Consider the following 57,671-nt stretch of genomic DNA (forward strand, 5'->3'; position numbering starts at 1 on the left):
CTGAGATCCAGGTGTTCAATTTTACCTGCAGGAATGTCGGCATAGCGGCAGATCCCGTACAGCATGCCCGGCAGAGTAATATCATCACCATAAATAGCTGTTCCTTTGACTTTCGCCACGCCATCTACACGTCCTTGCGACGCTGAGCGTAAAGCACACATAGCATTCCCCTTATTGCTATCTGGATTGGCAAATCCAGGTTTATAACGTGAATGTATTGTTAATGGCTCCCGTCAAAATGAATGCTGAATTAGCAGTGTCGTAGTGGAGCCAATTTAGTGGTCGGTGTTCCTGTTCAAGCTGTTGGTTTTTTGCAATGACATAAACTAGCCATAAACAGCCTGAAAAGTCATCAATTTAAATAAAAAAACAAACATTGCAAGACTGTGATGCTGACAGTTTCGGTTTACCTAAACCCCATGCATGTGAGAACTGTGCTAAGTGGGGATAAATATGACTATCGAAATTTCTCTACGCCTTACCTAGCATTTTAATGAAAGTAAAATTGGGAAATTACATATTTCCTGTTTTTGGGCATGAGTCCACTGTGCGTGCATGAGTGGCGATGTCTTCAATATGGAGTAGCAACGTGTAGACTGCATGACGGGGATGTTTGGTTATGGTGCTGCTTGGCGTTTTCAATTTTGACAGTACGCTAGTTACAGTGGGGAGATATCAGAAAAGATGATGCAATGAACCCTGAGTGGGAAAAGGGAGGTAAGTGACCAAGTCACATTCTCTTGAAATATGAAGAGTTATTTCAAGGATGCACACCTTGATAGTTGTCATCTCACATTACTGAGGGGATTTGTGAAGTTAACATCGCTCTATTGCTGTTAGTCAGGCTTGTAACGTCAGCGTCTATTATTTCATAGGGGCGAGTTCTGGCTAAAAGTTGCAATATAGTCAAAATCCAGACGTCGGCATAATCGAGAATGACATTTGATTCAATGGTTTATTTTCAATCCGTGTGAAACTTCGCATGATATGAATAATAGTGGGGTTGCTTGAATAGTCAAATCCGCATTATGTGAGCAGTCAAAGTCAAAATGGTTATCAAAATGGAACCATTTATCAAAAATTTATCAAAATGGAATGATTTATCAAAGTGGAATCAAGGGATGAGGTTTGTGCCTGTCGCTCACGGAGGGCAAAAAACAAAAGTACTTGCAGGTTTTTGTAAATGATGAATGGCAATGACGCTATTTTTATTTCGTTCTCGCGAATTACTCCTGCTGCTTGTGACTAATTTCACAAACATTATTGTCGGTAATCTATATGGTCATGTTTGGCACACTTCGCGCATGCTCTGTTTTGTTTGCGTAAATTGCTGATGGCAATGTCAGCCTTGGCAGGTTATGGCTTATCAATCATAACCCCAGGCCTGTCAGTACAATAAATAAACAGATGTCTTACAGGAGACAACCAGCTCATGAAGGATACCACTCAGGCATCACGTAACACATCAACCGCACCGGTTGATGAAGTCTTGCCTCTCACACAAATGTTTCTTTATGGTCTTCAGCATGTGTTGGTGATGTATGCAGGCTCCGTGGCCGTTCCCCTATTGGTAGGCAGTGCGGTGGGTCTCCCTCGTGAACATATTATTTTATTGATCAGCGCCGATTTGTTTATCTGCGGTGCCGCAACCATCATTCAGTCAATTGGTATCAGGCAGTGGCTTGGATGCCGGCTACCACTGATCCAGGGTTGTACCTTTGCTGCCCTGGTTCCCATGATGCTTATTGGTAAACAATATGGGCTAAGCGGGATCTCCGGTGCTGTGATTGTCTCTGGTGTTTTTATCATTTGTTGTGCCCCATGGATCAGCAAAATGCTCCGGTTCTTCCCAAAAGTGGTCATGGGCGGCATTGTTACCCTGATAGGACTATCGATAATGCCCGTTGCCGGTGGCTGGATCGGGGGCGGGTCCAGCGATATGCAGGGTTTTGGTGAGCTTTTTTCCTTGCTGATGGCGGTCATTACCCTCGCCATTATTCTCACTATTTACACCTTTGCGTCCGGCGTGGTTAAAAATACCTCGGTGCTGATTGGCCTTATCATTGGCACCGTGTTGTGGGGCTGCTTTAGACCCCTCGATTTTAACCTTGTCCACGCCTCACCGTGGTTCCATCTACCACAGGCATTTCCGTTTGCAACACCCGAGTTTCATATTGTTCCCATCGCGGTGCTCTCGATGGTGATGGTGGTGGTGATGGTGGAAACCATGTCAACAATGATGGCGATTGGAGACATGGTGGGCAAGACGGTTGATACCAAAATGCTGCGCAACGGGCTTAACACCTGCGGACTGGGCACACTGATCTGTGGCTTATTCAACTTGTTCCCCTATGCCTCGTTTGCACAAAACGTCGGGCTCATAGGTCTTACCGGGGTGCGCAGCCGCTTTGTGGTGACCGCATCCGGCATCATTCTGATGTTGATGGGCATCCTCGCCAAAATGGCCGCATTGGTTGTGTTGATCCCAAAACCTGTGCTCGGAGGCGCGGGTATTGTCATGTTTGGGATGGTGGCGGTCTCGGGGGTGCGCACACTGGGACAGGTCAATTATCGCAATAATAATAACGGCATGGTCGTTGCCTTAACGCTAGGAATTGGCTTGATGCCGGTAGTGGTCCCCAATCTGTTCAACCAGTTCCCGCCAATGATGCAGCTTTTTTTACACAGCGGAATCACCATTGGCACCCTGACGGCCATCGTCGCGAATCTGATGTTGAACGGCAGAGTACCATTTAAGGCCTCTGAAGCATTGACACCTGATCCCCTGCCGCCGACTGCGGCTGCCCGTAGCATGGCGGTCAGGACGGTCAGGATGTGGCTGTTGCTGCGCAAAGTGAATAAAGAGCAGTCGCAGCAGGATTGATGCCTATTTTATCCTGCCCGGGTGGGGCAATGCGTAAGAGCATTGCTCCTTCACACCCTGTTTTCCCAAAGGGAATATAGCCTGCAAGTTGTAGGGAGCTAATGGTGTCCGCCATGGTGGAGACACAAGCCAATGCCGAAGGGCATCGCGGTCATCCTGTTGAGAGCAAGACACAAGGAGCGGTGATGAAGGGACATTGTCTATGTGGCGGGATTGAGGTGTCAGCCGGTGAGCACAAGGAGGTGGGTCTTTGCCACTGCAGCACTTGTCGGCGTTGGTCGGGAGGGCCCCAGTTTGCGGTGCACTGCGGTAAAGAGGTGTATTTTAGCGGACTCACCCCGGTAGCCTATCGTTCCTCGGAGTGGGCGGAGCGAGGTTTTTGTCCTACCTGCGGCACCCATCTTTTTTATCATCTGTTGCCAACCGATGAATACATAGTGCCGGTCGGCCTATTTCAGACCGAATCCTTCCAGTTGGTCAACCAGATCTTCATCGATGAGAAGCCTGATTTCTACGAGCTAAAAAACGAAACACCTACCCTGACCGGCCAGCAGGCGTTCGAGCTGTTTGCACCCAAGTCGTGAGAACGGTGCGAGGTGGTGAGGGGATAGGCGGCAATCAATAAAAGGAAGGTGCAATGCAGCTTGTGGTGATCCGCCATGGCGAGACACAAGCCAATGCCGAAGGGCGTTATCAGGGGGCGTTGGATATCGGGCTCAACGAGTGCGGCGTGCGGCATATCGCCCGGTTGGCTGAGGAGATGGCGGCCAGCCAGGCTCCGTTCGATCGGTTACTGGCTTCGCCGCTGCAGCGAACCAGAGAGAGCGCCGCGATCTTCGCTCGCCAGTTGGATTTGCCTGTGCAACTGGCTCCCGCCTTTCGTGAGCGGCATGTTGGTCTGTTTGAGGGATTGACTCAGGCAGAGGCGAAAGCGCGTTATCCCGAGCTGTGGGCCCGCAATATTACCCGGCTCTGGACGGAAGCCCCTCCCGGTGGTGAGACCCTGGATGAGGTGATTGCCCGGGTATCACAGGGGCTGGTCGAACTGGCCACAGCTGCGCAGGGTGAGCGGGTGCTGCTGGTGGCACATGGGGTCGTTGCCAAAGTGATCCGTGCCGTGACGAGTGCAGGTTTTGCGGATTTTTTTACCTGGCAGCTGCACAACGGCGGCATGCTCTCCGTGAGTTTGCCAGCACCTCTGGCAACGGATCTGTTACTGCCTTTTCGGCGTCCTGCCTTGCCTGAAATACCGCGGGATTGAATCCGCCATGGTGCCTTTGGTCACCCTTAGCAAGCCACGTTTGCCATCGGGTTATTTCATGGTTTTTGCATTGTCGTTTGGTGGTGAACGGCCGGTGGCTGGTGGGGCTGAAAGGGAGAACACCCTGTGGCAGCAGATCGGAATTATTTCACCAGTGCAAAAGAATCGGCTTGGTGTGTTACATCAGTGAAACAGTGTGCATATCAGGGGTTGTTAAAAAGAGCCACGTCACCTTGGGTGGCGTGGCTCCGATCTATCGATGACAGGGCTGATATGCAAAGGCGGCAAGGAGCAGGGCAGGGGAGTCTGCCATCAGGTCGGTTCCGGCTCCTCCTTGCGGCAGCAGTTTCGCCCCTGTTTTTTGGCCAGATAGAGGGCGGTATCGGCCCGTCTTACCATCTTCTCCACGCTATCGTGCGGGCCTTTGCTGGAGCTGATCCCTATGCTGATGGTGAGGGAAACCTCAAGTGCACCGGATAGTGCATGGCGGGCTGACTCCACCGCCAGTCTGACCCGCTCGGCGCTGGCCCAGGCTAACTCCAGCGAGGTCTCTGGCAGCAGCACGATAAACTCTTCGCCCCCCCAGCGCCCCAGCATGTCCACTTCCCGCAGCTGTTTGCCGATCCGGTTGACCAGACTCAGGATTGCTTGATCCCCCTGCTGATGGCCAAAGGTGTCGTTGACCTCCTTGAAGTGGTCGATATCGATCATCAGCAGGCTCATAGTGTGACCAAAACGCTGGCAGCGCTGCATCTCGGCGTTGACCAGCTCGTCGAAACGGCGCCGGTTGGCAATGTGAGTCAAAGGATCCGTGGTGGCGGCGACCTTCAACTCCTCCACCAGTCTTGCCCGCTCCGAGATATCCCGCAAGATGGCGGTCATCTCGGTGGTCGGGCCCAGATTGATCTTGGCGATGGTCACCTCCAGCGGGAATTCGCTGCCATCGCGGCGCAATCCCATGACCGAGGCGCGGGCATGCATCGGGCGTGAATTGATGGGGGAGTTGCTGAAGGCCTTGAAATAGGTTTCGTGATTGGCGCGAAAACGCTGGGGCAGCAGGGTTTCCAGCCGTTTGCCGAGATAACTTTCGTCGATCCCGAACATCTCGCAGGCAGCGGTATTGATAAGCTCGATGCGCGATTCGCTGCTGACGCTGATGATGCCGTCATAGGCGGAGTTGACCACCGCTTCGAAGCGGCGGCGACTGGTGGTGAGTGCCTCTTCCAGCTGCTTCTTGGCGGTGATGTCGATGGCGGTAACGATGATCCGGGTAATGCGGTGCTGCTCGGGAATGATGGGGGAGAGCACAAAGCGCCACCAGCTGGTGCGCGACAGGCTGTCGATGGGCAGTTCGCTCTCGAGCCCGGTCTGCAGGCGCACGCACTCGTGCATGGGCGGCTCGATGGTATTGGTAATGTAGCGGGGAAACATCTCGCTCAGCTGTTTGCCAATACTACCAAGGACATCCAGCTCGAATGCCTTGGCAAAGGTATCGTTGGCTGAGACCAGCATAAAGTGATCATCCTTGTCGAGGCTGAACACCGCCACGGCGGCGCCGATGGCGTCGAGGGATGACTTTATGTCAGCATGGGAACCCTGTGTAAACATGCGACCTCCACGGCGAATAACATATTGATATTCAGTATAGTGTGGTCGTTTGGCTAACTACTCTTCGATATCCAGCAACACCAGAATGGCGCTGTCGCCGCCCCATTCGCGGGGAGCCTGATGGAAGGCGCGCACATTGGGGTGCTGGGCCAGCCAGCTGGGAATGCGCTGCTTGAGAATATGTTTGCCGATGCCGTGCATTACCGAGGCGACGTGAATGTTCTCTTTTTGGCAGAGGGTGAGCAGGGCGGCCAGCTCCTGTTTTGCTTGCTGCTGGTTCATGCCGTGCAGATCCAGGTAGATCTCCGGCGGATAAATGCCCCGCTTGAGCTTTTTCAGCTCAAATTTTGACACATCTTCCCGCACGTAACGGGTCGGCCCATCGTCATCGAGATGGGGTTGATACTCATCGCTGAAATAGTGGTCAACCCCAAGCTTTTCGCGGGTTTCGCGCAATTCGCGTTTCTGCTTGACCGGGCGTAACTCGGCCCTTATGGTATCTTGCTTGATTTTCCGGGTACCTTTTATCGCATCGCGGAACAGCAGGGTTTCCTCGTCTGTTGGTGAGGGCGTTTTTTTCATCAGATGCTCATTTATTAGGTATGCGTCTTGCCCGCTACGTAAGTTGGGCTCGGGCCGGATATTACTCGACTTGGAGGTGGATTTGGACAAGATATTTATCGATGAGGTGGTTGCCGAGATGCACACCATCCAGGACATGTTGCGTTGGGCCATGAGTCGTTTCAACGACGCCGGGATTTTTTACGGTCATGGAACCGACAACGCCTGGGATGAAGCTGTGCAGCTGGTACTGCCCGCGTTACATCTGCCACCGGATGTAGACCCGGCCATGCGCCACTCCCGTCTCACCAGCAGCGAGCGTCACCGTATCGCCGAGCTGATTATCCGCCGCGTACAGGAGCGGGTACCTGCCGCGTACCTGACCAACAAGGCCTGGTATGCCGGTTGGGAGTTCTACGTGGACGAGCGGGTGCTCATTCCCCGTTCCCCCATTGCCGAGATGGTCGCCAACCGTTTCGCGCCGTTCCTCAAAGAGGAACCGACCCGGATCATGGACTTGTGCACCGGTTCCGGCTGCATCGCCATCATCATGGCCCACGAGTTCCCGGAAGCGGAAGTGGATGCCATCGACATCAGCATCGATGCGCTGAACGTGGCCGAGCGCAACATCAACGATCACGGGCTGGAGCAGCAGGTCATTCCGATCCGCTCCGATCTGTTCCGCGATCTGCCGGCAGGTGACAAGTACGATCTCATCGTCTCCAACCCGCCCTATGTGGACTCCGAAGATATGTCGGATCTGCCGGACGAGTTCCGTCACGAGCCCGAGCTGGCGCTGGCATCCGGCTCCGATGGTCTCAAGCTGACCAAGCGTCTGCTGGCCAATGCCGCCGACTTCCTCAAGGATAACGGGGTGCTGGTGGTGGAAGTGGGCAACAGCATGATCCATCTGGAAGCCCAGTTCCCCGAGGTTCCCTTCACCTGGGTTGAGTTCGAAAACGGCGGTCACGGCGTCTTTGTGATGACCCGTGAAGAGCTGGTGCAGTATCAGGATCATTTCGCCATCTACAAGAACTAAGCAGGAGCGCGCATGGCAGGGAACAGTTTTGGCCAACTTTTTCGAGTCACCACCTTTGGTGAGAGCCACGGCCTGGCGCTGGGCGCTGTGGTCGATGGTTGCCCGCCGGGGCTGGAGATCAGCGAGGCGGATCTGCAGGGAGACTTGGATCGGCGCAAGCCGGGCACCTCCCGCTACACCACGCCACGTCGCGAACCGGATGAGGTGAAGATCCTCTCCGGGGTGTTCGAGGGCAAGACCACCGGCACCTCCATCGGGCTGCTCATCGAGAATACCGATCAGCGCTCCAAGGATTACTCCGACATCAAGGATCTGTTCCGGCCGGGTCACGCTGACTACACCTATCACCAGAAGTATGGTCAGCGTGACTATCGTGGCGGCGGCCGCTCTTCTGCCCGCGAAACTGCGATGCGGGTGGCGGCGGGGGCCATTGCCAAGAAGTACCTGAAACAGGTGCACGGCATCGAGATCACCGGTTTCCTCTCCCAGCTTGGCCCCATCAAGGCCGAGGCGTTCGACGCGGCGCAGATTGAGCAGAACCCCTTCTTCTTCCCCGATGCGGGCAAGCTGGAAGCGCTTGATCAATATATGCGTGACCTGAAAAAAGAGGGCAACAGCATTGGCGCCAAGGTGCAGGTCATTGCCAGCAATGTGCCGGTGGGCCTCGGTGAGCCGGTGTTCGACCGCCTCGACGCCGACATTGCCCATGCCATGATGGGCATCAATGCGGTCAAAGGGGTGGAGATCGGCGACGGGTTCGCGGTGGTGGAGCAAAAAGGCTCCGAGCATCGCGACGAGATGACCCCGGCAGGCTTTGCCAGCAACCATGCGGGCGGCATTCTGGGTGGTATCTCATCCGGTCAGGATATCGTGGTCAGCATGGCGCTCAAGCCGACCTCCAGCATTACTGTGCCTGGCAAGACGATCAATACCGAGGGCGAAGCTATAGAGATGATCACCAAGGGTCGCCATGATCCTTGCGTCGGCATCCGCGCCGTGCCTATCGCCGAAGCCATGCTGGCACTGGTATTGATGGATCACCTGCTGCGCCATCGTGCCCAGAATCAGGGTGTGCTGACCCAGACGCCACAACTGCGTTGATCGGCATAACGGCTAATCAGCTGATCAAACGTTGATTGGCCAGAATGAGAAAGGCGACCTTCGGTCGCCTTTCTTGTTTTTATCCGGTATCGGGCATGAACGCCGGATCATGGCTGGTGGCTTATCAGCTGATCAGACGCCTGCGGAGCGGCATCAAGACGACAAGTAGGGAGCACAAACTGGCGGTCGTTTTTGGGCAGGGCGCTGATGGCCTGGTTGATCGCTGTCATCTGTTCATTGTTGATACTGGTGTTGGCAAACATCAGAGTGACTGGCTGGTTTTGTAGCAGGAGCTGGCAGCTGATTTCCCCTTCGGCTCCCAGTTGTGTCAGCCGCTCGCGGGCATATTGCCACTCCATGATGATGCCATCCAGACGATGGGCCTGCAGCAGTTCGAACAGTTTGTCCTCCTTGTTGTACTCTGTGGCTCTCTTGAGGGTCGGGCACTCTTCCATCTGCGGGGTTGGACTAATACCGCGCAGCTTGCCCAGTCTGAGTTCCGTGTCGTGGCAGAATTTGGAGTATGAATCGAGTTGTGGCCAGAGATTGCGCTGACCTGAAACAGGGTTGTGGCTCAGCAGGACATAGGCGTTTTGGCGATAGGGCATCGAATAGCGGGCATATTGCAGGTGTTTCGACAATGGCAGGGCGGCCATGATCACATCGATCTGATGATGTTTCACCTCAAGGAGCGATCGGGCCCAGGGCATTTCGCGAAATGTGGGGGTAAAACCGGCCTGGGTCAGGATTTGGCGCGTCAGGGTGACATCTACCCCTTCCAGTTGTCCCTTGCTGTTGAGCTGGCTGAAGGGGGGCCAGTGGCTCCAGGCCACGATCAGCGTCTGACTGGCTTGCAGGGCAGGGCTTAACAGCAGGATCAGCAGGCCAATCCATGTTGCCCATTTACCCCGGGTCGTGACATATCGCTTGCTCATAGGTAAACCTCACAATGACGTTTTGCCATTTCGGATCGCTGCATTTTGTGGTGGGTGTTTGTCGAATAAATATTATCTTTTCAGTTAATAGTGTGGTGTATGAATCACTTGTCAAAGGCATTGTTCGAAGGTTAGGAAAGGATATTTTCTGTTCGTGCTGGGAGGGGCATCACATTTTTCTCGTTTATCCCGGACAACTCCGTTAGACTGCGCCTCTATTCTTTCCCCTTTGCTCTGCTCCCCGGGGAAATCGTTGTTTTCTCAATAGGCCCAGATCTTGTGAGATGGCATCGGCTCAGCAGAGGAGCCCCACCACAAATCCCCGGCGCCACTATCCCTAGCAGGTAACTATGAGTTTTACTTCCCTCGGTCTGGCCGAACCCTTGTTGCGTGCCGTTGCCGAACAAGGCTACGACACCCCGTCTCCCATTCAGCAGCAAGCGATCCCCGCCGTTCTGGCTGGCCGCGATCTGATGGCGGCGGCCCAAACAGGGACCGGCAAGACCGCAGGCTTTACCCTGCCGATGCTGCAACGTCTGATGGAGAGCAAGCGCAAGGTTTCTCCGAACCGCATTCGTGCGCTGGTGCTGACCCCGACTCGCGAGCTGGCCGCCCAGGTGGGCGAGAGCGTGCGTAACTACGGCAAACACCTGCCGATGCGCAGCCACGTAGTGTTTGGTGGCGTGAGCATCAACCCGCAGATGATGGCGACTCGCCGTGGTCTGGACGTGCTGGTGGCCTGTCCTGGCCGCCTGATGGATCTCTACAACCAGAATGCCGTCAAGTTCGACGAAGTGGAGATCCTGGTACTGGACGAAGCGGACCGCATGCTCGACATGGGTTTTATCCGCGACATCCGCCGCATCCTGGCCCTGATGCCGAAGAAGCGCCAGAACCTGCTGTTCTCCGCGACTTTCGCCGACGAGATCCGCGAACTGGCCACCGGCCTCTTGGACAACCCGGCGGTGATCGAAGTTGCCCCGCGCAACAGCACCGCCGAGCGTATCGAGCAGCTGGTTCACCCCTGTGACAAGGCCAACAAGATCGGCCTGCTGAGCCATCTGGTGACCAGCAACAACTGGCAGCAGGTACTGGTGTTCACCCGTACCAAGCACATGGCTAACCGCGTTGCCGAGACCCTCGACAAGAACGGCGTCAGTGCTGCCGCCATCCACGGCAACAAGAGCCAGGGTGCCCGTACCCGCGCGCTGGCCGGTTTCAAGGATGGTAGCGTCAAGGTGCTGGTGGCGACCGATATCGCTGCCCGTGGTCTGGATATCGACAAGTTGCCGCAAGTGGTCAACTTCGAGCTGCCCAACGTGGCGGAAGATTACGTGCACCGTATCGGTCGTACCGGTCGTGCCGGTGCTGCCGGTCACGCCATCTCCCTGGTCGCGGCCGATGAAGGCAAGCTGATCAAGGCCATCGAGCGTCTGACCAAGCAGAACATCCCGTGCGAGCAGGTGGCCGGTTTTGAAGCTTCCCGCGAGACCCTCGACAACATCGCCCGTGGTATCGGCGCGCCGCTGCGCAAAGAGCCCCGCGATCCGAGCGAGCAGCGCCGTGCGCCGCGTCCGCAAGGTCAGGGCCAGCGTCAGGGTGCCGGTCGTTCTGCTTCCAATGGCAATGCTGGCGGTGCGCGTACCGGTAACGGTGGCAAGCCCAAGCCGCAAGGTGGTCAGCGTCCGGCTGATGGCGCAGGCAAACCGGCTCAGGCCCGTCGTCCCCGTCGCTCTACCCACAACCAGTAAGCGGCTCGGGAGCCTCGCTCCCCAGCTGATCGGTTGATCTAAAAAGCCCTGCCAATCTGGCAGGGCTTTTTGCTTTCAGAGCATACCCATTTTCAGGGTTTAGTTTTGTGGCATCGCGGACAGATACTGCTTTTGCATCTGGAGCCAGCGGCCGCTTTTGATCATCTCCAACTGCACCTTGATCAGAGTTGAGATGTCGCTGCTGTGTTTTTTATCGAGGTAGAGATAGAGCTGATCACTGGCGATCTTCTGCCAGGGGGCGGCTGGTACGGGTTGATAGGGATAGGCGGGGCGCTTTTTGATGACCCAATCCACTTTGCCTCTTTGTAGCTGGGCAAGGCCCTGTTTTTCATCGTTTAGCCAGACGATGTGATAGTCGGTCAGGTAACGCACGCACCACTTGATGCCACGTACGCAGCCAATCATCGCCCCTTTGGCAGGGGGCCAGCTCAGATTACTGTGGGTTTGGCCATAAATAGCGATTTCAGAGATGGGGGCCCCGATGGGCTGCAAGCGGGGATAGGCCTGCTCAAACCCCTTGACGCGGGCCATGTCGCCGTCAACGGCATTCGTAGACTCAATCAGCTTGTCGCAGCGGGCATAGGTGCAGGGGATCAGCTGGAAATCGATACTGGCTCGGCCAAACCACTCATGGAAAAAGGGTGTCATTAACGCGATGTTTTCTACCGCAGCAGCCAGTTTCAGCGGGGTTCCGTGGGCAAACGGGGTTAGCCCGACAAGCAGTAACCAGCCAATCAACTTCATATCGCACTCCTGAACCGGGCTTATGTTTAGCAGAAAAGTTGAGACGATTTGCAAAGAAGAATAGCCGATGGGCATGGCAACCCGGCTGTGCCACCGTTTATCCGTGACGGGTGAGTCAGGGGAGCAGTGCCGTGATCAGAATATGGGCCGCACTCACCAGGATCACCGTGAAGGTCAAACTCATCCCCACCACCCGGTAGCGGAAATTTTCCGGCGTGCGGCTCATGCCAAAAGCGTGACAGAGGCGGCCAAGCAACAAGGCAATTCCCAGTAGATGGATAAGCCAGGGGGTCTGGCTGCTAGCTTCGACAAAATAGATCAGCAGCAGGGCGAGGGGAACATACTCGGCAAAGTTGGCATGCACCCGCATGGCCCGCAGCATGGCGGGATCATCGCCATGGCCGAGTGCCACTTTATGACGGTGACGAGTGCGAATGGTGCGAATGCTCAGCAACACAAACAGCAGGGCGAGCAGGGCCGCGTAAACAGGCAGTATGGTCATGATATCTGGCTCCCGGTGTGATGGTGTCGAGTCGCTTGTGACTTGATTTATATTGCTTGGCGTCTCAATGGCTTGCCTCTGAGGGTAGCAGCAAACTGCCGCAGCACGACCGTCCTCGGCTTACTCACCATCGAGCGTGTGTTGACCCTGTTGATGAAGCGCAGAGCGCTGCGCCATTAACCCTCGTAAGGGAAGAGTGGTCCAGCACTGGCAGCAAGCAGAACGAGGGGTCTTCGGTGGTGCCGATTATCAGCGGATGGGGGTTAGCAGCGCGGAGAGGTAGCGCTCCTGCATCTGTTGCCAGCGGCCACTGGCGATCAGCTGCTGCTGGGATTGGATAAGGGCGGCAATATGTGGTTGGCGGCTCTTGTTGAGGTAGAGATAGACCTCCATATCGGAGACCCGTTTCCAGGGCGCGGCGAGGGGGGATTGATTGGAGGGCTGCAGTCGGATAACCCAATCGGTTCTGCCGTGCTTGAGCAGGGCGAGACCCTGTTTCTCATCGTTGAACCAGACGATACGCCGACTGTCGAGATAGCGCTTGCACCACTGAATGCCGCGCAGGCAGCCAACCAGCTCCTGACTGGCAGGGGGCCAGCGGGCATCGTGCTGGCTCTGTGCATAGATGGTGACCTCCCCAATTGCCACACCGACCGGGATCATTTGTGGGTGGGTCTGCTCCAAGCCACTAATCCGGGCGATATCCCCGTCGATGGTGCTGTCTGCATCGACCAGCTTGCGGCAGCGGGCGAGGGTGCAGGGGATAAAGGTAAACTCGACTCTGGCCTTAGCAAACCACTCTTCATAGAAGGGGCGTAGCAGGGGAATATATTCGACGGGGGCCGCCAGCGACAAGGGGGCGCCATGGGCAATCGGGTTAAGACAAAACAGCAGCCACCAGCCAGCCCACTTCATACTCCGCACCTCGCTCAATCCGGTATGCAAAAAGCGTAGCTGACCACTCCCCTTGTCGAGAGTGGAGATGTGCAGAATAGAGATAAGCATCGTGGCTGTAGAACAAAGCCCCGCCAACAGATATTGGTGGGGCTTTGTTATTTGGGGCATTCAGTATCGGGGATTACAGCGCGGGCAGCAGTCCCATGCTGACGCTGATCTGGACGCCGACAATCAGCACGCCCATGGCCGCGGCTACTCCCAGCGCCACCACGCCACCCGGGGCGCGGTAGTGGTGGGCTGGCGCCTGTTTACGGCTCTGCCACACCAGCGCCACAGGCAGCAGTACCGCGAGGATTGCCAGCGCAATGGCGGCGTAGCCGAGAGCCATGATAAAGCCCTGCGGGAAGTAGAGGGCAAACAGCAGCGGCGGCACAAAGGTGATAAGGCCAGTCTGGCTGCGGCCCTGCCAGTTGTCCTTGCGACGGGTCACCTTGGCCATAAAGTCAAACAGTCCCAGCGTCACCCCGAGGAAGGAGGTGGCGAGTGCCAGATCGGCAAACAGGTGCATCGCCTGATTGAAGGCGGGCCAGCTCACCAGCTTGCCGACGCTGGCGAGCAGGCTGTCGAGCGCGCCGCCATTGGCCAGCAGGGAGGATTGGCCGAGCAGCCCCAGAATGGCCACTTGCCACAGCACGTAGAGGATCAGCGGCAGGGCGGAGCCCCAGACAAAGACCCGGCGCAGCTGCTTGGGGCAATCACCGAGGTAGAGCATCACGCTCGGGATCGAGCCGTGAAAGCCGAACGAGGTGAAGATGACCGGCAGACCCGCCAGCAGCAGCCCTTCCCCGAGCGGCATGGCGAGCAGGTGTTCGCCCTGGGCGCGCGGCAGCAGCAGCGCCAGCACGCCGACCATGATCACCAGCTTGACGGTGAACATCAGCCGGTTGAGGTAATCCACCGAGCGGGTACCGACGCAGACCATGCCGCCAAACAGCAGGGTAAAGGCCCAGGCGGCCTGCTCCTGGCTCAGGGTGATGCCGGCATCGGCCAGCGCCTGTGCCAGCAGGCTGCTGCCACCGCTGATGTAGGCGGAGGCGAGGGCGTAGAACAGCATCAGGATGCAGAAGGAGGCGATGCGCTTGCCCCAGGGGCCGAGCAGGTGATCCGCCAGCTGGTGCAGGTACCACTTGCCGGTGTTGAGGCTGGCCTCCACCTGCAGCATGGCGGTAAAGGCCATCAGGGCCCACAGGCCAATCATCAGCAGCAGGGTGGCGGGGCCGCCGAGGGAGGAGGAGGCCAGCGGCAGGGCCAGCATACCGGCGCCTATGGTGGTGCCGGCAATCAACAGGGTACAACCCAGAGTCTTGGTGTTCATGTTATCCATCCGAAAGTGAGCGGAGATGTTGCAAACAAGAGAGAGCCAGTTGGCTGTGTCGGGAGGCGCCTCCGGGGGAAAAGCCGGAGGCTAGCAATATCGGCGTGGAAACATCTGTACCTGAAACCTGTCGGTTGTAAAAGATGGTTGCCACGTTAACGGATCGAAATAGCGGAGACAACCCCTAAAATGCGGATCTTGTGCTGTGAAAGGCATTTGGGTGGAAATAAAAAGTGACACTTTGCGCTATGCGCCGAAAAAATGTGCGCCTTGAGGTGTTGATGCCAATCCGGTTGACGCAGCCCTCGGGATCGGAGGGGGTTGCTGCAGGCGCCGGGAAGGGGCGGCAGAGGGCAAAACGGGGCGTTATCGGCCCAGCTGGCTCGGCATAAGTAAAAATAAGGTCATATGACCAAAAGCCATAAATTCAATTTATAGCGAGCCGATGGGCCGATAAACGGGCCCTGAGCAGGGGGGGCAAGCCCTGTCTGCCGGTTGGCCGATCTTCCGCTGGTCAAAATGGCGAATGCAAAGGTGGGCGTGGAGAAGTGCAGCCGCACAGGCTGTCAGTTCTGGCTGCCCATTCCGGCAGTTTTTGCAGGCAGCCTGTGCGGTTGTGAGCAATTGCCGCAGGCGGCTTAGCGGCGCCGCTTGAGGGTGCGGCTCACATAGTGCAGCCCGCTCTGGTAATCGCCATTGACCGCCTTGAGTGCCAGCTCCAGCGCCTGGCTCGCCAGCGCATCGTGCTGCTGGGGCAGGGAGTTGATGCCGAAGGGGAGAAAATCGAGCAGCCGATCGTCGCCGAAGGTGGCCATGGCAAGCTGGCTCATATCGGTCTCCTGCTCCAACAGGTAGTCGAGTACCCCCTCCATCAGGATGTAGGAGGTGGTGATCAGCGCCTCGGGCAGTTGGCCCAGCTGCTGGTGCAGATGTTTGATCAGGCGATACCCCTCGGCGCGCGAGAAGTGGGCCCCTTCACAGAGGTGGCAGGTCGCGCTGTGGCTGGCGATGGCCTGCTCGAAGCCCGCTTTGCGCTCCTGACTGATCGTCAGTTCCGGCAGTGCTGTGATCAAGGCGATATGGCGAAGGGTAGGGGTGAGCAGGGAGGCGGTGAGGTCAAAGCTCGCCTTCTCATTTTCACTGGCGACGGTGACAAACTTGTCGGCTGCCATGCTCCGGTCGATGGCGAGGATCTGCACCCCCTGCGCCTGCTGGTTGCCATAGTAGGGATCGTCAGGCGGCAGGCAGCTGGCTACCAGCAGGGCATCCACATGGCGGCTCACCAGCATCTGGGCCAGCTCTTTTTCGGTGGCGGGGTCATCTTCCGAGCAGACGATGAGCAGTTGATAGCCCTGTGCCCGCGCCCCCTGTTCCAGCCGTTTGGCCAGCTTGGCGTAACTGGCATTCTCAAGGTCGGGCAGGATAAAGCCGAGGGTCTTGGTCTGGCCGCCGCGCAGGGAGGCGGCGCGGCTGTCCGGCTGGTAGTTGTGGGCGGTGACTACTGCCATCACCTTGTCGCGGGTGGCCTGACTGATGCGGTATTGGTCGGCCTTGCCGTTGATCACATAGCTGGCCGTGGTGCGCGAGACACCGGCGAGGGCGGCGATTTCATCCAGTTTCATCATATTGGCTCTGTTTGAGTTGCTAGGCCCACGGGCACTGCCTGGTAAGGGCACCGAAAAGTGTGCGCGGGATCATATCATTGAAAACCACTCTTTGTGGGTACTTGATCAATTCGCTGAAACGATTCAGTCTGAGTGTAAGTGAAACGATTCAGCTTGTCAGCAGCACCGCTTCGCAGAGATGCAGAGCAGGATGGTAAAACCCGGTCAGGATCACATTTCGAGGTATTCCGACTATCGTCAGCTGGCAGGCAAACCGAATGTTCAATTGTGTTGACCCGGCGAGTTCGGGATCTGATGGAGAGTGGCTATGTTGAAGTTGGTGCGAGAGCAGATCTTGCTGGGGCAGTCGGTAGCGACCAAAGCTGAAGCGATTGCCCTGTTGGCAGGCAAACTGACCGAGGCCGGTCTGGTGGAGGCGGGCTATGTCGATGGCATGCTGGCCCGTGAAGCGCAGCATGCCACCTACCTTGGCAGCGGCATCGCCATTCCCCACGGCACCACCGACACCCGTCATCTGGTGAAGCGCACCGGCGTCATGGTGGCCCAGTTCCCCCATGGCATCGAGTGGGACGAGGGGCAGATTGCCTATGTCGCCATCGGGATTGCCGCCAAGTCAGACGAGCATCTGGGCATCTTGCGCCAGCTCACCCATGTGCTGGGTGACGAGCTGGCGGCTGCCCAGCTCAAAGAGGCCACCGATGCCGACACCATCATCAACATCTTGACCGGCGCGACGGTGGCCAAAGAGGTGCAATACCTGACCCTGGCCGACTTCCCGGCCGACGATCGCGACCAGCTGTTGCTGGGCGCAGCCGCCCGCGCCAAATCGGCGGGCTGGGGTGATGCCGCCATGGTGAGCGCGCTGCTGGCAAGCGACCCAGCCTATCTGGGCGAGGGCGTCTGGCTGGCCCGCGCCAATGTTCAGCAAACAGCATCGGCCCAGACTGGCTGGGTGCTGGCCACCCCGAGTAGCGAATTGAGCGCAGGGGATCTGCCGGTCAGCGCCATGCTGCTGCTGTGCGCCGCAGATAGCGGCCATCTGCCGCAACTGGAGAATCTGGCCAAACTGGCGGCTGCCGGTCAGCTGGCGACGCTGGCGGGCGACGAGGGGCTGGCCATGTTGCAGGCGGGGCCGGCGAGCGGTCTTTCCGAAACCTTCACCATCATCAACCCCCACGGCCTGCATGCCCGTCCCGGCGCCATGCTGGTCAAGGTGGCCAAAGAGTTTGCATCCGACATTCGGGTTGCCAATCTGGATGGCAGTGGCGAGGCGGTCTCCGCCAAGAGCCTGATGAAGGTGATCGGCCTTGGGGTCAAGTGCGGGCATCGTCTGGCATTTCGCGCCGAAGGGGCCGATGCCGATGCCGCCCTCAAGGGGATTGGTGAGGCGATCGCCGCTGGTCTGGGCGAGGGGGCGCATTGATGAAGATTGTCACCATTACTCTCAACCCCGCCCTTGATCTCACCACCCGTCTCGAGGCGATGAGCCTTGGCGAGGTCAATCTGGTGAGCGAGGCCAACCTGCGCGCGGCGGGCAAGGGGATCAACGTCGCCATGGTGCTCAAGGATTTGGGCCGCGGCGTGAGCGTCACCGGCTGGCTGGGCGCTGACAATGAACAGAGCTTTGTCTCCCTGTTTGCAGAGCGGGCGCTGGATGATCACTTTGTCCGTGTCGCTGGCAGCACCCGCATCAACGTCAAGATCTCCGAGCAGTCCGGTCGGGTCACCGATCTCAACCTGCCGGGGCTCACCATTCATGAAGGGGAAGTGAGTGCGTTGGAACAGGCCATCGACGAGCTGGCAGCGCACGCTGACTGGTTCGTGCTGGCGGGCAGCCTGCCCAAAGGGGTGGCCCCCGATTACTGCGCCCATCTGATCCGCCTGCTCAAGGCCAAAGGCAAGCAGGTGATCTTCGATTGCAGCGGCGCGGCGTTAAGCGAAGGGATTAAGGCGGCGCCGACTCTGGTCAAACCGAATCTGGAAGAACTTGAGCAATGGGCGGGCCGCCCTATCAAGACCCTGAGCGAGCAGGCCGAGTGTGCCCGCGCGCTGCAGGCAAGCGGGATCCCCAACGTGGTGATCTCCAACGGCGCCGATGGCCTGATCTGGTTTGCCCCGGATGCCGTCTGGCAGGCCATTCCGCCGCGGATGCAGGTGGTCAGCACGGTCGGTGCTGGCGACTCGCTGGTGGCCGGTCTCGCCCATGGCCTCAGCCTTGGTTGGGCACCGGAGCAGACCCTGCGGCTGGCCACCGCCGTCTCGGCCTTGGCGGTCAGTCAGGTCGCAGTCGGCTTTGACGATATCAATGTGCTCAACCCTTTACTTGAACAGGTGCGCGTAGAGCGTCTGGATGCGCTGGCACCGATTCATTGCAATACCCCCCCAATGGAAAACTCAGGAGATGCCCAATGAAAGCAATCTTGGTTACGGCTTGCCCGGCGGGCATTGCCACCAGCTTTCTCGCTGCAAAACGGATAGAACAGCAGGCCAAACTGGCTGGCTGGGAACTCACCCTCGACGTCGGCTCTAGCGTGCAACCCCGTCAGGTGCCGGGCAAGGAGCAGATTGCCGCCGCCGACATGGTGCTGGTTGTCGCCAGCGCCCCGGTGGATCTTGCTGCCTATGACGGCAAGCGGGTCTATCAGGGCAGCATGGATCTCGCCCTGCAAGATCCGGCCGCCTTGCTGGAAGCTGCCACCAGCGGCGCCAGCGTCTATCGCCATCAAGCCGCTCCCGCCGCAGCTAAACCCGCCGCCGCTGGCAAGCGTATTGTGGCGGTGACTGCCTGCCCGACCGGGGTGGCCCACACCTTTATGTCGGCAGAAGCGCTGGAGACCATGGCCAAGCAGCTGGGTTATCAGATCCGCGTCGAGACTCAAGGCTCGGTCGGTGCCCAGAATGCCCTGACTGCCGAGGAGATTGCATCTGCTGATCTGGTATTCCTTGCCACCGACATCGAGGTGGACATGGCCCGTTTCGACGGCAAGCCGGTCTATCGCACCAGTACCGGTGCGGCACTGAAGAAAACCCGCGCCGAGCTCGACAAGGCCTGGACCGAGGCGAAAACCTATCGCCACAGCGGCGCCAGCCAGCCCAAGAAAGAGGAAAAAGCGGGCCCCTACAAGCACCTGCTGACCGGTGTCTCCTTCATGCTGCCCATGGTGGTGGCGGGCGGCCTGATTATCGCGCTCTCGTTCGTGTTCGGGATTGAAGCGTTCAAGGTGGAAGGCACTCTGGCCGCCGCCCTGATGAAGATCGGTGGTGGCTCCGCCTTTGCCCTGATGATCCCGGTGCTGGCCGGTTACATTGCCTACTCCATCGCTGACCGTCCGGGTCTCGCCCCCGGCATGATCGGTGGCATGCTGGCAAGCTCGCTGGGCGCCGGTTTCCTTGGCGGCATCGTGGCTGGTTTTCTGGCCGGTTACAGCGCCAAGTATCTGAGCGACAAGGTGCGCCTGCCGGTGACCCTGGAAGCGCTCAAGCCGATCCTGATCATTCCGTTGGTGGCCAGCCTGTTTACCGGTCTGGTGATGATCTACGTCGTCGGTGGCCCGGTGGCAGGCATCATGAGCGCTATGACCACCTTCCTCAACAACATGGGCTCCGCCAACGCCGTGCTGCTGGGTGTCATCATCGGCGCCATGATGTGCTTCGACATGGGGGGCCCGGTCAACAAGGCGGCCTACGCCTTCGGGGTCGGCCTGCTGGCCTCCAAAACCTACGCCCCGATGGCCGCCGTGATGGCCGCCGGTATGGTGCCGGCACTGGGGATGGGGATCGCCACCTTCCTGGCCCGCACCAAGTTTATCAAGGCGGAGCAGGAAGCAGGCAAAGCCTCTTTCGTACTGGGTCTGTGCTTCATCTCCGAGGGGGCCATTCCGTTTGCCGCCAAGGATCCGATGCGGGTCATCCCGGCCTGTATGGTCGGCGGCGCCCTGACCGGTGCGCTCTCTATGCTGTTTGGCTGCGAATTGATGGCGCCCCACGGCGGTCTGTTCGTGCTGTTCATCCCGCACGCCATCAGCAACGTCATGATGTATATCGTGGCGATTGCCGCAGGCTCGCTGTTGACCGGTGTCTCCTACGCCATGCTCAAGCGCGGCGAAGTGCAGGCCAAGCTGGCCACGGCATAAGCCTTGCCATCTGGCAATACATCATAACCAAGAGCGGCCTGCGGGCCGCTTTTTTATTGCCGGGGACATAGGTGAGCTGTGAGGGGGCAGGTAGGCGGAGTTTAAAAATCCCAGCCAGGTTGCTCCGGCTGCTCGGGTTGGGCCCCCTCCAGCGCTTTGCGGCGGGCGGCTTCGACCCGCGCCTTGCGGGCGCGGCACAGACGCATTACATCCTGCTGCTGGGCGGGGGTCATGGCGAGCCAGTTGAAACGCTCCTCACGGCTGCGCAAACACCCTTTGCAGTAGCCCTTGTTGTTCACTTCGCAGACCCCGATACAAGGGCTCTGCAGCGGGAAGATCTCGAGCTGTTCCATCCATCACCTCGCACATCCTGTCACCTTGTTATAACCCAGCCATCACCTTTGGCGAAATCCCTCTTCAACTGATTGATGTCGTTTGCTTTCCCCCAGCAAATTTGGCATCTTCCCCGCCGAGCATGGCTATTGGCGTTATATGAGGACATATGAATAAACACGCGTACTGGCTGACCGCCGTGGTGCTGGGTCTGGCCGGGTGTGCAGGCAACTCTGATCAAAACCAGGTGCCCAAAAAACAGACTGACAACAGATGTTTCCTGAACTGCGAGGTGCCGGAAAATCTGGGCAAGCAGTATCTGGACGGCACCTTGCCGGGGGATCTGGTCAGGGTTGAGCGGGTCAATAGCCGTGCACGAGCCGATTACAGCAAGTTTGGCTCCCAGAGCCGGCTGGTGCTGGAGCGTTCCGGCAAGATGAATCGCCGTTATGGCGAGCTCTACCACAAGCTATCTCGTTGGGTGGCCAACGGTGGCAACCCCGCCGACATCACTCGGTACGGCATCAGTCTGGCCCAGCTGGGCGGATCGGATCGGATGGGTAACGTGCTCTTCACCGGCTACTACTCGCCGGTGCTGGAGGTGCGTCGTCGTCCCGATGCCAAGTACAAGTTCCCCATCTATGCCATGCCCAACTGTGGCAGCCGTTGTCCGACCCGGGCCCAGATCCATCAGGGGGCGCTGGCCAACCGCGGGCTGGAGCTGGGCTACAGCAAATCCCTTATCGACAACTTCCTGATGGACGTACAGGGCTCCGGCTTCGTTCACTATGGCGACGAGGATCGGCTGCAATATCTGGGCTACAGCGGCAAGAACGGTCACGGTTACGTCAGTATCGGCCGGGTGCTGATCGACCGCGGTGAAGTGCCCAAGGAGCAGATGTCGATGAAAGCTATCAAGGATTGGGCGAATCGTCAGCCGGAGGAGAGTGTCAAGGAGCTGGTGGAGCAGAACCCCTCCTATGTCTTCTTCGAGCTCCGCCCGACCAACGATGTGATTGGTGCCGCCGGTATTCCGCTGCTGCCGATGGCGGCCGTCGCTGCAGACAAGACCCTGCTGCCGATGGGCACCCCGATCCTGGCGGAAGTGCCGCTGCTCGACCAAGAGGGCAACTGGACCGGCAAACATCAGCTGCGGTTGTTGATTGCGCTGGATGTGGGCGGGGCGGTGAAGAAGGGTCACCTCGACCTCTACCACGGCATGGGCGAGAAGGCTGGCGTTGCTGCCGGTCACTACAAGCACTTTGGCCGGGTCTGGAAGCTGGGTCTGCACCACGGGCCGACTGCCGCGCCCTGGCTGTAACGCCTGTGCTGGTGGGTGGTGCATCAGCCGCCAGCCAACTCAAGCATCGAGATAGATGTAAAAAAGCCGCCGGAGCAATCCGGCGGCTTTTTGTTTTGGTCTCCTTGGCTGCGCGCACGAGGTGCGGCAAGCGGGATCAGCGTTTCTGGATATCCAGCTTGATGGCGCCGACCGGCTTGCAGCAGCAGGGGAGGCACTCCCCTTGGGAAACAAAGGCGAGCGGCACATTGGGATAGTGCACCTTGCCCGCGATGAGCGGGGTGCGGCAGGCACCGCAATAGCCGCTGCGGCACTGGAACTCGACCCGATGGCCGTGGCGCTCCAGGGTTTCCAGCACGCTTTCGCCGGGATGGGCGTGCAGCACGCCATCCCGGGTATGTACCCGTGGTGCCTGCACCGCCTGCTGTTCGGCAGGCGAGTGCGGGGCAGGGGTCCGCGTGTTGGTGGCGTCACTCACAGCTTGAAATCACCCAGGTCTTCAGCATTCACTTCGCTGTCGATCTGACCGACCAGCATATCAGGTAGCTTACTCACAGTTCGAAATCACCAAGGTCATCGGCATTCACTTCACTGTCGATCTGACCTACCAGATAGGAGCTTACCTCTACCTCTTGCGGGGCGACCTGCACGTTGTCGGACGACAGCCAGGTGTTGATCCAGGGGATCGGGTTCTGCTTGGTACCAGCAAAGGCTGGCTGCAGACCGACGGCGGCCATCCGCAGGTTGGTGATGTACTCGACGTACTGGCAGAGGATGTCCTTGTTCAGGCCGATCATGGAGCCGCCCTGGAACAGGTACTCGGCCCACTCTTTCTCTTGCAGGGCTGCCTCTTTAAACAGCTCGAAGCATGCCTGTTCGCACTCGGCGGCGATCTCGGCCATCTCGGGGTCGTCCTGGCCGCTGCGCATCAGGTTCAGCATGTGCTGGGTACCGGTCAGATGCAGCGCTTCGTCGCGGGCGATCATCTTGATGATCTTGGCGTTGCCCTCCATCAGCTCGCGCTCGGCGAAGGCAAAGGAGCAGGCGAAGCTGACGTAGAAGCGGATCGCTTCCAGCGCGTTGACGCTCATCAGGCAGAGATAGAGCTTCTTCTTCAGCTCGCGCAATGTGATGGTCACCTCGCGGCCAGCGACGGTGTGGGTCCCTTCACCGTGCAGGTTGTAGAGGGCGGTCGCTTCGATCAGATCGTCGTAGTAGTGGCTGATGGAGCCAGCGCGTTTGAGGATCTGCTCGTTGGTCACGATGTCGTCGAACACCTGAGCGGGGGTGTTGACGATATTGCGGATGATGTGGGTGTAGGAGCGAGAGTGGATGGTCTCGGAGAACGCCCAGGTTTCGATCCAGGTTTCCAGCTCCGGAATGGAGACCAGCGGCAGCAGTGCCACGTTGGGGCTGCGGCCCTGAATGGAATCCAGCAGGGTCTGATACTTCAGGTTGGAGATGAAGATATGCTGCTCGTGCGGCGGCAGGGCCTGATAGTCGATGCGATCACGAGAGACATCAACCTCTTCCGGGCGCCAGAAGAAGGAGAGCTGCTTCTCGATCAGTCGCTCGAACACTTCGTGCTTTTGTTGATCATAACGGGCCACATTGACCGATTGGCCAAAAAACATCGGCTCTTTGAGCTGGTCGTTTTGGGTTTGGCAGAAAGTTGAATAGGCCATGGTTACCAGAATATGTGAATAGAGAAAACAGGAGAGCGGGAGCTTCATGCTCCCGCCCGGTTATCAGATCTTGCCGTGACTTAGATTTTGCATGCTCCGCCAGCACAACCGTCATCTTGCAGATCGGTCTGGGCATCGTCCGCACCATCACGGGTGTTGTGATAGTACAGGGTCTTGAGGCCGTATTTGTAGGCGGTCAGCAAGTCCTTGAGCAACTGTTTCATCGGCACCTTGTTGCCTTCGAAACGGGCCGGGTCGTAGTTGGTGTTGGCGGAGATCGCCTGATCCACAAACTTCTGCATGATCCCGACCAGCTGCAGGTAGCCGTCGACGCTCGGTTGCTTCCAGAGCAGCTCGTATTGATCTTTCAGGCGATCATACTCGGGCACCACCTGTTTGAGAATGCCGTCCTTGGAGGCCTTGACCGAGACCAGACCGCGTGGCGGCTCGATGCCGTTGGTGGCGTTGGAGATCTGGCTGGAGGTCTCGCTCGGCATCAGGGCGGTCAGGGTGGAGTTGCGCAGACCCACGGACTTGATCTCTTCGCGCAAGCTTTCCCAATCCAGATGCAGTGGCTCGTTGCACAGTACATCCAGATCCTTCTTATAGGTATCGATGGGCAAAATGCCCTGGGCGTAGGTGGTTTCACCAAACAGCGGGCAGGGGCCGAATTCGCGGGCCAGCTGCACGGAGGCTTTCAGCAGGTAGTACTGAATGGCCTCGAAGGTGCGGTGCGTCAGGGCCAGACCGGAGCCGTCAGAGTAGCGGGCACCGTTTTTGGCCAGGTAGTAGGCGTAGTTGATGACGCCGATCCCCAGGGTGCGACGACCCATGCTGCCCTTCTTGGCGGCGGCAATCGGGTAGTCCTGATAGTCGAGCAGGGCATCGAGGGCACGCACGGCCAGATCCGCCATCTCTTCCAGATCTTCCAGCTTGTCGATGGCGCCGAGGTTGAAGGCGGAGAGGGTGCACAGGGCGATTTCGCCGCTCTCGTCGTCGATGTTGTTGAGCGGCTTGGTCGGCAGCGCAATCTCGAGGCAGAGGTTGGACTGGCGTACCGGCGCCACGCTCGGGTCGAACGGGCTGTGGGTGTTGCAGTGATCGACGTTCTGGATGTAGATGCGACCGGTACCGGCACGCTCCTGCATCATCAGGGAGAAGAGATCGACTGCCTTGATGCTCTTCTTGCGAATGGCAGGATCCTGCTCGTACTTGACGTAGAGCTCTTCAAACTTGTCCTGATCGGCAAAGAAGGCGTCGTACAGGCCCGGCGCATCGGACGGGGAGAACAGTGTGATGTCACCGCCCTTGATGAGGCGCTGGTACATCAGCTTGTTGATCTGCACGCCGTAGTCCATGTGACGGACACGGTTCTCTTCCACGCCGCGGTTGTTCTTCAGAACCAGCAGGCTCTCCACTTCGGTGTGCCACAGCGGGTAGAACAGGGTGGCCGCACCGCCGCGCACGCCGCCCTGGGAGCAGCACTTAACGGCAGTCTGGAAGTATTTGTAGAAGGGGATGCAACCGGTGTGGAATGCTTCACCACCACGGATCGGGCTGCCCAGACCGCGGATGCGACCAGCGTTGATGCCGATACCGGCGCGCTGGGAAACGTAACGCACGATGGAGCTGGCGGTGGCGTTGATGGAGTCCAGGCTGTCGTCGCACTCGATCAGTACGCAGGAGCTGAACTGACGGGTCGGGGTGCGTACACCGCTCATGATCGGGGTCGGCAGGGAGATCTTGAAGGTCGAGACCGCATCATAGAAGCGCTTGATGTAGTCCAGACGAGTATCTTTCGGGTACTTGGAGAAGAGGCAGGCCGCCACCAGGATGTAGAGGAACTGCGGGCTCTCGTAGATCTCGCCGGTGACGCGGTTCTGGACCAGATACTTGCCTTCCAGCTGCTTGACCGCTGCGTAGGAGAAGTTCATGTCGCGCCAGTGGTCCATGTGCGCGTTCAGCTCTTCGAATTCAGCCTGGGTGTAGTCTTCCAGCAGGTGTTTGTCGTACTTGCCCATGTCGACCAGACGAGCCACGTGCTGGTAGAGATGGGGCGGTTCGAACTGGCCGTAGGCCTTCTTGCGCAGATGGAAGATGGCCAGACGGGCAGCCATGTACTGGTAATCAGGGGTCTGCTCGGAGATGAGATCAGCCGTTGCCTTGATGATGGTTTCGTGAATGTCGGCGGTACGGATACCGTCATAGAACTGGATGTGGGATTTGAGTTCTACCTGAGAGACCGACACGTTGTCGAGCCCTTCGGCGGCCCAGTCCAGCACGCGGTGAATTTTATCCAGATCGATGGGTTCTTTGTGTCCGTTACGCTTCGTCACAAACAAGTTCATTGGCTGATGACCTTCAGTTGATTCCCGAAAAACCATCGCACAATGGCTCCACCCGGATTCCTGCTGTCTACAGCAGTTGGGCAGAGATTGTGCGATGAATCACAAGATGTAGTGTTATTTTAAGTTCGAGCTACAAGATAGTGAGGTAGGCGGCCCATTGCAATGTGTGGATAAGTGACTGGCTGTGGATAAATTGTGAGTCTTGCCCCCTCTGTTAGTGATCGCTCACAGTGAGCGGGTTTTCATGCGTCTGCTCCGCTAAATGCAAGTCTCCCGATCGAAGATGGAAAATTTAAATAACTTTTTTTGCTTGCGAAAAGGGGGGCTTTTTACTAGCAAACGGTGGCTGATTATCCCTTATGCAGCAAGGGTCAAAAGCTGTCCAGTTGTTGCAGCCGCGCGGCCCGTGGGGCAAGGACTCAGAGCCAGTCAATTGCTGTCTGCGGCTTGTCTGTTGCGGTAGTTGGTCCGTCAAACGGCTATCAAACAGGTGGTAAGTTGCTTTTATTAGCCATCAATAGGCGCATGAGGGAGCGCAGGGCGTGGAGGGATAAAGGTGGAGAGATAAAGAAGGTTGTTTCAAGGGCAGAGGTTTGTCTCCGCCCTCTTTAACGCACATTACTGGGCAAGGTTGTACGTCACACGTTGGCCGTCAGCTCGTAGCGCAGCCAGTGGTGCAGGGCTTGCACGGTGTCGAACTGCAGATCGGCACCCCACTCGGCGGGATCCTCGTTATCGTTGAGATACCCCCACCCGGCGACGGCGGTGCGCATGCCGGCATTGCGGCCAGCCTCGATGTCCCGCACATGATCCCCCACATAGAGGCAGTGAGCAGCCTCGACGCCAAGCTGGTCGCAGGCAAAGAACATGGGGGCGGGGTCGGGCTTGCGTACCGGCAGGGTATCGGCGCTGACGGTGACACCGCAGCTGGCAAGCTGTGGCAGGGCTGCCAAAAGCGGCTCGGTGAGAAAGGCCGGCTTGTTGGTGACGATGCCCCAGGGGAGCTGTTTCTCGTCGAGCCACTCGATGAGATCCACCATTCCCTCATAGGGACGGGTCCCGACACAGAGGTTGGCCGCGTAGTAGTCGAGCAGGGCATTGCGCAGGCGGGTGGCACCCAACTCCTCAAGCAGTTCATCACCCAGGCCTGCCTTGAGCAGCCCGAGCGCGCCGTGGGAGGTGGTCTGGCGAATGATGTCGTCAGAAAGCGGCGCAAAGCCTTCACTGATCAGCACATGGTTGACGGCGGCACCCAGATCGGGGGCCGTGTCGAGCAAGGTGCCGTCCAGATCGAACAACACGCAGCCAAGGGGCTGCGGGTGAGAGGCGCTCATCAACCGTGCTCCGGGCGGACAAACTCCACCATGTAGTTGACGTCGACGTTCTTGCCGAGCTTGAACTGGTTGGTGAGGGGGGCATAGTGGACGCCGCTCATATCCCGCACCAGCAGGCCTGCCGCTTCTCCCATGCGACACAGTTCGGCCGGGGTGATGAATTTTTTGTGATCGTGGGTACCCTTGGGCACCATCTTCATCAGATATTCGGCGCCGAGGATCATCATCAGATAGGCTTTCGGGTTGCGGTTGATGGTGGAGACGAACACCCGGCCGCCCGGCCGTACCAGGGTGGCGATGGCGCGCAGCACGGAGGCGGGATCCGGCACGTGCTCCAGCATCTCCATGCAGGTGACCACATCGTACTGGCCGGGGGCCTCATCGGCGTGGGCCTCGGCGGTGATCTGGCGATACTCGAGCTCTACTCCCGCCTCAAGGGCATGGAGGCGGGCGACGCCAAGGGGCTCCTTGCCCATGTCGATCCCGGTCACCTTGGCCCCCCGGCGCGCCATGCTCTCGGAGAGGATGCCGCCGCCGCAACCGATGTCGAGCATGCGCTTGCCAAACAGGCCGCCGCTCTTGTCGGTGATCCAGTCAAGGCGTACCGGGTTGATTTGATGCAGGGGTTTGAATTCCCCTTCCATGTCCCACCAGCGGGAGGCGATGGCGTCAAATTTGGCGATTTCTGTCAGATCGACATTGGCATCACTGTGCATTTTTTGATGATCCTGTGGCAAGGGCGAGCAGGCCGGGTGACTCGCACGCAATCTATTGTCCTGGCGGGCATTATAACGGACGGACTTTGTCACACCAGCCTGACTTGTTACCGGATTTGTGGCTTAAGGTATTTGGCTCAGTGTGTTACCATGTCGCGCTGTTTAAGCCAAAGAACAACTAATTAGGGATTAAGGCTTTCTATGAGCGATCTGGCCAGAGAGATCACGCCGGTCAACATCGAAGAAGAGCTCAAGAGTTCCTATCTGGATTACGCCATGAGCGTGATCGTAGGACGAGCTCTGCCGGATGTGCGTGATGGCTTGAAACCGGTTCACCGCCGCGTTCTGTTTGCTATGAACGAGTTGGGGAACGACTGGAACAAGCCCTATAAAAAATCGGCCCGTGTGGTCGGTGACGTAATCGGTAAATATCACCCGCACGGCGATAGCGCTGTGTATGACACCATTGTCCGGATGGCGCAGGATTTCTCCATGCGTTACATGCTGGTCGATGGTCAGGGCAACTTCGGTTCGGTCGACGGCGACAGCGCCGCGGCCATGCGTTACACCGAAGTGCGGATGGCCCGCATCTCTCACGAGCTGCTGGCTGATCTGGACAAAGAGACCGTGGACTGGGTGCCGAACTACGATGGCACCGAGATGATACCGGCTGTCATGCCCACCAAGGTTCCCAATCTGCTGGTCAACGGCTCCTCCGGTATTGCGGTGGGCATGGCGACCAACATTCCGCCTCACAACCTCACCGAGATAGTCAATGGCTGTCTGGCGTTGATCGAGAACGGCGACCTCACCATCGACGAGCTGATGACCTACATCACCGGCCCGGATTTCCCCACTGGTGGCATCATCAACGGTCGTTCCGGCATCGTGCAGGCGTACCGTACCGGTCGTGGTTCCGTCTATGTGCGGGCCAAGGCCGAAGTGGAAGTGGACGAGAAGACCAGTCGCGAGACCATCATCGTTCACGAGATCCCCTATCAGGTGAACAAGGCTCGTCTGATCGAGAAGATCGCCGAGCTGGTCAAAGAGAAGAAGATCGAGGGCATCAGTGCCCTGCGCGATGAGTCTGATAAAGACGGCATGCGCATCGTTATCGAGATCAAGCGCGGCGAGTCCGGCGAGATTGTGCTGAACAATCTCTACAAGCACACCCAGATGCAGACCACGTTCGGCATCAACATGGTGGCGCTCGATAACAATCAGCCCAAGGTGATGAACCTTAAAGAGATCCTGGATGCGTTCCTGCTGCACCGTCGTGAAGTGGTGACTCGCCGGACCGTGTTCGAACTGCGCAAGGCGCGGGATCGGGCGCACATTTTGGAAGGTCTGGCGGTTGCGCTGGCCAACATTGATCCCATCATCGAGCTGATCCGTCACAGCGCGACCCCGGCCGAAGCGAAAGCGGGCCTGGTTGCCAAGGGCTGGGAGCTCGGCAACGTGGCGTCCATGCTGGAGAAAGCGGGCGATGACGCGGCACGGCCAGAGTGGCTGGAGCCGGAGTTCGGGATCCGTGAAGGTCAATACTTCCTGACCGAACAGCAAGCCCAGGCCATCCTTGACCTGCGTCTGCACAAGCTGACTGGTCTCGAGCACGAGAAGATCCTGGAAGAGTATCAGTCTCTGCTGGATCTTATCGCCGAGCTGCTGCACATCCTGGCGAGCCCGGCTCGTCTGATGGAAGTGATCCGTGATGAGCTGCTGGCTGTGCGCGAGCAGTATGGCGACGAGCGTCGCACCGAGATCAGCATGTCCAGTGCCGAGATCAACATCGAAGATCTGATCACCCCGGAAGACGTGGTCGTTACCCTGTCTCACCAGGGTTATGTGAAGTATCAGCCGCTCTCCGACTACGAGGCCCAGCGCCGCGGTGGTCGTGGCAAGTCGGCCACCCGGATCAAGGAAGAGGACTTTGTGGAGCGTCTGCTGGTGGCCAACACCCACGACACCATTCTGTGCTTCTCCACCCGTGGCAAGGTCTACTGGCTCAAGGTGTATCAGCTGCCGGAAGCGTCCCGTGGCGCCCGCGGTCGTCCGATCATCAACCTGCTGCCGCTGGATGAGGGTGAGCGCATCACCGCCATCCTGCCAGTGAAGGAATATGACGCCGACAAGTATGTGTTCTTCGCCACCGCCAACGGTACCGTGAAGAAGACCAGCCTGTCTGACTTCAGTCGTCCGCTCTCCTCCGGTATCCGTGCCATCAACCTCAAAGAGGGTGATGAGCTGATCGGGGTGGATATCACCGACGGCAGCAACGAGATCATGCTCTTCTCCGACGCGGGCAAAGTGGTTCGCTTCGCGGAAGGCAGCGGTCGCGCTGATGCCGAGGTCAGCGATGACGTTGAAACCGACGACGATGCCGGCAACGACGATGATGGTAGCGACAACGGCGAAGGCACCGAAAGCAAGGGCACCTTCAAGGGCGTACGCCCGATGGGTCGTACCGCTGCCGGTGTGCGCGGCATCAAGCTGGGCACTGGTGACAAGGTGGTTTCCCTGATCGTTCCGCGTGGCGAAGGAGCCATCCTCACCGCTACCGAGAATGGTTACGGCAAGCGTACCGCGCTGGCTGAGTACCCGACCAAGAGCCGTGGTACCCAGGGCGTTATCTCCATCAAGGTGGATGAGCGCAATGGCAAGGTGATCGATGCGATTCAGGTCGAAGATACCGACCAGATCATGCTGATCACCAACGGTGGTACCCTGGTGCGTACCCGCGTTGCCGAGGTGAGCGTCATTGGCCGTAACACTGGCGGTGTCCGTCTGATCCGTACCGGTGAAGACGAGACCGTGGTTGGCCTGCAGCGTATCGCCGAAAGCGATGAAGACGAAAACGACGCAGTGGCCGTTGATGGTGAGGTATCCGAAGGTACCGATACCGCGACCGGCACTGATACAGGCGAGACAGGTGAAGCGGGCGACGAGTAATCGTCTTCTGAGTTACTTGGCTTAGCAAAAAGAGCGACCCTGGTGGTCGCTCTTTTTATTTGTCTGCCTTTTCAGTCAGTTGATAGCAAGAAAGGGGGCTGACGGGATCACTCCTGTAGCCACATTCTGGCACTGCGGGCCGGAATGGCGATCCTTACCCACTGGCTCTGCACGTTTACCACGGCATTGGCGTCGAGCACGTCCCGGTAGTTGCGATACCAGTTCATCTCGAACTTGGCGGTGTCGAGCCAGTACTCCTGCTCATCGTCGCACTTGTTGATACCGACCAGTCCCTGTTTGCCCCGTTTGAACAGCACGAAACAGTCGCCACTGCCAACCAACTGCATTGGCTGACCCTGCACCGTATTGTGGAAGCGGATCATCCCCTTGAGGTCGCTGCGCAGGTAATAGTCCTGCCAGCGCAGCCCGTCCTTGGCCTGGGTCTCGCCATGATCGGAGTAAACCAGCGGCGAGCCGCCGTCGCGGCCGAGCAGGTAGGCATAGGCCAGCTTCTCATCAGTCTGGCTTAAGATCTGATAGCGAAAGCCGTCATTGGTGGGGATGTCATGGGTGACTGCGAAGGTAACCGCACGGCTGCCCGGCAGTGCCTGACCATAAGCTCCCGGATCGGCCAGCAGGTTCATGCTGCCGCCATAGCCGAGTGCCCTACGCAGAGAGGCAAACAGCGGGAAGTCATAGGCGCCCTGACCGCTGCTTTCAAGATAGGGTTTGAGGAAGCGCTCGTAATCAGTGCTGCCGGCGCCCCCTGTGGTGATCACCTCGCCGAATACATGCATCCCCTGTTTGATCTCGGGGGTGAACACGGCATTTATCTGGTAATCGCTCATGTGCTTGACCGCATCGACCCGAAAGCCCTTGATCCCCATCCCCTTGAGCGCCTTGAGGTAGGCCTGCTGCTGGCTCACTACCCAGTTGTTGGGATCAAGATCTGGCAGCCCCTTGTCACCGGCACCGCCACACAGGCGCCAATACTGGACATGACCCGGATCGCTCCAGTCGCTGATGCACCCTTCGGGATGAAAATCAGAGGCGGCCAGCAGGTTTTGCCCCAGATCACCAAACAGCTTCTGGCGCTCGAAATAGGCCGGATTGGCGGCGTACTGACCGAGCAGTTCGCTGCCGGGGTAGTTGAGATCGCTGCGCTTCCAGCTCTCGTTGGCCATGTGGTTGAGCACCACGTCGGCATAGACGGCGATACCTCGTGCCTTCATGGCGGCGATCAGTTGCTCGAGCTCCTGCTTGTTGCCAAGGGGGGAATCGACAAGGCGCAGATCCTGCGGTTGGTAACGGGCCCACCACTCGTTGCCTGATGATTTCAGAGGCGGTGAGATCAGCACCTGTTTATAGCCTGCTTTTTGGATGAGGTCGGCTTTGGCCGTTACTTCACTGTACTTCCAGTTGAAGGCGTGCAGTATGACGTCGGCATGTGCCAAAGGAGCGATCAGCATGCCTGCGATCGCCCATATTCCCGCTGTGTGTTTCATTATTATTTCCCTGTTTTTATTGATGCCTTAATCGGCAAGCCAGCTTTGACAGGAACAGAGTGTGCTGCAATCCCAGCTCTGCTGATTTGTGACCGATTTCAGATTGAGTTCGCAGGAATTGTGAGCTGTCGCTGCTTTCCCCCAACACGGCCAGTCACTGTTTCACCAGTGATTTTTGTCATTTCCCTGTCATCCCGAGTCGCTATCCTGCCCGGCGAGTGGTGCGCTGTTGCCATCACCTTCAACGTCAGGAGCTGCATATGACCAGTTGGATCACGTGGGAAATTTGGTGGAGCCGGGTTTGGGGCGAGTCAGATTTACAACAGTGTGGGGAGGATGAGCTGGAAGTGGCCTATGAACCCTCTCGGCTGCCGGTTGAAATGGTGCAACAGGGTAGGGGCAAGCGAGCTGACTAAGGCGCTGACCCCGGCTTTCCCGGGGAGTGCGCTCTTGTCTCGATGGTTTCACCTCGGGAAAACCGGGGGAGTATGCGGGATGATTAGAAGAGTGACAGCTGCTCCCCCGGGCGGATAAAACCATCCAGCCTGAGCTGAATATGGCGTTTGCCAAGACCAAGACGCTTGCTGATAAGGCGAAAGCGTTGGGACAGCAGATCGGCAAATTGTCCCTCACCACGCATGCGGGTGCCGAAGGCGGTACTGTTAAGCCCGCCGCCGCGGCTGGCCCGCAGCTGGTTCAGGATTGCTTCTTTTTGGCCCGGATAGTGGGTATCGAGCCAGTCACCAAATAGCGGAGCCAGCTCATGAGGTAGCCGCAGCAGGATGTAATCGGCGCAGCTGGCGCCCGCCTCGGCGGCTGATTTGATGATCTGCTCCAGCTCCGGCTCATTGAGCCGCGGGATCATGGGGGCAGCCAGTACCCCCACCTGCACGCCAGCACTGGCCAGCTTCTCGATCACTTTTAAGCGGCCGGCGCCCGTGCTGGCGCGGGGTTCCAGCTGTCGCCGCAGGGTTTCGTTCAAGGTCGTCACCGACACCATCACCTGACACAGTCCCTCGCTGGCCAGCTCGGTCAACAGATCGAGGTCGCGCAAGATCATCGCGCTCTTGGTAATAAGTCCGACCGGATGGCGGTGCGCCAGCATCACTTCCAGCAATTGCCTGGTCAGGCGATAGCGTTGCTCTATGGGTTGGTAGGGGTCGGTATTGGCGCCAATGAAGATGGTCTGTGGCTGATAGGTCGGTTTGGCAAACTCTCGGCGCAGCAGCTCGGCCGCATTGCGTTTGGCAAACAGCTTGCTCTCGAAATCGAGGCCGGGGGAGAGCTCCAGATAGGCGTGACTGGGTCTGGCATAGCAGTAGATACAGCCATGTTCGCACCCCTGATAAGGGTTGATGGAGCGACCAAAGGGGACATCTGGTGAGCTGTTGTAGCTGATGATGCTGCGTGCGTCGATCTCCCGTACCTCGGTGCCAGGCACAGAGGGGGTGAAGGCGGCATCCCAATCGGACGATAGCCAGCCGTCATCGACCCACTCGACAAGGGGGCCGCTAAAACGGTGATCGATATTGTGGGGGCAGCCTCGTCCTGCCATGGTGCGCACCTATACTGTTTATACATACAGTTATTTTGCAGGCGCTTCAGATAAATGACAACTACAGCTCATCGAGCCGGTACAAAAAGGGTGGTCGCAGGGTTCTCTTGCTTGATCGCAGTGCTACATTTCGTTTACATAGATGAAATGAGAACTGGATCACGGAAATCATCATGAGCCCAACCACTTCCCGTTGGTTATTTATCGGTCTGCTTGGCCTGGTTATCTGGCGTTTGATTCCGCTCTCCACCGAGCAGGAGCTGGCTTCCGCCAACCGTGCCTGGCGTACCGGTCACTTCGATGAGGCAACCCGGATCTGGTCGCCATTGGCAAAACAAGGGCAACCAAGGGCGCAGGCGCTGATGGGCTGGAGTCATGAGGTGGGGCAGGGGAGTGAGCAGGATATCAGCCAGGCCATCAGCCTCTATCGCCAGGCGGCACAGGCAGGGGATCCCTTCGGTCAATATCGGCTGGCGGATGTCTATTTGCGCGGAGCAGGCGTGAAGCGGGATCTGCGCCAAGCCTTTCACTGGATGGATCTTGCCGCTCGCAATGGTGATGTGCCGGCCATGCTGAAAGTCGGGGTGCTCCATCTGATGGGGGCGAGTGGGCGTGTCGATCTTTCTCAGGCGAAACAGTGGCTCTATCAGGCAGCGAAAAAGGGCAACAAGCTGGCGCTTCAGGTGCTGCAGGAGCTGGCACTGGCCGAGGAGGGGAACAGTCGTTTTGACTTCAACTGGCAATCCCTGCTTGGTGAATAGTCGGCAAGCGACTCATTTAACTGTAGAAAATCTCATCAAATCCGATACAGCCACGGTGACTTCTGGTAGCATGGTGCCGTTTTGGCTTGGTTTGTCACGTTAGACATGCTGTTTACGTGTCAGGCCGTCTTCGCAAAGTGCTGTGGAGAACCGGAACATCACCTTATTCGAATCTCTTTTTCCATCCCGCATGTGACCTTTGGTACGGGTCACCACTGTATAAGGAAACACATAATGCCAATCATTACTCTGCCTGACGGCAGCCAACGTCAATTTGCCCACTCTGTTTCCGTCATGGATGTGGCCGCGGACATCGGTCCCGGTCTCGCCAAGGCGTGCATTGCCGGTCGGGTAAACGGTGAACTGGTAGATGCGTGCGAGCTGATCGAAGCCGATGCTGCGCTGGCCATCATCACCGCCAAAGACGAAGAAGGTCTGGACATTCTGCGCCACTCCTGCGCCCACTTGCTGGGTCACGCCATCAAGCAACTCTGGCCCCAGACCAAGATGGCCATCGGTCCTGTCATCGACAACGGTTTTTACTATGACGTTGATCTTGACCGCACCCTGACCGATGAAGATCTGGCTGCCCTGGAAGAGCGCATGCTGGCGCTGGTAGCCAAGGATTACGACGTCATCAAGAAGAAAGTCTCCTGGCAAGAAGCGCGTGATGTGTTCGACGCGCGCGGCGAGTCTTACAAAGTCGAAATCCTGGATCAGAATATTGCCCGTGATGACCAGCCAGGTCTCTATCATCACGAAGAGTACATCGACATGTGTCGCGGCCCGCACGTGCCCAACATGCGGCACTGCCACCACTTCAAGTTGCTGAAGATGTCCGGCGCCTACTGGCGTGGCGACTCCAACAACAAGATGTTGCAGCGTATCTACGGTACCGCCTGGGCTGACAAGAAGCAGCTCAAGGCCTATCTGCAGCGTCTGGAAGAAGCCGCCAAGCGCGACCACCGCAAGATCGGCAAGCAGCTCGACCTGTATCACATGCAGGAAGAAGCGCCCGGTATGGTGTTCTGGCACAACGATGGCTGGACTATCTTCCGCGAGCTGGAAACCTTTATCCGCGGCAAGCTCAAAGAGTACGACTATCAGGAAGTGAAAGGTCCGTTCATGATGGACCGCGTGCTGTGGGAGCGTTCAGGTCACTGGGAAAAATACGCCCAGGCCATGTTCACCACCCAGTCCGAGAACCGCGAGTACGCCATCAAGCCGATGAACTGCCCGGGTCACGTCCAGATCTTCAACCAAGGTCTGAAATCCTACCGCGATCTGCCGCTGCGTATGGCCGAGTTTGGCTCCTGCCACCGTAACGAGCCGTCCGGTTCCCTGCACGGTCTGATGCGGGTACGTGGCTTCACTCAGGATGACGCTCACATCTTCTGTACCGAAGAGCAGATCATGGAAGAGGTCTCCGGCTGTATTCGTATGGTCTATGACGTCTACGGTACCTTTGGCTTCGAGAACATCGTGGTCAAGCTCTCCACTCGTCCCGAGCAGCGTATCGGTTCCGACGAGATGTGGGATCGCGCCGAGCAAGCACTGGCCGAAGCGCTGGAGCTCAATGGTCTGAAGTACGATCTGCAGCCGGGTGAAGGGGCGTTCTACGGTCCCAAGATTGAATTTACCCTGCACGATTGCCTTGATCGTGCGTGGCAATGTGGTACCGTGCAGCTCGACTTTGCTCTGCCTGGTCGTTTGGGTGCCACTTATGTGGGCGAAAACAACGATCGCCACGTACCTGTGATGATCCACCGGGCCATCCTGGGTTCTATCGAGCGTTTCATCGGTATTCTGACTGAAGAGTACGCCGGTCTGTTCCCGACCTGGTTGGCGCCGACTCAGGCTGTAGTCATGAATATCACGGATAATCAGGCCGATTATGCGGTGAAAGTAGCCAAAGCATTGAATGATGCGGGCATTCGCGCAAAAGCGGACTTGAGAAATGAGAAGATTGGCTTTAAAATCCGCGAGCATACTTTGAAACGAGTACCTTTCATGCTGGTCTGCGGCGATAAAGAAGTTGAAGCCGGTAAGATTGCAGTACGGACTCGTAAAGGGGCTGACCTGGGCACTTATCCTGTTGAAGAGTTCATTGCTCTGTTGACCCAGGAAGTTCAGACCCGCGGACAAAAGAAAGTGGAGGAATAAGCTATAAAAGGCGGAAAAAAACTGGGCAAGCAACCGCAAGCCCGCGCTCACCGGATCAATGAAGAGATCCGTCTGAAAGAAGTTCGTCTGACTGGTCTGGATGGTGAAGCCATTGGCATCACCTCCATTCAGGATGCTCTGAACTTGGCCGCAGAGGCCGGAGTTGATCTGGTCGAGATCAGTCCAAATGCTGAGCCGCCCGTTTGCCGGATCATGGATTACGGCAAATTCCTCTACGAAAAGAGCAAAACAACCAAAGAACAGAAGAAAAAGCAGAAAGTCGTCCAGGTCAAGGAAATCAAATTCCGTCCTGGTACTGACGAAGGCGACTATCAGGTAAAACTACGCAACCTGGTTCGCTTTCTGGAAGACGGGGACAAGGCTAAGGTCACCCTGCGCTTCCGTGGTCGTGAAATGGCCCACCAGGATCTTGGTATCAAGGTTCTGGAGCGCGTCAAGAACGATCTGGAAGAGTTGGCCGTAGTCGAGTCGTTCCCGAAAGTCGAAGGCCGTCAAGCTGTGATGGTCCTCGCACCTAAGAAGAAATCTTAAGGCCCACAAGAAATTGACTCATGGGGCTTGCCCCATGAGTTGGTTCGCCTTGCGATTTTGTTGTCACTCACAATGCGGAGTATGAAATGCCGAAGATGAAAACCAACCGGGGTGCTGCAAAGCGCTTCAAAAAGACTGGCTCGGGTCGCTTCAAGTGCAAGCACAACCACCTGCGTCACATCCTGACCAAGAAGAGCAGCAAGCGTAAGCGTCAGCTGGGACCGAAATTCATGGTTTCTGCTGCCGACCACAAACGTGTTGTCGCTTGTCTGCCGTACGCATAAGGGGGGATGTGAAAAATGCCAAGAGTTAAACGTGGTGTGACTGCTCGAGCTCGTCACAAGAAAGTAATGAAAGCCGCCAAAGGTTACTACGGTGCCCGTTCCCGTGTTTACCGCGTAGCGGTACAAGCGGTAACCAAAGCTGGTCAGTATGCCTACCGTGACCGTCGCCAGAAAAAGCGTCAGTTCCGTCAGCTGTGGATTGCACGTATCAACGCTGCAGCCCGTCAGAACGGTCTGTCCTACAGCCGTCTGATCAACGGTCTGAAGAAGGCTTCTATCGAGATCGATCGCAAGATCCTGTCCGATATCGCCGTTCACGACAAAATGGCTTTCACCGCCCTGGTTGAAAAAGCTAAAGCAGCTCTGGTTTAATCCAGTCCTGTTATAAACGCTAAAAGGAGGCTCAGGCCTCCTTTTTTGTATCTGTGATTTACTGCTTAAGCTCGCATTATTATTTGTGCCCATATCTGGTCACAGGCTGCATTTATGTGCTGTATATGGCACTGCAGAACAAAGTGCATGTTGTTTAAGAGTGCATTGCCATCAAATTGAAGGTTGTCTCAGGGCGAGGGGCTGACGTAGCTGTCAGGCTATCCAGTGCTGCGTGTTGGTCATTTTGCATATCATGCTAATCCAACTATGTAGAGGTTTGGCATCATTCTAATCAGTTGGATGTATTTGTGAAGTGATGATATGCCAACAAACTTGATTTGAAAGCCACTTTTTCAAGACGCCCAAGGATTCATTGAGACTCACATGATATAACAAAATGATTTATAGGGAGAAAAGCCCACCTTAACTATGGTCAGCGAAGGGGCTTTTTTTGTATTATTCCCCTCTTGACCTTATTTAGCCTAAAGGCTCCTGTACCGGGAGTGGTGACGAGGAAGACATGCAACAGCTTGAAGAAGTAGTCGGCCAAGCCAGGGCCGAAATTGAGGGCGTAAGCGACATCGCCGCCCTTGACGAAATCCGGGTCAAATATCTGGGTAAAAAGGGTTTTTTTACCGAGCAGATGAAGGGCCTGGGCGCCCTGTCCGCTGAAGAGCGTCCCGCTGCGGGCGCCGTGATCAACCAGGCCAAACAGCAGGTTCAGGATGCCCTGAACGAGCGTCGGGAAGCCCTCGAAATCGCCGTGCTGAACCAGAAGCTGGCTGCTGAGACCATCGACGTCAGCCTGCCGGGTCGCCGCATCGAGAATGGCGGTCTGCACCCGGTGACCCGCACTATCGAGCGCATAGAGCGCCTGTTTGGCGAAATGGGCTTCAAGGTTGCCCGTGGTCCCGAGATTGAAGATGGCTTCCACAACTTCGATGCGTTGAATATTCCGGCTCACCATCCGGCGCGTACCGATCACGATACCTTCTACTTCAATCCTGATCTGATGCTGCGTACCCACACCTCCGGTGTGCAGATCCGCACCATGCAGCAGCAACAGCCGCCGATCCGCATCATTGCACCGGGCCGCGTCTATCGTAACGACTACGACATGACTCACACCCCGATGTTCCATCAGGTTGAAGGTCTGCTGGTTGACGAGCATGCCAGCTTTACCGAGCTGAAGGGCATTCTGCACGACTTCCTGCGCAACTACTTCGAGGAAGACCTGACCATTCGCTTCCGTCCTTCCTATTTCCCATTCACCGAGCCGAGCGCCGAAGTAGACGTGATGGGCAAGAACGGCAAGTGGCTGGAAGTGCTGGGCTGCGGCATGGTGCACCCGAACGTGCTGCGTTCGGTCGGTATCGATCCGGAAAAATACTCCGGCTTTGCCTTCGGCATGGGCGTTGAGCGCCTGACCATGCTGCGTTACGGGGTCAACGACCTGCGTGCCTTCTTCGAAAACGACCTGCGCTTCCTCAAGCAGTTCAAGTAAGGGCGAGAGAACATGAAATTCAGTAAATCCTGGGTGATGGAGTGGGTCCGCACCGAGTTGAGTGACAATGCACTGGCCGAGCAGATCACCATGGCCGGTCTGGAAGTGGACGCCGTGGAAGCGGTTGCTGGCCAGTTCAACAATGTGGTCGTGGGTGAAGTGGTCGAGTGCGCCCAGCATCCGGATGCCGACAAACTGCGGGTGACCAAGGTCAACGTGGGCGAAGCCGAGCTGCTTGATATCGTCTGCGGCGCGCCAAACTGCCGCCAAGGCCTGAAAGTGTGTGTGGCCAAAGTAGGGGCGACCCTGCCGGGTGATTTCACCATCAAGAAAGCCAAGCTGCGTGGCCAGCCGTCTCACGGCATGCTCTGCTCCTTCAGCGAGCTGGGTATCGACGTCGAAGCCGATGGCATCATCGAGCTGCCGGCCGATGCCCCCATCGGTACCGATATCCGCGAATACCTCGCGCTCAACGACGTCAGCATCGACGTGGATCTGACCCCGAACCGTGCCGATTGCCTCGGCATCGCGGGTCTGGCCCGTGAAATCGGTGTGCTCAACAGCGTTGACGTGGTCGAGCCGACCTGGACGCCTGCAGTTGCCACTATCGATGCCACCTTCCCAATCCGGGTTGAAGCGCCGGCTGATTGCCCCCGTTATTTGGGTCGCGTCATCAAGGGGCTGAACCTGCAGGCCCAGAGCCCGCTCTGGATGCAAGAGAAGCTGCGTCGTGGCGGCATTCGCTCCATCGACGCCATCGTCGATATCACCAACTACCTGTTGCTGGAATATGGTCAGCCGATGCATGCCTTCGACCTGGCCAAGCTGGAAGGGGAACTGGTGGTACGCCGTGCTCACGCTGACGAGCCCATGACTCTGCTTGATGGCAACGAAGTAAAGCTCAAAGAGACTACCCTGGTGATTGCAGATGCCAAAGGCCCTGCCTGCATGGCCGGTATCTTCGGTGGCGATCGCACCGGTGTCTCCGAGACCACTACCGACATCCTGCTGGAGTGCGCCTTCTTCGCGCCGCTCTCCATCACTGGCCGTGCCCGTGCCTACGGTCTGCACACCGACTCCTCCCACCGCTTCGAGCGCGGGGTGGATCCCGAGCTGCAGGCCAAGGTGATGGACCGCGCTACCCGTCTGCTGCTGGATATCAGTGGCGGTGAAGCCGGCCCGGTCATCGAGGTCAAATCCGATGCCCACCTGCCGAAAGCGGAACCCATCCGCTTGCGTCGCACCAAGCTCGACAAAGTGATCGGTATCAGCGTGGCTGATGCGCAGGTGGTCGAGATCCTGACCCGCCTAGGTATGCAGGTCACTGTTGATGCTGACGGTTGGACCGCGCTGGCACCCTCCTGGCGTTTCGATATCGCCATCGAGGAAGACCTCATTGAGGAAGTGGCCCGCATCTACGGCTACAACAACATCCCGAACCTCAAACCGGCCGCCTCTCTGGCGATGGTTGAGCAGGCAGAAGGGCAGGTGACCTTGAAGCGCGTGCGTGACCTGCTGGTTGATCGCGGTTTTCAGGAAGCGATCACCTACAGCTTCGTCGATCCCAAGAGCCAGCAAACTCTGTTCCCGCAGAGCGATGCCATCGTGCTGCCCAACCCGATCTCGGTCGAGATGTCCGCCATGCGTGTCTCTCTGTTCCCGGGGCTGGTGCAAGCGGTTGTCTACAACCAGAACCGTCAGCAGCCGCGAGTGCGCCTGTTCGAGCAGGGCCTGCGTTTCATCAAGGATGAAAGCGCCGAGAATGGCATCCGTCAGGAGCCGATGCTGGCTGGCATCATCACTGGCAACCAGAGCGACGAGCACTGGGACATCAAAACCCGCGCAGCCGATTTCTTTGATCTGAAAGGGGATCTGGAAGCGGTGCTGGACTTGACCGCCGAAGGGGCCACTTTTACCTTCGAGCGTACCGAGCACAGCGCCCTGCATCCGGGCCAGAGCGCAGCCATTCTGCGTAATGGCGAGGTCATCGGCCACATCGGCGTGATCCACCCGAGCCTTGAGAAGAAGCTGGGTCTCAAGAGCCGTGCGGTGATGTTTGAACTGGAGCTGGACAAGCTGACTGCGGCCAAGGTACCGGTTGCTGCCGAAGTATCCAAGTTCCCGGCCAACCGTCGTGACATCGCCGTGGTGGTCGATCGTCAGGTTCTGGCAGGGGATGTTCTGGCAGTAATTAAAAAAGTTGGCGGAAATCAGGTAGTTGGAATAAACTTGTTTGACGTATACCAGGGTGCTGGTATGGCCGAGGACAAGAAGAGCCTGGCTATCAGTCTTGTTCTGCAAGATACCCAGCGCACCCTGGAGGAGAAAGAGATTGCCGAGACCGTAGACAATGTCGTGCGGGCCCTTGGTGAAGAGTTGAATGCATCCTTGAGGGATTGATCTATGGCGCTTACCAAAGCCGACATTGCAGAGCACCTGTTCACCCAACTCGGGATGAGCAAGCGTGAAGCCAAAGATATGGTGGAAGCCTTCTTTGAGGAAATCCGACAGGCGCTTGAGCGTGGTGAACAAGTCAAGATTTCAGGCTTCGGTAATTTTGACCTTCGTGAGAAGAATCAGCGTCCCGGACGCAACCCAAAGACCGGTGAGGATATCCCTATCAGCGCCCGTCGCGTGGTGACTTTCCGGCCTGGCCAGAAGCTCAAGGCCAGGGTAGAAAATGTTGAACCCAACGAGTGATAAAAAGCCAGGCAGATGCCTGGCTTTTGTTTTCAGATGACCAAATTCCCCATTTTTTTGTTTGGTGTCGTGTTGGCACTGCCGCTGCATGCCAAACCATTGCAGAGCACTGTGCTGCCTCTGGCGCCAGCCACTCAGGCCTATGTCAAATCCATCAAACAGCTGGAGATCTGTTATCCAGCTTCGCTTCCTCCTCCCTATCTGCTGACGGGGGGAGGGCTACTCAAGGATCGTATCGACAAGCTGGCAGCTGTGTTGCCAGTACCGCTTCAGGTGCATGAAATGCCAGACTGGCAAGCGGTGCGTGAGGCCTTGCTGGATGGTCACTGTGACATAGTTCCTTACGTGGGGCCCTTGTCGAATGTGCTGCCCGATATGCAGGTCAGCCGCGCCATGATGGAGACAGATGCCGCCATTCTCTACCGTGGTGATCTTAATCACGCCACGTTTCTTGCCTCTGCCATGACCGACACGGCCAGCACCATAAGGGCCCTCTATCCCGATGCCGTGATCAAGCAGTTGTCGCAAGGGGAGAATCTCTATTCGGCATTGGAGAGTGGCAAAGGGAATGCCTATCTCGGTGATTATCTGCAACTGCGCTATCTGATGCGGGAATTTCCGGCGGATGGATTGCGGATGCGCCGTCTGCTGGGGGATGAACGGGTTGTCAGCTACCGTCTGATGATGCGCAGCGAGCCAGAGTTGACCCATCTTATAGACACTGCAATTCGCTATATGCCCGCAGGCAGTCTCTATGCCGATCTGGGTCGCTATCTTGATCAGGGTTCGCTTTATGTCAACCAGCTGCATTTCAGCGATGCCGAGCAGGCCTGGCTATCTGGTAGAGGTCGCACCGTCCGTCTGGTGGTGAACCCGGATCTGATGCCCTATAGCGGGATCAATGAGTTGGGGGAGGTGAAAGGGTGGAGTGCGGATGTACTGCGCTGGGTGACCCAGGAGACCGGTTTGCAATACAAGCTGGTGCCTGCCGCGTCGAAGAGCGAAGCGATCGAGAAGTTGCGTCGTGGTGAGGCGGACATGATGGCCGGTTTGCCGGAGTCTCCGGCGTTGACAGACGAGTTTACCTTTACTCGCATGATCTCCAGCAATCGGTTTGCCTTGATTAGCAAGCGCAAGGTGGTCGCCGATCACATCATCCAGCTTAAGCGCCAGCGTATTCTGGTGCCGGAATCTCTCTACGATCCCTCCTTGCTTGCCTTGCTTGGTGATCAGGAGTGGCTTCGCACCGACGGCCTCGAGCAAGGGCTGGCAGCGATCAAGCAGGGCAAGGCGGATGCCATGCTGAGTGAGCTCTATCAGTTGCAGTATCCACAGCGTATTAATTTGCTTGAAGGGCTCGATATTGAGGAGGTCGAGGACCGGTTTGGGCTCGGGTTTGCCATTAACAAGGGGCAGACCGAGCTGGCGGGGGTGATGGATCGCAATCTGATGGCTCTCACCAATAACCAGATGGATGAACTCAACCAGCGTTGGCGTCGCCTGCTGGTGGTGCAGCAGTCCGGGGTAAGTTACGCCGCATGGTTTGGTTCCATTACCATGGCACTGCTGATCAGCGGCATCGTGATTGGGGGGATCTGGCGCTCCCGCCAGCAACTGGCGCGGGAGGTGGCGCAGCGCCATGCTGCCGAGAAAGCGCTGGCCATCGAGAGCGAATTGCGCGAAACCATGTTTCAGGCGCTTCCGGTACCTGTTTATCTGCGTGATAGCCAAGGCAAGGTGATTAAATCCAACAAGCAGGGACGGCGCCTGGCCCTGCGCTACACCAAGCAACTGATGTTGCCGCCAGTACAGCTGCAAAAAAGTGAAGGTGAATTGGTGTTGGGTGATCAGGTATTTGCCTATGCCCAGCATCCGCTGCGACTGGACAAACAGGCTCCGGCCACTGATCTCATCGCGCTGTCTGATATCAGCGCATTACGTGAGCAAGCCCGTTTTCTGCGTCAGGCAGAGCGTCGGTTGCGTGCATTGACCAACACTGTACCCGGCGTGGTGTTGCAGTTCATGTTCACCAAGGGACGGGTCGGTGCCATCGAATTTATCAGCCGTGGTTGCTATGAATTGCTGGGGTTGGCGAGCCAGCAGATCCGCCGTGAACCACAGCGGGTGCTCATTATGCTGGATCGTACCGATCGCCGTCGGATCCGCCGCGAGATGATGGCCATGCTGCAAGCGGGCAAACCGTTCGCATTTACCATGCGTTATCGCCATCCGGAAAAAGGTGAACGCTGGCTGCAGCTCTACGGCCGTGGTCGCACCCAGCCACAGGGGTGGCGGATATATGCCGTGATGCAGGATGCGACGACCCGTGTCGAGCAGGATCAGGCGTTGCAACACTCTCATGAAGAGGCACAGCAGGCGGTGCTGGCCAAGGGGCGCTTTTTGGCTGCCATCAGCCACGAGATCCGCACACCCATGAATGCCATCCTCGGATTGCTGGAGTGGCTGGCTACGACCCCCTTGTCACAAGAGCAGGGCTCGGCACTGGCCAGGGTACGCCAAGCGGGGGACGAACTGTTGGGGCTGCTCAATGATGTGCTCGACTTTAGCCGCAACGAAAACAGACAGCTTTCGCTTTCACCTCAGCCCACCGATTTTGCCGAACTTTGCGAGCATGTGGCGGCGGTGCACTGGACCAAGGCCCGCGCCAAGGGACTGCAGCTGCGTCTGCAACTGGACTCGGCTCTGCCTGCGCTGCAGACCCTCGATCCCCATCGGGTGCGGCAGGTGCTGCACAACTTGCTCTCCAATGCCATCAAGTTCAGTCAGCGTGGAGAAGTGGTGCTGTGGGCCGAGCTGGCAGACGACACCTTACGGTTTGGGGTCGATGATCAGGGGCCGGGGATCACCGCAAAGATGCGCCCAACGCTCTTTATGCCATTTGAGCAGTTTGCCGTCGAAGGGCAATTACGGGCGCCGGGTACAGGTCTTGGACTTGCCATTTGCAAACAGCTGATCGAGCAGATGGGTGGTCTCATCGATGTCGAGTCGCATGCCAGTGGTGGCAGCCGTTTTTTCTGTGAGTTGCCCCTCAAACGGATGCAACAGGAGCCTGATTGGCAGCCCAAGGTACGGCAATTGGCGCTCTCGCTGCCCTGTGATGAGGTGGAACGTCTTTCGCCTTGGTTGACTCGATTCGGGATCGCCACTGTCAGTAGCGCCGCAGATACGCTGCAGGCCGAGATGGATGAACGGGGACTCTACCACTGGACATGGCAGGGGGAGCCCTGGGTACCTGGCACCATCATCTCCTTGCTGCAACCACGGTTGGCGCCAGGACAATCGTTGTCCGGTACTCAGCCAGGGCTCGGTATGACGGTGTTGTTGGTTGAAGACCACGATGTGAACCGCGAGTTGATCAGCTTGCAGCTGGGGCAACTTGGTGCCAGCGTGGTCACCGCTGCCAATGGGCAGCTGGCACTGGAGATGCTGGTGCAGCACGAAGTGGACTTTGTGTTGACTGATCTGCAGATGCCGGTGATGAACGGAGCCGAGTTATGTCGGCAATTACGCCAATCCCCCCGCTGGTCCCGTCTACCCGTTTATGTGATCACTGCGGATCTTAGCGAACAAGCGGCTAACGAGTTGCAGTCGTGTGGTTGTGATGGGCATCTGGACAAGCCGGTTGCCATCAAGGAGCTGGCGAATCTACTGCGCTATATTGCCAGAGAGGGAAGCAATCAGGCCGAAGAAACGGCGACCTCTGTGCTGCTCAGTGATGAGCTGGCCGCCCTCTATTTGAGAACAACCCGGGACGATTTGACAGAACTTGATCGTTGTCTCATCAATGAAGATGAAGTTGGCGTGAAAGCTGCTTTACACAAGCTGAAAGGGGCCGCCAGAATGGTGGGGGCTATCGGGTTGGTCACTGTGATTGAAGAGTGGCAACAATCTCCCCAGCCAGCGCTGCAGGCCAGATTAACCCGGGCGCTGGAGGAGTTCAGCCAGCATTTCTCGAAGAGGGCTCAAGATGATCATCACAGATGAAGAATTACTGGCATTGCTTGATCCTGAAGAGCATGAAACGGCAGGATTTTGCCCCATTGTGCTCTATGCCCTCGATCGCACCTCTCATGAGCTGGCCAGCGCCATGACATTGCCCTCCTATGTCACGCTGCACCGCACACAGCCGGATGCTTGCTGGCAATGGGAAGGGTTGTTTACTGCTGGTGCCATTGCGCTCTACGATCCGGCCTCTCATCAGCAGGCAGCCTACTTCCCCCAACTGCAGCAGCATGACGGGATCTATGCCATCGGTGAAGAGTGGCTGGCGGGCCTGGCGGCCAGTTACCGCGACTGGTGTAACTGGCTGGCGGCGAACAGGGTGTTGCTGCTGGAAGATCACCCCTTTCAGGGAATGCAGTTGCAACAGACCATCGCCGGGTTGGGGCTCTCTTGCCAGTGGGTTCAAGATGAGAGAGCCTGCCTTGCCGCGTTATCTGCGGGCGATATTCGTCTGCTGATATGTGACCTTAGCCTGGTGGAACAGGATGCGATCAGCCTGCTGATGAGCCAGCCCCGGTTGCAGCAAGAGGGGTTGCCCATCGTGCTGCTCTCCGCCCATGAGCAAACCTTGATCGACGGTGCCCGCCGACTATTGCTCGATGCCGGTTTCAATATTCTGGCGGCACTGGCCAAGCCGCTTGATTGCGATGCACTGCTTAGCCTGATGCGCAGACTCTATCTTGGTCCATTGCGTCAGCAGCGGTTGAGTGGCCAGCGACGCACCATCCGTTGTTGGCAAGGGGAGGTGATGGGCCAGCTCTGTCTGCTTTCCAGTCCTGCTACCCAGCACCCGGTCTGGTTGGCGGTGACGGGGTTGCCCGGGCGCTGGGACGCGCTCAGGGAGTGGTTGACTGAGCAGTCACGGATGCCATCCGAGCTGACACTGCTGATCCACCGCCGGGATCATCTGCTGAGCAATGCCGAGCGCTTTGCGCTGGTTCTGCAGGCCAGCCTGGCGGGGAGCAAGCTGGCCCTGTTGCTCGATAATGCCCAGCATTTGCCATTCGATCTGCTGGAGCGTCTGCCACTGCAATCCTTGTTATTGGGGCAGGGGATCTTGCCCGAGATGGAGTCATTGACTTCTGACTCCCTGCTGGGGCGTTTTATGGCACGAGTCAGGGAGCTGGGTATCGCGATCTATCTTGATGATCCTTATAACCTGCTCGATGCTGAAGTGTGGCGAGATCGCGGTATGGCGGGGCGCTGGTAAACCATGGCCCGCTACCTCTGCTGGCCCATCCTGCGAGATCGCCTGGACAAGGGACTGGCTGGCTGGCCGCATCCTGTTTCCCGTGCGGAGCTACCGTTGGCGATGAATGTCGCTGATGTTCCCTGCATACTGCGCGAGTTGCATGATGTGGAGCCCAGCCTGATGGTGGCGGCCTATGATGCGCTGAGTGAAGAGAGCGTCTACTTGCGTTTTATGCGCCCCAAGCGGACACCATCACCGGAGCAGGTTGCACAATTCATCCATTACCATCCCGAGCATCAGATCTCGCTGTTGCTGACGGATCTGGCTGGCCAGCCGCTGGCTCAGGCCCAGTCAATTCGTCGCCGTCTTCACCCTGATCGGGCAGAGTTCTCCTGCATTGTGGCGGATCACTTTCAGCACAAGGGGGCGGGGCGCCGCATTCTGCTGGCGCTCGCGTTGTTGGCCAGGGCTGACGGGATCCAGGAGTGGACGGCAGAGGTGCTGGCTCAGAACCGCGCCATGCTCACCCTGCTCAAGCGATTGGGGTTGCCACTGACGTTGGTGACCGGGCGGGAGATGGTGTTTGTCAGGCTCGATTTGTCGGTGCTGGATGAGTGGTTGCCAGCTCTGCCAGCCATTACTCCCTCCTAAGACCAAGGGCGAATAGTGCCACTTTTTGCCTTGTGCTAAGGTCACATTATTATGCGTATGCGGAGCTAAATGGAGCAGCCTATGGCGCAGTCATATAAACATATCGTGATCCTGACCGGTGCGGGAATATCAGCCGAATCCGGTATCAAGACCTTCCGTGCCTGTGACGGCCTGTGGGAAGAGCATAAGGTTGAGGATGTGGCGACCCCTGAAGGGTATGCCAGGGATCCGGAACTGGTGCTGCGTTTTTATAACTCCCGTCGCAAACAGCTGCAACAACCCCAGGTACACCCCAATCCGGCTCATTATGCTCTGGCCAGACTGGAGCGTCTTTTGCCCGGTGCGGTGACTCTTGTCACCCAGAATATCGACAACCTGCATGAGAGTGCTGGTAGCAAGAATCTTATTCATATGCATGGTGAACTGCTCAGGGCCCGTTGCCCCGAGTCAGGACAGGTGATCGAGTGGCGTGGCGATCTCCATCAGGATGAGCTCTGTTCGTGCTGCCAGTTTCCCCAGCCACTGCGTCCCCATGTGGTTTGGTTTGGTGAGATGCCGATTGGTCTTGATCGCATCTACAGCGCACTGGCCCAGTGTGATCTCTTCATCTCTATCGGTACCTCGGGGGCGGTCTACCCGGCAGCCGGTTTTGTTCATGAAGCAGGATTGAATGGCGCTCACACCATAGAGCTCAACCTTGAGCCCAGTGAGGTAGGTAGCCAGTTTGATGAAAAGCGCTACGGCCCCGCCTCCTTGCTGGTCCCTACCTATGTGGACGAGTTGCTTGAGGCATGCGGTATCCACCAGCCCAGGCAGGTCGAGGGGCACAACTGGATGGAAATGCGCTAAAGATCATCCTAACATTTGCGCCTCGGATTATTTCCTCCCAAACTACATGAAGTTAGTGTGCTTTATGTTATACAGGGAGGTATCTCATGCGGTTCATCTATGGACTCTTGTTATTTTTGGTCGGTACACTCTGGGCTGTGGAACCAGCTTCATTGTTGATTCTTAAACATGGTAAATATGAATATCCAATTAGCCGTAGTGAACTGGATAGTTTGCCACAAATTGAGTTTTCGACAACGACTCCCTGGTCTAATGGATTGCATACATATCGTGGTCCATTATTGGCATCCTTATTGAAAAGCCGTGGAATACAATCACAGAAAATGCAATTGATTGGTTTGGATGAATATACCCAACCACTTGATCTTTCCAAGTTTAATGGTGTCGAAGTTATTCTTGCAACCAGTGAGGATGGCCGTTTGCTTCCAAGGCGAAGTCGTGGCTATGTATGGGTCATGTTGCCATTTTCCCGTTATCCTGAGTTAGATCACACTGACATCCATGCGCTGATGGTATGGCAGTTAACTCGTATTGAGTCGCAGCCATGATGTATCGTTGGGCATATTATCTATTGCTTTCATTGATTAGTCTGCTTTTCGTTCTTACATCGGTTTTTACCATTCAATTACTGGGGCGAAATGAATTATTAGTAGATAATTTTTACCGAGTATCTCACTGGAATATTAGTCAAATTGAAAATGAAATGAACACATTTCGATTGGATCTAAAGCTCTATCGTATAGGCGGAATTAGTTTTGATGCATTAAGTCGGCAGTATGATGTGCTGTGGACTAGATTAGAGACCTTCCTTGAAGGGGAGGAGAGTCGTGTTGCCAGAGAACGTTTTGAACTTTCTCCATTACTGAATAGTGTTCACCAAGATATTGCTCTTATTGAATCACAAATGGACCAAGGTGTTTTAAATGATTCTCGGTTGCTTGATGAGCTTGAGCATCGATTGGAAAATAATCAGAAGATCCTACATATGAAGGTATTGCAGGTTTTTCACCTACCGACCCAGATTGCTATGATCGAACAACAGCGACAGACTCTGCGTTGGCTCATGTTGGGACAGTTAGGGTTACTGGCAAGCGGACTGGTATTGGTATTTGCTTTGGTTCGGGCTTATCTAACCAATTATCGTTTGGCTCGGCGTGATGCTTTGACCGGATTGGCTAATCGGCGAGCGTTAATTGAGCAGTTGAGGTATCAGATCGGTGGATGTCTTATATTGATCGACCTCAAGCATTTTAAGCAGATCAATGATCAGCTTGGCTATCAATATGGCGATAAAGCATTGGTAGAGACAGGACGTCGACTTGAGTTATTCAATATGGCAGTTGCTTATCGCTTGGGAGGTGATGAGTTCGCTATTTTGCTGACACCAGCCCCTGATGAAATAGATCTACAGAAGTTAATATACAAATTACTGGCGGAAATCCCATTTGAATGCAGCAATGGCAAGCTCAAGTTTAGGATTGAGGGGCGAATCGGTGTAGCCATAGCAGGAGAAGGGGAGTTATGTGGTGAGTTGCTGCTCTCTCGTGCGATTTTCAGTCTAAACAGAGCAAAGTCGTCGGGACAGGATATCGTACATTTCCAAGCTGCTTTGTATGCAGACTTGGAGTCTGCAAGAGTGCGTAGCGAGTTGTTAAGAGAACTGGAGTCCAATGTTGACTGGCCCCTAAATCTGTCTTGGGTACAGATTAATGATCTTTTTGGCACCCCCTGTTTGGTCAAACCTGAATTGTCATGGCAACAAAGCGGTGATGTTTGCTCCTGGGAGTGGCTTGACGAAATGGGATTGCTTGAACCGGTTTTGAATGTGGTGTGCAAGCGTTGGAAAAAAGAAGTTACATCGCAATCGCCTCTGCTATTGCCCTGTTTGGGACCACGTCTTTGGATGTTGTTAGAAGCATTTGGAGTGGCAAGCAACAGTGTCCTGCTCGTTAAAGACAATAATCTCTTCGAAAGCGAACAAAATAGGGAGGCGCTTGTTGCAAGGGGTAACCAACTGGTTATTACGGAACTGGGTACCCAGACCGTTGGCTTGCTGCGGTCCGGATGGCCATTACACTATTGGTGGCCAGATCAGCAGTGCTGCATCAAGTCTGAGTTGCTGCAAACCCTAGCAGCAGAGCTTGGTCTGGTTGTGCTGGTGCGTGACTCTGAGCAGATGTTTGTTAACCCGATAGCGGGGCGCAGGATTGTCTGATCACCAGATCCGGTTCTACGGTGATCAGATGATTATCGACATTTTCACCATTGATCCGTGCCAGTAACCGGGTGACGGCAAGGCGTCCCAACGCCTCTTTAGGTTGGTTGATGGTAGTGAGCGGCGGCGACATAAACTCGGCCAGCGCCACGTTGTCGTAACCCATGATGGAGATATCTTGCGGTACCACGATCCCGGCCTGATGTGCGGCACTGATGGCACCCATCGCCATCATGTCGTTGCAGACAAAGAGGGCGGTAGGGCGCTCAGGTTGCGCGAGCAGACGCTGCATGGCAGCAAAGCCACTGGCGCAATCAAAATCCCCCTCCTGAAGCCAGGCCGGATTGATGGTCAAACCTGCCTCCTGCATGGCCTGTTCAAAACCCGCTTGACGCTGGTTGGCGGGAGCGCGGCTCTGGGGGCCGGTGATGCAACCAATTTCTTTGTGGCCCAGCTCCAGCAGATGGCGAGTCGCGAGATAGCCTCCATGAAGTGAGTTATCTGCGATCAAGTCAACATCCTCGCTAACCAGACCCCAGTCCATTACCACCACCGGCAGACTCTTGAGCCAGTCGAGCTGGTTGAACACCTCCTGCTGCCCCTCACTGCACATGATCAGCAGGCCATCGACCCGTTTGCGCAACATCATCTTGAGGTAGGAGAGGGCTGTTTCCGCCTGACCTTCGGTGTTGCCCAGCATCAGGTTGTAACCCTGTTCGAAGCAGTAACGCTCCACCCCGCGCACCACTTCGGCAAAGAAGGGGTTGCTGGAGGTGGTGACCAGCATGCCGATACTGTTGGTCTCCTTCACTTTGAGGCTGCGGGCCACCAGACTCGGGGCATAGTTGAGTTCGCGCATGGCCGAAAAGACCCGCTCGCGGGTCTCCTCAGCCACGAAACGGGTCTCATTGATGACGTGGGATACGGTGGTGGTGGAGACCCCCGCCAGGGCCGCCACCTCCTTGATATTGGCCATCAGTGCCCCAGCGCGGCTTGTGCCTGCAGGAAGGTATCGACCTCTCCTTTACCCGGGATAGAGCTTTGGGCACCGTATTTGGTCACTGAGAGCGCAGCTGCACCGTGGGCAAAGCGCACCGCGGCGTTGAAGTCGGCGCCAGCCAATTCGGCGGCCAGCAAGGCACCGTTGAAGGTATCGCCAGCAGCGGTGCTGTCTACCGCTTCGACCCGAAAACCCGGGATTAGCACTTGCTGTTGCGCGTTGCTGCAATAGACGCCCTGAGCACCCAGAGTGATCATCACCTCCTTGATCCCCATCTGATGGAAGCGGACTGCCGCCTCGCGGGCGCTCTCCTCATTGGTGACCTTGACCCCGGTCAGCAACTCGGCTTCGGTCTGGTTGGGGGTGATGAGATCCACCAATGCCAGCAGTTCGGCCGAGAGCGGGCGTGCTGGCGCGGGATTGAGTACTACCCGGGTACCATTGGCACGCGCCAGACGGGCCGCTTCGAACACGCTCTCCAGCGGCACTTCCAACTGCAGTAGCAGGGTGTGAGCGTCGGCAATCATGGTCTCGTGGCGCTGGACCATCTCCACAGAGAGGGCGCCATTGGCCTCGGCTGAGATACCGATGCTGTTCTCCCCTTCATCGCTCACGTAGATGATGGCGATGCCGGTGGGGAGACGCTCGTCCAGCTCCACCGCGCTCACATCGATCCCGTCCTGCACGAAGCCCTGACGCATCTGTTGACCAATTGCATCATCACCGATACGGGCGATAAAGGAGACGGGGGCGCCGAGACGGGCGGCCGCAACCGCCTGATTGGCCCCCTTGCCACCCGGCACCACCTGATAGCTGTGGCCGGTCAGGGTTTCACCCGGACGTGGAAAGTGAGGAACGCGCAGTACGTGGTCTGCATTGACACTGCCTAAAACAACGAGACGATTCATGTTGACTACTCCTGATGCATCTTGGTTTGAACTCTGGCCTTGCGTGAGCCCAAGCCAGGAGGCACGTTCAAGGGATAAAGTATGGGAAAAGAGAAAACCGGGGGAGGCGAGCCTCCCCCCTTATCAACTTATTTGCTGACCACTTGCAGCGGAACCGGGATGGCTTTTTCTACCGGCTGGCCCTTGAGCACCTTGTCAGCGGTTTCCACGCCGATGGCACCGATCAGGGCTGGTTGCTGGGCCACGGTGGCGGCCAGTTTACCCTTGGCAACGGCAGCTTTGCCATCGTCAGTCCCGTCGAAGCCGACGATCATCACCTCTTTACCAGCCGCCTGTACTGCGCGGATGGCACCCAGCGCCATTTCGTCGTTCTGGGCGAACACGGCTTGTACGGTCGGATGCGCCGCCAGCAGGTTTTCCATGACGTTCAGCCCCTTGGTGCGGTCAAAGTCAGCAGGCTGGGAAGCGAGCACCTGCAGCTTGTTGGCCGCCACGGCCAGGGCAAAACCTTCACCACGGTCGCGGGCTGCGGAGGTACCGGCAATTCCTTCCAGCTGAATGACCTTGGCACCAGTGCCCAGTTTCTCGGTGATGAAGTCACCGGCCAGCTTGCCGCCAGCCACGTTGTCGGAAGCAATGTGGGCTTTCACCTCACCCTGCGCGGCGCCGCGGTCCAGGGTCAGCACCGGAATGTTGGCCTTGTTGGCCAGACGGATGGCATTGCCGACCGCTTCGGAGTCGGTGGGGTTGATCATAATGGCGCTGACTTTGCGAACGGTGAGATCTTCCATATTGGAGAGCTCTTTGGCCGGGTCATTCTGGGAGTCCAGTACCACCAGTTCGTAGCCAAGCTCTTTGGCCTTGGCTTCGGCACCCTCTTTCATGGTGACAAAGAAGGGGTTGTTGAGGGTGGAGACCACCATCGCCAGGGTGTGATCGGCAGCCTGGGCAGTGCCCAGCACGGACATGATGGCGGCAGCGAGCAGGGTATTGAGCTTTTTCATCATTTCATTCCTTGTGTGTGGCATTATTTGCGTTGTTATCGATTGCTTTTGTTATCGACCATCACGGCGAGCAAAATCACGCTAGCCTTGGCGATCATCTGGTAATAAGACGAGACGTCGAGCAGGTTGAGGGCATTGTTGAGGAAGCCGATGATCAAGGCACCGATCAGGGTTCCCATGATGCGGCCCTTGCCCCCCATCAGGCTGGTACCACCCAGCACCACTGCGGCGATGGCATCCAGCTCGTAACCCATGCCCGCAGTGGGTTGGGCAGAGGAGAGACGGGAGGTCACGATAAGACCTGCCAGCGCCGAGAGCGCACCGCACAGACCATACACCGCCAGCTTCACCCGATCCACATTGATGCCGGAGAGGCGGGTCGCTGACTCGTTGCCACCCAGGGCATAGATGTAACGGCCGAGGCGGGTGTGGTTGAGCATGAACCAGGCCAGCAGGAAGACGATGGCCATCAGCCAGATGGGCACCGGCAGACCGAACAGGTAACCGGTACCGAGCCAGGCAAAGTGATCGGCGCCGTCACTGAAACCGGTGGAGATGGGGCGTCCCTCGGTATAGACCATGGTGATACCGCGCAGGGCGGTCATGGTGACCAGCGTTGCGATGAACGCCTGCACCTTGCCCTTGGCAATGATAAGACCGCTGACGCCGCCAAGCAGGGCACCGGCACCCAGGGTGAGGGGCACCACCAGCCAGATGGGCAGCTCCATGGCGACCATGGTGGCTGCGAGTGCACCGCACAGAGCCAGCACCGAACCGACCGACAGGTCGATACCGGCGGTGAGGATAACCAGCGTCATGCCGACCGCCATGATGGCGTTGACCGAGGTCTGGCGCAGGATGTTGAGCAAGTTGTCGGCGGTGAAGAAGTTGGGGCTCAGGAAGGAGACCACACCAATCAGCACCAGCAGGGCGACCAGGGATTTGTTCTCGATCCACCAGGCCTTGCTCATAACGCCACGACGGGAAAGGGTTTGGGTTGTCATTGGTGTGCCTCTTGCCACTGTTTACCGACTGCCGCTGCCATCAACTTCTCTTGATTGGCCTCGCGGGTGTTGAACTCTGCGCTGATGCGCCCTTCGTGCATCACCATGATGCGATCGCTCATGCCGAGCACTTCCGGCATCTCGGAGGAGACCAGGATGATGCTCATCCCCTCCTTTTTGAACTGGTTGATGAGCTGATAAATTTCCTTCTTGGCCCCTACATCGACGCCGCGAGTTGGCTCGTCCAGAATGAGCACCTTGGGCCGGGTCAGCAGCCCCTTGGCAATGGCCACCTTCTGCTGGTTGCCGCCGGAGAGCAGCTTGATCAGCTGATCCTGACTCGGGGTCTTGATGTTGAACAGGCGCACATAGTCACTGACTGCCTGACGTTCGGCCTTGCCGTCGATCTTGCCGCCGTGGATAAACTCATCAAGGGCGCACAGGCTCATGTTCTCCCGCACCGACAGCTCCAGCACCAGGCCATCGCCCTTGCGATCCTCGGAGATATAGGCGATGCCTGCAGCCAGCCCATCGGCCGGGCTGCGCGGGACCAGCGCGTGGCCATCCACTGCCACTTCACCGGCGCTGATGGGGCTGGCGCCATAGATAAGCTTCATCAGCTCGGTACGACCGGAGCCCATCAGGCCGCTAAAGCCGAGAATTTCCCCCTGACGCAGGGAGAAACTCACCCCGCGCACGCCGGGGCCTGCCAGATCCTTCACTTGCAAGCTAACAGGACCGAGCTCCTGATGCAGGCGGGGATACTGCTCTTCCAGTCGCCGACCTACCATCATCTCGATGATCTTGTCCTCGTCGAGATCGCTTACCGCCTTCTCGCCAATCCACTTGCCATCGCGCAGCACCGTGACTCGATCACAGATCTGGAAGATCTCTTTGAGACGGTGGGAGATATAGACGATGCCACAGCCTTGCTGGCGCAGTTCACGGATCACCTTGAACAGCTGCTCGGTTTCGGTGTCGGTCAGCGCATCGGTGGGTTCATCCATGATGATGACGCTGGCATCAAATGAGAGTGCCTTGGCGATCTCCACCATCTGCTGTTCGCCGATGGAGAGATCTCCGAGCCGGGTATCGGGCCCATGTTTGACCCCTAGCCGTGCCAGCAGGCCGCTGGCGCGCTCGCGCAACTGCTTGTGGTCGATGCTGCCAAAGCGGGTACGGGGCTCGCGACCGAGAAAGATGTTGGCGGCAATCGACAACTCCGGCAGCAGGTTCAGCTCCTGATGGATGATGCTGATCCCTTGATCCTGGGAGTCGCGGGGGCCCTTGAAGTGGACCGGCTGCCCACGGTAGCTGACGCTGCCCGCATCGGCTTGATAGATGCCGGTCAGCACCTTCATCAGGGTGGACTTGCCAGCGCCATTCTCACCGAGCAAGGCCATCACCTCGCCCGGATAGACCCGCAGACCCGCTTCGTCGAGGGCGCGGACACCGGGGAAGGTCTTGACGATCCCGGTGAGCTCCAGAATGGGTGATGGGGAGGAGGTTATGCTCATTTGCAGCTTCCTTGAAGAGGCTTAAAACGCCACACCGGCGCAGAGGATCAGGTTGGCGTAGGGAGTTACCTCGCCGCTGCGCACAATGGCCTTGCTCTGGCGGGAGCGGGTTTTGAACTCCTCGTGCAGGCAGTATTCGATGGCGATGGGCTTGCCCTGGGCTTCTGCATGCGCTTCAAGTTGATCAACCAGTGCCTGATGGGCGGCGGGGCTGATCTGCTTGATCTCGCGTGCCATGATCACCTTCTCAACGACCAGATCGGTGAGCAGCGCGGTCAGCACGGTTTCGAGGCTGGGGGTACCCGCCATCAGCGCCAGATCGATCCGCTCCGGACCTGCCGGAATGGGCAGCCCCGCATCGCAGACAGTGATCTCGTCGGTGTGGCCCATCTGTGCCACCAGAGCACTCAGGGGAGCATTTAGCAGTACGCCTCGTTTCATACAGCACCTCATCAGGCTTTCGCCGTCGCAGTTTCTTGTTGGGCAACCGGTTACGCAACCGGTTGCGTCATGATGCAAAGGTAGGCGAATAACCAAAGAACGGCCACGGCAAAACAGCGGAAATGTGAAAACGATCTCAAACGATCGCAAAGAGGGTAGCAAAAGTGTGAAGGAGAGAGGGCGAAGGGTGTCAGTGGAGCCTCGGCACCCTTCTATTGGTTTTGTACTTAGTTGGAGTTAGTGGAGAGAGCTTTGTTCACGGCCGGACGGCTCAGCATGCGCTGATAATGAGCGGCAACCTTGGGGAATTCACTGATCTCGACCCCATCGCTTTTCAGCCAGCCTGCGACCACGAACAGGTAGATATCC

51 protein-coding genes (2 of these 51 cut by a window edge) are annotated in these 57,671 nt (G+C 57.4%); 27 read left to right on the forward strand and 24 right to left on the reverse strand.

Annotation, left to right across the window (positions count from 1 at the left end):
- Positions 1-119 carry the start of a molybdopterin cofactor-binding domain-containing protein gene (locus ACE1BR_RS13835; protein WP_374871196.1) on the reverse strand. It extends 3,061 nt beyond the left edge of the window, so only the first 119 of its 3,180 coding nucleotides appear in the window; it begins with the start codon at positions 117-119; its stop codon lies off the left edge, out of view.
- Between the two features lie 942 nt (positions 120-1,061).
- Between ACE1BR_RS13835 and ACE1BR_RS13840 the strand changes: the two genes are divergently transcribed.
- The 4 genes from ACE1BR_RS13840 to ACE1BR_RS13855 all read left to right on the forward strand — a co-directional run bounded on the left by ACE1BR_RS13840 (position 1,062) and on the right by ACE1BR_RS13855 (position 4,145).
- Complete coding sequence (locus ACE1BR_RS13840) at positions 1,062-1,187, forward strand: hypothetical protein (protein ID WP_374871198.1); 126 nt, start codon at positions 1,062-1,064, stop codon at positions 1,185-1,187.
- Positions 1,188-1,432: 245 nt separating this feature from the next.
- Entirely contained in the window at positions 1,433-2,884 is a 1,452-nt protein-coding gene (locus ACE1BR_RS13845; protein WP_374871200.1) for a nucleobase:cation symporter-2 family protein, read from the forward strand.
- A gap of 185 nt (positions 2,885-3,069) precedes the next feature.
- On the forward strand, positions 3,070-3,468 hold the full coding sequence (locus tag ACE1BR_RS13850; RefSeq protein ID WP_374871733.1) for a GFA family protein: 399 nt from the start codon (positions 3,070-3,072) through the stop codon (positions 3,466-3,468).
- 53 nt (positions 3,469-3,521) lie between these two features.
- Entirely contained in the window at positions 3,522-4,145 is a 624-nt protein-coding gene (locus tag ACE1BR_RS13855; protein WP_374871202.1) for a histidine phosphatase family protein, read from the forward strand.
- Positions 4,146-4,457: 312 nt separating this feature from the next.
- Here ACE1BR_RS13855 and ACE1BR_RS13860 read toward each other — a convergent pair whose 3' ends face one another.
- Together ACE1BR_RS13860 and smrB are read right to left on the reverse strand one after the other, a co-directional pair.
- Positions 4,458-5,753 (reverse strand): diguanylate cyclase, encoded by a 1,296-nt coding sequence (locus tag ACE1BR_RS13860; protein ID WP_374871204.1) that lies wholly within the window; start codon positions 5,751-5,753, stop codon positions 4,458-4,460.
- Positions 5,754-5,810: 57 nt separating this feature from the next.
- Complete coding sequence (smrB, locus tag ACE1BR_RS13865; protein ID WP_005333198.1) at positions 5,811-6,335, reverse strand: endonuclease SmrB; 525 nt, start codon at positions 6,333-6,335, stop codon at positions 5,811-5,813.
- 82 nt (positions 6,336-6,417) lie between these two features.
- On the opposite strand from smrB, the gene prmB reads away from it, so the two are divergent.
- Both prmB and aroC read left to right on the forward strand, forming a co-directional pair.
- Positions 6,418-7,353 carry a 50S ribosomal protein L3 N(5)-glutamine methyltransferase gene (gene prmB / locus ACE1BR_RS13870; protein WP_374871205.1) on the forward strand — a complete coding sequence of 312 codons (936 nt, stop codon included), beginning with the start codon at positions 6,418-6,420 and terminating at the stop codon, positions 7,351-7,353.
- Between the two features lie 12 nt (positions 7,354-7,365).
- Positions 7,366-8,454: a chorismate synthase gene (aroC, locus tag ACE1BR_RS13875; RefSeq protein WP_362816062.1), complete on the forward strand. Its 1,089-nt coding sequence runs from the start codon at positions 7,366-7,368 to the stop codon at positions 8,452-8,454.
- Positions 8,455-8,561: 107 nt separating this feature from the next.
- Here the strand turns inward: aroC and ACE1BR_RS13880 are convergent, their stop codons facing one another.
- Entirely contained in the window at positions 8,562-9,389 is an 828-nt protein-coding gene (locus tag ACE1BR_RS13880; protein WP_374871208.1) for a substrate-binding periplasmic protein, read from the reverse strand.
- Positions 9,390-9,739: 350 nt separating this feature from the next.
- On the opposite strand from ACE1BR_RS13880, the gene ACE1BR_RS13885 reads away from it, so the two are divergent.
- Positions 9,740-11,140, forward strand: a complete 1,401-nt coding sequence (locus tag ACE1BR_RS13885) for a DEAD/DEAH box helicase (protein WP_320546115.1) — start codon at positions 9,740-9,742, stop codon at positions 11,138-11,140.
- A 99-nt stretch (positions 11,141-11,239) separates the two neighbouring features.
- Here the strand turns inward: ACE1BR_RS13885 and ACE1BR_RS13890 are convergent, their stop codons facing one another.
- The 5 genes from ACE1BR_RS13890 to cra all read right to left on the reverse strand — a co-directional run bounded on the left by ACE1BR_RS13890 (position 11,240) and on the right by cra (position 16,304).
- Positions 11,240-11,905 (reverse strand): hypothetical protein, encoded by a 666-nt coding sequence (locus ACE1BR_RS13890; protein WP_374871210.1) that lies wholly within the window; start codon positions 11,903-11,905, stop codon positions 11,240-11,242.
- 115 nt (positions 11,906-12,020) lie between these two features.
- Positions 12,021-12,407, reverse strand: a complete 387-nt coding sequence (locus ACE1BR_RS13895; protein WP_374871212.1) for an MAPEG family protein — start codon at positions 12,405-12,407, stop codon at positions 12,021-12,023.
- Positions 12,408-12,656: 249 nt separating this feature from the next.
- A complete protein-coding gene (locus ACE1BR_RS13900; RefSeq protein WP_374871214.1) occupies positions 12,657-13,412 on the reverse strand; it encodes a hypothetical protein in 756 nt (251 codons plus the stop codon).
- A 73-nt stretch (positions 13,413-13,485) separates the two neighbouring features.
- On the reverse strand, positions 13,486-14,679 hold the full coding sequence (locus tag ACE1BR_RS13905; protein WP_374871216.1) for an aromatic amino acid transport family protein: 1,194 nt from the start codon (positions 14,677-14,679) through the stop codon (positions 13,486-13,488).
- A gap of 638 nt (positions 14,680-15,317) precedes the next feature.
- Positions 15,318-16,304 carry a catabolite repressor/activator gene (gene cra / locus ACE1BR_RS13910; protein WP_374871218.1) on the reverse strand — a complete coding sequence of 329 codons (987 nt, stop codon included), beginning with the start codon at positions 16,302-16,304 and terminating at the stop codon, positions 15,318-15,320.
- Positions 16,305-16,611: 307 nt separating this feature from the next.
- Between cra and fruB the strand changes: the two genes are divergently transcribed.
- Genes fruB through fruA form a run of 3 tightly spaced genes read left to right on the forward strand, consistent with a single transcriptional unit; the run spans position 16,612 to position 20,437 of the window.
- A complete protein-coding gene (gene fruB, locus ACE1BR_RS13915) occupies positions 16,612-17,727 on the forward strand; it encodes a fused PTS fructose transporter subunit IIA/HPr protein (protein ID WP_374871220.1) in 1,116 nt (371 codons plus the stop codon).
- Complete coding sequence (gene pfkB / locus ACE1BR_RS13920; RefSeq protein WP_374871222.1) at positions 17,727-18,716, forward strand: 1-phosphofructokinase; 990 nt, start codon at positions 17,727-17,729, stop codon at positions 18,714-18,716. Before fruB ends, pfkB begins: the two co-directional genes overlap by 1 nt.
- On the forward strand, positions 18,713-20,437 hold the full coding sequence (fruA, locus tag ACE1BR_RS13925) for a PTS fructose transporter subunit IIBC (RefSeq protein ID WP_374871224.1): 1,725 nt from the start codon (positions 18,713-18,715) through the stop codon (positions 20,435-20,437). Before pfkB ends, fruA begins: the two co-directional genes overlap by 4 nt.
- Before the next feature lie 101 nt (positions 20,438-20,538).
- Here fruA and ACE1BR_RS13930 read toward each other — a convergent pair whose 3' ends face one another.
- Positions 20,539-20,790: a DUF1289 domain-containing protein gene (locus ACE1BR_RS13930; RefSeq protein ID WP_374871226.1), complete on the reverse strand. Its 252-nt coding sequence runs from the start codon at positions 20,788-20,790 to the stop codon at positions 20,539-20,541.
- A gap of 149 nt (positions 20,791-20,939) precedes the next feature.
- Here ACE1BR_RS13930 and mltA point away from each other — a divergent pair, with 149 nt between their 5' ends.
- Positions 20,940-22,091: a murein transglycosylase A gene (gene mltA, locus ACE1BR_RS13935; RefSeq protein WP_374871228.1), complete on the forward strand. Its 1,152-nt coding sequence runs from the start codon at positions 20,940-20,942 to the stop codon at positions 22,089-22,091.
- A 136-nt stretch (positions 22,092-22,227) separates the two neighbouring features.
- On the opposite strand, the gene yfaE is transcribed toward mltA, so the two are convergent.
- The 5 genes from yfaE to ubiG all read right to left on the reverse strand — a co-directional run bounded on the left by yfaE (position 22,228) and on the right by ubiG (position 28,153).
- Positions 22,228-22,548: a class I ribonucleotide reductase maintenance protein YfaE gene (gene yfaE, locus ACE1BR_RS13940; protein WP_374871230.1), complete on the reverse strand. Its 321-nt coding sequence runs from the start codon at positions 22,546-22,548 to the stop codon at positions 22,228-22,230.
- Positions 22,549-22,621: 73 nt separating this feature from the next.
- A complete protein-coding gene (nrdB, locus tag ACE1BR_RS13945; protein ID WP_374871735.1) occupies positions 22,622-23,755 on the reverse strand; it encodes a class Ia ribonucleoside-diphosphate reductase subunit beta in 1,134 nt (377 codons plus the stop codon).
- Between the two features lie 80 nt (positions 23,756-23,835).
- Positions 23,836-26,103 (reverse strand): class 1a ribonucleoside-diphosphate reductase subunit alpha, encoded by a 2,268-nt coding sequence (gene nrdA, locus ACE1BR_RS13950; protein ID WP_197929955.1) that lies wholly within the window; start codon positions 26,101-26,103, stop codon positions 23,836-23,838.
- Positions 26,104-26,741: 638 nt separating this feature from the next.
- The gene (locus ACE1BR_RS13955; RefSeq protein WP_374871232.1) at positions 26,742-27,437 is read right to left on the reverse strand and encodes an HAD family hydrolase; all 696 of its coding nucleotides are present in this window, start codon (positions 27,435-27,437) and stop codon (positions 26,742-26,744) included.
- Complete coding sequence (gene ubiG, locus ACE1BR_RS13960; protein WP_374871234.1) at positions 27,437-28,153, reverse strand: bifunctional 2-polyprenyl-6-hydroxyphenol methylase/3-demethylubiquinol 3-O-methyltransferase UbiG; 717 nt, start codon at positions 28,151-28,153, stop codon at positions 27,437-27,439. The genes ACE1BR_RS13955 and ubiG overlap by 1 nt, the downstream gene beginning before the upstream one ends.
- 201 nt (positions 28,154-28,354) lie before the next feature.
- Here ubiG and gyrA point away from each other — a divergent pair, with 201 nt between their 5' ends.
- The gene (gene gyrA / locus ACE1BR_RS13965; protein WP_374871236.1) at positions 28,355-31,102 is read left to right on the forward strand and encodes a DNA topoisomerase (ATP-hydrolyzing) subunit A; all 2,748 of its coding nucleotides are present in this window, start codon (positions 28,355-28,357) and stop codon (positions 31,100-31,102) included.
- A 107-nt stretch (positions 31,103-31,209) separates the two neighbouring features.
- Here the strand turns inward: gyrA and ACE1BR_RS13970 are convergent, their stop codons facing one another.
- Positions 31,210-32,607: an alpha-amylase family protein gene (locus ACE1BR_RS13970; protein WP_374871238.1), complete on the reverse strand. Its 1,398-nt coding sequence runs from the start codon at positions 32,605-32,607 to the stop codon at positions 31,210-31,212.
- A gap of 260 nt (positions 32,608-32,867) precedes the next feature.
- Between ACE1BR_RS13970 and ACE1BR_RS13975 the strand changes: the two genes are divergently transcribed.
- Positions 32,868-33,023 carry a hypothetical protein gene (locus ACE1BR_RS13975; RefSeq protein WP_374871240.1) on the forward strand — a complete coding sequence of 52 codons (156 nt, stop codon included), beginning with the start codon at positions 32,868-32,870 and terminating at the stop codon, positions 33,021-33,023.
- An 83-nt stretch (positions 33,024-33,106) separates the two neighbouring features.
- Here the strand turns inward: ACE1BR_RS13975 and ACE1BR_RS13980 are convergent, their stop codons facing one another.
- Positions 33,107-34,162, reverse strand: a complete 1,056-nt coding sequence (locus ACE1BR_RS13980) for a PA0069 family radical SAM protein (protein ID WP_374871242.1) — start codon at positions 34,160-34,162, stop codon at positions 33,107-33,109.
- A 173-nt stretch (positions 34,163-34,335) separates the two neighbouring features.
- Here ACE1BR_RS13980 and ACE1BR_RS13985 point away from each other — a divergent pair, with 173 nt between their 5' ends.
- From ACE1BR_RS13985 to ACE1BR_RS14050, 14 genes are all read left to right on the forward strand, one after another.
- Entirely contained in the window at positions 34,336-34,923 is a 588-nt protein-coding gene (locus ACE1BR_RS13985; protein ID WP_374871244.1) for a tetratricopeptide repeat protein, read from the forward strand.
- 234 nt (positions 34,924-35,157) lie between these two features.
- On the forward strand, positions 35,158-37,086 hold the full coding sequence (gene thrS / locus ACE1BR_RS13990) for a threonine--tRNA ligase (protein WP_374871246.1): 1,929 nt from the start codon (positions 35,158-35,160) through the stop codon (positions 37,084-37,086).
- A 21-nt stretch (positions 37,087-37,107) separates the two neighbouring features.
- Positions 37,108-37,638 (forward strand): translation initiation factor IF-3, encoded by a 531-nt coding sequence (gene infC / locus ACE1BR_RS13995; protein ID WP_196783562.1) that lies wholly within the window; start codon positions 37,108-37,110, stop codon positions 37,636-37,638.
- Between the two features lie 86 nt (positions 37,639-37,724).
- Positions 37,725-37,922, forward strand: coding sequence for a 50S ribosomal protein L35 (rpmI, locus tag ACE1BR_RS14000; RefSeq protein ID WP_005336688.1), 198 nt, complete (start codon positions 37,725-37,727; stop codon positions 37,920-37,922).
- A 15-nt stretch (positions 37,923-37,937) separates the two neighbouring features.
- Positions 37,938-38,294 (forward strand): 50S ribosomal protein L20, encoded by a 357-nt coding sequence (gene rplT, locus ACE1BR_RS14005; protein WP_005336687.1) that lies wholly within the window; start codon positions 37,938-37,940, stop codon positions 38,292-38,294.
- Positions 38,295-38,814: 520 nt separating this feature from the next.
- Entirely contained in the window at positions 38,815-39,798 is a 984-nt protein-coding gene (pheS, locus tag ACE1BR_RS14010; RefSeq protein WP_374871248.1) for a phenylalanine--tRNA ligase subunit alpha, read from the forward strand.
- A gap of 12 nt (positions 39,799-39,810) precedes the next feature.
- On the forward strand, positions 39,811-42,198 hold the full coding sequence (gene pheT / locus ACE1BR_RS14015; protein WP_374871250.1) for a phenylalanine--tRNA ligase subunit beta: 2,388 nt from the start codon (positions 39,811-39,813) through the stop codon (positions 42,196-42,198).
- Positions 42,199-42,201: 3 nt separating this feature from the next.
- Positions 42,202-42,498: an integration host factor subunit alpha gene (ihfA, locus tag ACE1BR_RS14020; protein ID WP_005300715.1), complete on the forward strand. Its 297-nt coding sequence runs from the start codon at positions 42,202-42,204 to the stop codon at positions 42,496-42,498.
- 15 nt (positions 42,499-42,513) lie between these two features.
- Complete coding sequence (locus ACE1BR_RS14025; RefSeq protein ID WP_374871252.1) at positions 42,514-46,503, forward strand: response regulator; 3,990 nt, start codon at positions 42,514-42,516, stop codon at positions 46,501-46,503.
- Positions 46,487-47,731, forward strand: coding sequence for a response regulator (locus tag ACE1BR_RS14030; protein ID WP_374871254.1), 1,245 nt, complete (start codon positions 46,487-46,489; stop codon positions 47,729-47,731). Before ACE1BR_RS14025 ends, ACE1BR_RS14030 begins: the two co-directional genes overlap by 17 nt.
- A 3-nt stretch (positions 47,732-47,734) precedes the next feature.
- Complete coding sequence (locus ACE1BR_RS14035) at positions 47,735-48,364, forward strand: GNAT family N-acetyltransferase (protein WP_374871256.1); 630 nt, start codon at positions 47,735-47,737, stop codon at positions 48,362-48,364.
- Between the two features lie 81 nt (positions 48,365-48,445).
- Positions 48,446-49,213 carry a Sir2 family NAD+-dependent deacetylase gene (cobB, locus tag ACE1BR_RS14040; protein WP_374871258.1) on the forward strand — a complete coding sequence of 256 codons (768 nt, stop codon included), beginning with the start codon at positions 48,446-48,448 and terminating at the stop codon, positions 49,211-49,213.
- Positions 49,214-49,299: 86 nt separating this feature from the next.
- Positions 49,300-49,761, forward strand: coding sequence for a hypothetical protein (locus ACE1BR_RS14045; RefSeq protein WP_374871260.1), 462 nt, complete (start codon positions 49,300-49,302; stop codon positions 49,759-49,761).
- Positions 49,758-51,428, forward strand: a complete 1,671-nt coding sequence (locus tag ACE1BR_RS14050) for a diguanylate cyclase domain-containing protein (RefSeq protein ID WP_374871262.1) — start codon at positions 49,758-49,760, stop codon at positions 51,426-51,428. The genes ACE1BR_RS14045 and ACE1BR_RS14050 overlap by 4 nt, the downstream gene beginning before the upstream one ends.
- Here the strand turns inward: ACE1BR_RS14050 and ACE1BR_RS14055 are convergent.
- From ACE1BR_RS14055 to ACE1BR_RS14085, 7 genes are all read right to left on the reverse strand, one after another.
- Positions 51,397-52,404, reverse strand: coding sequence for a substrate-binding domain-containing protein (locus ACE1BR_RS14055; RefSeq protein WP_374871264.1), 1,008 nt, complete (start codon positions 52,402-52,404; stop codon positions 51,397-51,399). The genes ACE1BR_RS14050 and ACE1BR_RS14055 overlap by 32 nt on opposite strands.
- The gene (gene rbsK, locus ACE1BR_RS14060) at positions 52,404-53,336 is read right to left on the reverse strand and encodes a ribokinase (protein ID WP_374871266.1); all 933 of its coding nucleotides are present in this window, start codon (positions 53,334-53,336) and stop codon (positions 52,404-52,406) included. The genes ACE1BR_RS14055 and rbsK overlap by 1 nt, the downstream gene beginning before the upstream one ends.
- A 128-nt stretch (positions 53,337-53,464) precedes the next feature.
- The gene (gene rbsB / locus ACE1BR_RS14065) at positions 53,465-54,340 is read right to left on the reverse strand and encodes a ribose ABC transporter substrate-binding protein RbsB (protein WP_374871268.1); all 876 of its coding nucleotides are present in this window, start codon (positions 54,338-54,340) and stop codon (positions 53,465-53,467) included.
- A gap of 35 nt (positions 54,341-54,375) precedes the next feature.
- On the reverse strand, positions 54,376-55,344 hold the full coding sequence (rbsC, locus tag ACE1BR_RS14070) for a ribose ABC transporter permease (protein ID WP_374871270.1): 969 nt from the start codon (positions 55,342-55,344) through the stop codon (positions 54,376-54,378).
- Positions 55,341-56,861 carry a ribose ABC transporter ATP-binding protein RbsA gene (gene rbsA / locus ACE1BR_RS14075; RefSeq protein WP_374871272.1) on the reverse strand — a complete coding sequence of 507 codons (1,521 nt, stop codon included), beginning with the start codon at positions 56,859-56,861 and terminating at the stop codon, positions 55,341-55,343. Before rbsA ends, rbsC begins: the two co-directional genes overlap by 4 nt.
- 21 nt (positions 56,862-56,882) lie before the next feature.
- Entirely contained in the window at positions 56,883-57,302 is a 420-nt protein-coding gene (gene rbsD, locus ACE1BR_RS14080) for a D-ribose pyranase (RefSeq protein WP_374871274.1), read from the reverse strand.
- 227 nt (positions 57,303-57,529) lie between these two features.
- Positions 57,530-57,671: the 3' portion of a glutathione S-transferase family protein gene (locus tag ACE1BR_RS14085; RefSeq protein ID WP_374871276.1), read on the reverse strand. It continues 485 nt past the right edge of the window; only the last 142 of its 627 coding nucleotides appear in the window; the start codon falls outside the window, past its right edge; its stop codon occupies positions 57,530-57,532.

Origin of the sequence: Aeromonas sp. MdU4 (assembly GCF_041929505.1) — a bacterium.
Taxonomy (GTDB): domain Bacteria; phylum Pseudomonadota; class Gammaproteobacteria; order Enterobacterales; family Aeromonadaceae; genus Aeromonas.

Bases quoted from the DNA above. Each gene is read 5' to 3' on its own strand.
- ACE1BR_RS13840 (WP_374871198.1), top strand. From the start codon at position 1,062: ATGGAACCATTTATCAAAAATTTATCAAAATGGAATGATTTATCAAAG.
- ACE1BR_RS13845 (WP_374871200.1), top strand. From the start codon at position 1,433: ATGAAGGATACCACTCAGGCATCACGTAACACATCAACCGCACCGGTT.
- ACE1BR_RS13850 (WP_374871733.1), top strand. From the start codon at position 3,070: ATGAAGGGACATTGTCTATGTGGCGGGATTGAGGTGTCAGCCGGTGAG.
- ACE1BR_RS13855 (WP_374871202.1), top strand. From the start codon at position 3,522: ATGCAGCTTGTGGTGATCCGCCATGGCGAGACACAAGCCAATGCCGAA.
- ACE1BR_RS13860 (WP_374871204.1), bottom strand. From the start codon at position 5,753: ATGTTTACACAGGGTTCCCATGCTGACATAAAGTCATCCCTCGACGCC.
- smrB (WP_005333198.1), bottom strand. From the start codon at position 6,335: ATGAAAAAAACGCCCTCACCAACAGACGAGGAAACCCTGCTGTTCCGC.
- aroC (WP_362816062.1), top strand. From the start codon at position 7,366: ATGGCAGGGAACAGTTTTGGCCAACTTTTTCGAGTCACCACCTTTGGT.
- ACE1BR_RS13880 (WP_374871208.1), bottom strand. From the start codon at position 9,389: ATGAGCAAGCGATATGTCACGACCCGGGGTAAATGGGCAACATGGATT.
- ACE1BR_RS13885 (WP_320546115.1), top strand. From the start codon at position 9,740: ATGAGTTTTACTTCCCTCGGTCTGGCCGAACCCTTGTTGCGTGCCGTT.
- ACE1BR_RS13890 (WP_374871210.1), bottom strand. From the start codon at position 11,905: ATGAAGTTGATTGGCTGGTTACTGCTTGTCGGGCTAACCCCGTTTGCC.
- ACE1BR_RS13895 (WP_374871212.1), bottom strand. From the start codon at position 12,407: ATGACCATACTGCCTGTTTACGCGGCCCTGCTCGCCCTGCTGTTTGTG.
- ACE1BR_RS13900 (WP_374871214.1), bottom strand. From the start codon at position 13,412: ATGCTTATCTCTATTCTGCACATCTCCACTCTCGACAAGGGGAGTGGT.
- ACE1BR_RS13905 (WP_374871216.1), bottom strand. From the start codon at position 14,679: ATGAACACCAAGACTCTGGGTTGTACCCTGTTGATTGCCGGCACCACC.
- cra (WP_374871218.1), bottom strand. From the start codon at position 16,304: ATGATGAAACTGGATGAAATCGCCGCCCTCGCCGGTGTCTCGCGCACC.
- fruB (WP_374871220.1), top strand. From the start codon at position 16,612: ATGTTGAAGTTGGTGCGAGAGCAGATCTTGCTGGGGCAGTCGGTAGCG.
- pfkB (WP_374871222.1), top strand. From the start codon at position 17,727: ATGAAGATTGTCACCATTACTCTCAACCCCGCCCTTGATCTCACCACC.
- fruA (WP_374871224.1), top strand. From the start codon at position 18,713: ATGAAAGCAATCTTGGTTACGGCTTGCCCGGCGGGCATTGCCACCAGC.
- ACE1BR_RS13930 (WP_374871226.1), bottom strand. From the start codon at position 20,790: ATGGAACAGCTCGAGATCTTCCCGCTGCAGAGCCCTTGTATCGGGGTC.
- mltA (WP_374871228.1), top strand. From the start codon at position 20,940: ATGAATAAACACGCGTACTGGCTGACCGCCGTGGTGCTGGGTCTGGCC.
- nrdB (WP_374871735.1), bottom strand. From the start codon at position 23,755: ATGGCCTATTCAACTTTCTGCCAAACCCAAAACGACCAGCTCAAAGAG.
- nrdA (WP_197929955.1), bottom strand. From the start codon at position 26,103: ATGAACTTGTTTGTGACGAAGCGTAACGGACACAAAGAACCCATCGAT.
- ACE1BR_RS13955 (WP_374871232.1), bottom strand. From the start codon at position 27,437: ATGAGCGCCTCTCACCCGCAGCCCCTTGGCTGCGTGTTGTTCGATCTG.
- ubiG (WP_374871234.1), bottom strand. From the start codon at position 28,153: ATGCACAGTGATGCCAATGTCGATCTGACAGAAATCGCCAAATTTGAC.
- gyrA (WP_374871236.1), top strand. From the start codon at position 28,355: ATGAGCGATCTGGCCAGAGAGATCACGCCGGTCAACATCGAAGAAGAG.
- ACE1BR_RS13970 (WP_374871238.1), bottom strand. From the start codon at position 32,607: ATGAAACACACAGCGGGAATATGGGCGATCGCAGGCATGCTGATCGCT.
- ACE1BR_RS13975 (WP_374871240.1), top strand. From the start codon at position 32,868: ATGACCAGTTGGATCACGTGGGAAATTTGGTGGAGCCGGGTTTGGGGC.
- ACE1BR_RS13980 (WP_374871242.1), bottom strand. From the start codon at position 34,162: ATGGCAGGACGAGGCTGCCCCCACAATATCGATCACCGTTTTAGCGGC.
- ACE1BR_RS13985 (WP_374871244.1), top strand. From the start codon at position 34,336: ATGAGCCCAACCACTTCCCGTTGGTTATTTATCGGTCTGCTTGGCCTG.
- thrS (WP_374871246.1), top strand. From the start codon at position 35,158: ATGCCAATCATTACTCTGCCTGACGGCAGCCAACGTCAATTTGCCCAC.
- rpmI (WP_005336688.1), top strand. From the start codon at position 37,725: ATGCCGAAGATGAAAACCAACCGGGGTGCTGCAAAGCGCTTCAAAAAG.
- rplT (WP_005336687.1), top strand. From the start codon at position 37,938: ATGCCAAGAGTTAAACGTGGTGTGACTGCTCGAGCTCGTCACAAGAAA.
- pheS (WP_374871248.1), top strand. From the start codon at position 38,815: ATGCAACAGCTTGAAGAAGTAGTCGGCCAAGCCAGGGCCGAAATTGAG.
- pheT (WP_374871250.1), top strand. From the start codon at position 39,811: ATGAAATTCAGTAAATCCTGGGTGATGGAGTGGGTCCGCACCGAGTTG.
- ihfA (WP_005300715.1), top strand. From the start codon at position 42,202: ATGGCGCTTACCAAAGCCGACATTGCAGAGCACCTGTTCACCCAACTC.
- ACE1BR_RS14025 (WP_374871252.1), top strand. From the start codon at position 42,514: ATGCCTGGCTTTTGTTTTCAGATGACCAAATTCCCCATTTTTTTGTTT.
- ACE1BR_RS14030 (WP_374871254.1), top strand. From the start codon at position 46,487: ATGATCATCACAGATGAAGAATTACTGGCATTGCTTGATCCTGAAGAG.
- ACE1BR_RS14035 (WP_374871256.1), top strand. From the start codon at position 47,735: ATGGCCCGCTACCTCTGCTGGCCCATCCTGCGAGATCGCCTGGACAAG.
- cobB (WP_374871258.1), top strand. From the start codon at position 48,446: ATGGCGCAGTCATATAAACATATCGTGATCCTGACCGGTGCGGGAATA.
- ACE1BR_RS14045 (WP_374871260.1), top strand. From the start codon at position 49,300: ATGCGGTTCATCTATGGACTCTTGTTATTTTTGGTCGGTACACTCTGG.
- ACE1BR_RS14050 (WP_374871262.1), top strand. From the start codon at position 49,758: ATGATGTATCGTTGGGCATATTATCTATTGCTTTCATTGATTAGTCTG.
- ACE1BR_RS14055 (WP_374871264.1), bottom strand. From the start codon at position 52,404: ATGGCCAATATCAAGGAGGTGGCGGCCCTGGCGGGGGTCTCCACCACC.
- rbsK (WP_374871266.1), bottom strand. From the start codon at position 53,336: ATGAATCGTCTCGTTGTTTTAGGCAGTGTCAATGCAGACCACGTACTG.
- rbsB (WP_374871268.1), bottom strand. From the start codon at position 54,340: ATGAAAAAGCTCAATACCCTGCTCGCTGCCGCCATCATGTCCGTGCTG.
- rbsC (WP_374871270.1), bottom strand. From the start codon at position 55,344: ATGACAACCCAAACCCTTTCCCGTCGTGGCGTTATGAGCAAGGCCTGG.
- rbsA (WP_374871272.1), bottom strand. From the start codon at position 56,861: ATGAGCATAACCTCCTCCCCATCACCCATTCTGGAGCTCACCGGGATC.
- rbsD (WP_374871274.1), bottom strand. From the start codon at position 57,302: ATGAAACGAGGCGTACTGCTAAATGCTCCCCTGAGTGCTCTGGTGGCA.